Annotated in this window: 48 protein-coding genes, 11 tRNA genes, 3 rRNA genes and 1 other RNA gene (2 of these 63 cut by a window edge); 60 read left to right on the forward strand and 3 right to left on the reverse strand. The window is 47.0% G+C overall.

Annotated features, from left to right (window positions below; translation table 11 throughout):
• The 45 genes from MHI14_RS27625 to MHI14_RS27845 form a co-directional block, all read left to right on the forward strand.
• A protein-coding gene (locus MHI14_RS27625) for a UDP-N-acetylglucosamine 1-carboxyvinyltransferase (RefSeq protein WP_017691290.1) crosses the window boundary here: on the forward strand, positions 1–181 show its final stretch. Its footprint begins 1,073 nt before the window's first position; only the last 181 of its 1,254 coding nucleotides appear in the window; its start codon lies beyond the left edge, outside the window; its stop codon occupies positions 179–181.
• Positions 182–646: 465 nt separating this feature from the next.
• Positions 647–1,972 (forward strand): transcription termination factor Rho, encoded by a 1,326-nt coding sequence (gene rho / locus MHI14_RS27630; RefSeq protein WP_036607258.1) that lies wholly within the window; start codon positions 647–649, stop codon positions 1,970–1,972.
• Between the two features lie 97 nt (positions 1,973–2,069).
• Entirely contained in the window at positions 2,070–3,344 is a 1,275-nt protein-coding gene (locus tag MHI14_RS27635; protein WP_074092949.1) for a radical SAM protein, read from the forward strand.
• A 102-nt stretch (positions 3,345–3,446) separates the two neighbouring features.
• A complete protein-coding gene (gene rpmE, locus MHI14_RS27640) occupies positions 3,447–3,644 on the forward strand; it encodes a 50S ribosomal protein L31 (RefSeq protein ID WP_036607255.1) in 198 nt (65 codons plus the stop codon).
• Positions 3,645–3,803: 159 nt separating this feature from the next.
• An RNA gene (gene ffs, locus MHI14_RS27645) (signal recognition particle sRNA large type) lies at positions 3,804–4,071 on the forward strand.
• A 174-nt stretch (positions 4,072–4,245) separates the two neighbouring features.
• Positions 4,246–5,991, forward strand: coding sequence for a DNA polymerase III subunit gamma/tau (gene dnaX, locus MHI14_RS27650; RefSeq protein WP_341131790.1), 1,746 nt, complete (start codon positions 4,246–4,248; stop codon positions 5,989–5,991).
• 41 nt (positions 5,992–6,032) lie between these two features.
• On the forward strand, positions 6,033–6,344 hold the full coding sequence (locus MHI14_RS27655) for a YbaB/EbfC family nucleoid-associated protein (RefSeq protein ID WP_036607248.1): 312 nt from the start codon (positions 6,033–6,035) through the stop codon (positions 6,342–6,344).
• A gap of 35 nt (positions 6,345–6,379) precedes the next feature.
• Complete coding sequence (gene recR, locus MHI14_RS27660) at positions 6,380–6,979, forward strand: recombination mediator RecR (RefSeq protein ID WP_036607246.1); 600 nt, start codon at positions 6,380–6,382, stop codon at positions 6,977–6,979.
• 231 nt (positions 6,980–7,210) lie between these two features.
• Positions 7,211–7,438 (forward strand): DUF2508 family protein, encoded by a 228-nt coding sequence (locus tag MHI14_RS27665; protein WP_445670386.1) that lies wholly within the window; start codon positions 7,211–7,213, stop codon positions 7,436–7,438.
• A 32-nt stretch (positions 7,439–7,470) separates the two neighbouring features.
• Positions 7,471–7,740 (forward strand): pro-sigmaK processing inhibitor BofA family protein, encoded by a 270-nt coding sequence (locus MHI14_RS27670; RefSeq protein WP_074092952.1) that lies wholly within the window; start codon positions 7,471–7,473, stop codon positions 7,738–7,740.
• Positions 7,741–8,088: 348 nt separating this feature from the next.
• Positions 8,089–9,641 (forward strand): 16S ribosomal RNA (locus MHI14_RS27675).
• A 106-nt stretch (positions 9,642–9,747) separates the two neighbouring features.
• A 5S ribosomal RNA gene (gene rrf / locus MHI14_RS27680) occupies positions 9,748–9,864 on the forward strand.
• Between the two features lie 36 nt (positions 9,865–9,900).
• Positions 9,901–9,977: transfer RNA gene (locus MHI14_RS27685), tRNA-Ile, on the forward strand.
• A 22-nt stretch (positions 9,978–9,999) separates the two neighbouring features.
• A tRNA-Ala gene (locus MHI14_RS27690) sits at positions 10,000–10,075 on the forward strand.
• A 142-nt stretch (positions 10,076–10,217) separates the two neighbouring features.
• Positions 10,218–13,145: ribosomal RNA gene (locus MHI14_RS27695) — 23S ribosomal RNA — on the forward strand.
• The 16S, 23S and 5S rRNA genes sit together here with 10 tRNA genes alongside, the layout of an rRNA operon.
• Before the next feature lie 81 nt (positions 13,146–13,226).
• Positions 13,227–13,318 (forward strand) — tRNA-Ser (locus tag MHI14_RS27700).
• A 43-nt stretch (positions 13,319–13,361) separates the two neighbouring features.
• Positions 13,362–13,438, forward strand: a tRNA-Met gene (locus MHI14_RS27705).
• A 9-nt stretch (positions 13,439–13,447) separates the two neighbouring features.
• A tRNA-Val gene (locus MHI14_RS27710) sits at positions 13,448–13,523 on the forward strand.
• A 5-nt stretch (positions 13,524–13,528) separates the two neighbouring features.
• Positions 13,529–13,604: transfer RNA gene (locus MHI14_RS27715), tRNA-Thr, on the forward strand.
• Positions 13,605–13,613: 9 nt separating this feature from the next.
• Positions 13,614–13,691: transfer RNA gene (locus MHI14_RS27720), tRNA-Asp, on the forward strand.
• A 21-nt stretch (positions 13,692–13,712) separates the two neighbouring features.
• Positions 13,713–13,785 (forward strand) — tRNA-Phe (locus MHI14_RS27725).
• Positions 13,786–13,797: 12 nt separating this feature from the next.
• Positions 13,798–13,883 (forward strand) — tRNA-Tyr (locus tag MHI14_RS27730).
• A gap of 7 nt (positions 13,884–13,890) precedes the next feature.
• Positions 13,891–13,963 (forward strand) — tRNA-Lys (locus MHI14_RS27735).
• A 143-nt stretch (positions 13,964–14,106) separates the two neighbouring features.
• Complete coding sequence (locus MHI14_RS27740; RefSeq protein ID WP_341131792.1) at positions 14,107–15,300, forward strand: PucR family transcriptional regulator; 1,194 nt, start codon at positions 14,107–14,109, stop codon at positions 15,298–15,300.
• 103 nt (positions 15,301–15,403) lie between these two features.
• On the forward strand, positions 15,404–16,528 hold the full coding sequence (locus MHI14_RS27745; RefSeq protein ID WP_062837775.1) for an ABC transporter ATP-binding protein: 1,125 nt from the start codon (positions 15,404–15,406) through the stop codon (positions 16,526–16,528).
• Between the two features lie 421 nt (positions 16,529–16,949).
• The gene (gene hprK, locus MHI14_RS27750) at positions 16,950–17,888 is read left to right on the forward strand and encodes an HPr(Ser) kinase/phosphatase (RefSeq protein WP_017691278.1); all 939 of its coding nucleotides are present in this window, start codon (positions 16,950–16,952) and stop codon (positions 17,886–17,888) included.
• A 121-nt stretch (positions 17,889–18,009) separates the two neighbouring features.
• Positions 18,010–19,035: a prolipoprotein diacylglyceryl transferase gene (lgt, locus tag MHI14_RS27755; protein ID WP_091038611.1), complete on the forward strand. Its 1,026-nt coding sequence runs from the start codon at positions 18,010–18,012 to the stop codon at positions 19,033–19,035.
• Between the two features lie 6 nt (positions 19,036–19,041).
• On the forward strand, positions 19,042–19,698 hold the full coding sequence (gene ppaX / locus MHI14_RS27760) for a pyrophosphatase PpaX (protein WP_341131793.1): 657 nt from the start codon (positions 19,042–19,044) through the stop codon (positions 19,696–19,698).
• Positions 19,695–20,237, forward strand: coding sequence for an acyltransferase (locus MHI14_RS27765; protein WP_036616162.1), 543 nt, complete (start codon positions 19,695–19,697; stop codon positions 20,235–20,237). The genes ppaX and MHI14_RS27765 overlap by 4 nt, the downstream gene beginning before the upstream one ends.
• 399 nt (positions 20,238–20,636) lie before the next feature.
• Entirely contained in the window at positions 20,637–21,836 is a 1,200-nt protein-coding gene (locus tag MHI14_RS27770) for an ATP phosphoribosyltransferase regulatory subunit (RefSeq protein ID WP_341131794.1), read from the forward strand.
• 1 nt (position 21,837) lies between these two features.
• A complete protein-coding gene (gene hisG, locus MHI14_RS27775) occupies positions 21,838–22,497 on the forward strand; it encodes an ATP phosphoribosyltransferase (RefSeq protein WP_076333453.1) in 660 nt (219 codons plus the stop codon).
• Positions 22,498–22,624: 127 nt separating this feature from the next.
• The gene (gene hisD, locus MHI14_RS27780) at positions 22,625–23,929 is read left to right on the forward strand and encodes a histidinol dehydrogenase (protein WP_133387300.1); all 1,305 of its coding nucleotides are present in this window, start codon (positions 22,625–22,627) and stop codon (positions 23,927–23,929) included.
• Complete coding sequence (gene hisB / locus MHI14_RS27785) at positions 23,922–24,551, forward strand: imidazoleglycerol-phosphate dehydratase HisB (RefSeq protein WP_133387299.1); 630 nt, start codon at positions 23,922–23,924, stop codon at positions 24,549–24,551. Before hisD ends, hisB begins: the two co-directional genes overlap by 8 nt.
• 3 nt (positions 24,552–24,554) lie before the next feature.
• Entirely contained in the window at positions 24,555–25,181 is a 627-nt protein-coding gene (gene hisH / locus MHI14_RS27790) for an imidazole glycerol phosphate synthase subunit HisH (RefSeq protein ID WP_133387298.1), read from the forward strand.
• Between the two features lie 62 nt (positions 25,182–25,243).
• Positions 25,244–25,978: a 1-(5-phosphoribosyl)-5-[(5-phosphoribosylamino)methylideneamino]imidazole-4-carboxamide isomerase gene (gene hisA, locus MHI14_RS27795; protein WP_047841450.1), complete on the forward strand. Its 735-nt coding sequence runs from the start codon at positions 25,244–25,246 to the stop codon at positions 25,976–25,978.
• Positions 25,979–26,008: 30 nt separating this feature from the next.
• The gene (gene hisF, locus MHI14_RS27800) at positions 26,009–26,770 is read left to right on the forward strand and encodes an imidazole glycerol phosphate synthase subunit HisF (RefSeq protein ID WP_017691268.1); all 762 of its coding nucleotides are present in this window, start codon (positions 26,009–26,011) and stop codon (positions 26,768–26,770) included.
• Complete coding sequence (gene hisIE, locus MHI14_RS27805; RefSeq protein WP_371129108.1) at positions 26,763–27,497, forward strand: bifunctional phosphoribosyl-AMP cyclohydrolase/phosphoribosyl-ATP diphosphatase HisIE; 735 nt, start codon at positions 26,763–26,765, stop codon at positions 27,495–27,497. Before hisF ends, hisIE begins: the two co-directional genes overlap by 8 nt.
• Before the next feature lie 12 nt (positions 27,498–27,509).
• Positions 27,510–28,334 (forward strand): histidinol-phosphatase HisJ, encoded by an 825-nt coding sequence (gene hisJ / locus MHI14_RS27810; RefSeq protein ID WP_091038627.1) that lies wholly within the window; start codon positions 27,510–27,512, stop codon positions 28,332–28,334.
• Between the two features lie 80 nt (positions 28,335–28,414).
• Positions 28,415–29,362, forward strand: a complete 948-nt coding sequence (locus MHI14_RS27815; protein ID WP_036616184.1) for a ribose-phosphate diphosphokinase — start codon at positions 28,415–28,417, stop codon at positions 29,360–29,362.
• 254 nt (positions 29,363–29,616) lie between these two features.
• Positions 29,617–31,878, forward strand: coding sequence for a helix-turn-helix domain-containing protein (locus MHI14_RS27820; protein WP_339311636.1), 2,262 nt, complete (start codon positions 29,617–29,619; stop codon positions 31,876–31,878).
• 447 nt (positions 31,879–32,325) lie between these two features.
• Entirely contained in the window at positions 32,326–33,927 is a 1,602-nt protein-coding gene (locus tag MHI14_RS27825) for an extracellular solute-binding protein (protein WP_341131795.1), read from the forward strand.
• Between the two features lie 116 nt (positions 33,928–34,043).
• Complete coding sequence (locus MHI14_RS27830) at positions 34,044–34,943, forward strand: ABC transporter permease (RefSeq protein WP_036616191.1); 900 nt, start codon at positions 34,044–34,046, stop codon at positions 34,941–34,943.
• Between the two features lie 70 nt (positions 34,944–35,013).
• Entirely contained in the window at positions 35,014–35,886 is an 873-nt protein-coding gene (locus MHI14_RS27835; protein WP_091038632.1) for a carbohydrate ABC transporter permease, read from the forward strand.
• 49 nt (positions 35,887–35,935) lie between these two features.
• Positions 35,936–36,886, forward strand: a complete 951-nt coding sequence (locus MHI14_RS27840) for a sugar phosphate isomerase/epimerase family protein (protein WP_133387295.1) — start codon at positions 35,936–35,938, stop codon at positions 36,884–36,886.
• A 254-nt stretch (positions 36,887–37,140) separates the two neighbouring features.
• Positions 37,141–38,892 carry a hypothetical protein gene (locus tag MHI14_RS27845; protein ID WP_133387294.1) on the forward strand — a complete coding sequence of 584 codons (1,752 nt, stop codon included), beginning with the start codon at positions 37,141–37,143 and terminating at the stop codon, positions 38,890–38,892.
• A gap of 147 nt (positions 38,893–39,039) precedes the next feature.
• Here MHI14_RS27845 and MHI14_RS27850 read toward each other — a convergent pair whose 3' ends face one another.
• A complete protein-coding gene (locus MHI14_RS27850) occupies positions 39,040–39,489 on the reverse strand; it encodes a hypothetical protein (protein WP_091038637.1) in 450 nt (149 codons plus the stop codon).
• A 457-nt stretch (positions 39,490–39,946) separates the two neighbouring features.
• Between MHI14_RS27850 and MHI14_RS27855 the strand changes: the two genes are divergently transcribed.
• The 10 genes from MHI14_RS27855 to MHI14_RS27900 all read left to right on the forward strand — a co-directional run bounded on the left by MHI14_RS27855 (position 39,947) and on the right by MHI14_RS27900 (position 51,225).
• Entirely contained in the window at positions 39,947–41,680 is a 1,734-nt protein-coding gene (locus MHI14_RS27855) for a tetratricopeptide repeat protein (protein WP_091038638.1), read from the forward strand.
• Between the two features lie 171 nt (positions 41,681–41,851).
• Positions 41,852–42,811 carry a thioredoxin-disulfide reductase gene (gene trxB, locus MHI14_RS27860; protein ID WP_036674745.1) on the forward strand — a complete coding sequence of 320 codons (960 nt, stop codon included), beginning with the start codon at positions 41,852–41,854 and terminating at the stop codon, positions 42,809–42,811.
• A 162-nt stretch (positions 42,812–42,973) separates the two neighbouring features.
• Positions 42,974–44,005: an AI-2E family transporter gene (locus MHI14_RS27865; RefSeq protein ID WP_091038752.1), complete on the forward strand. Its 1,032-nt coding sequence runs from the start codon at positions 42,974–42,976 to the stop codon at positions 44,003–44,005.
• A gap of 454 nt (positions 44,006–44,459) precedes the next feature.
• Positions 44,460–45,410 (forward strand): ROK family glucokinase, encoded by a 951-nt coding sequence (locus tag MHI14_RS27870; RefSeq protein WP_062837749.1) that lies wholly within the window; start codon positions 44,460–44,462, stop codon positions 45,408–45,410.
• Positions 45,411–45,461: 51 nt separating this feature from the next.
• Positions 45,462–46,361, forward strand: coding sequence for an RNase adapter RapZ (gene rapZ, locus MHI14_RS27875; RefSeq protein WP_047841457.1), 900 nt, complete (start codon positions 45,462–45,464; stop codon positions 46,359–46,361).
• Positions 46,362–46,374: 13 nt separating this feature from the next.
• Positions 46,375–47,361 (forward strand): gluconeogenesis factor YvcK family protein, encoded by a 987-nt coding sequence (locus MHI14_RS27880; protein ID WP_017691250.1) that lies wholly within the window; start codon positions 46,375–46,377, stop codon positions 47,359–47,361.
• 6 nt (positions 47,362–47,367) lie between these two features.
• Positions 47,368–48,306, forward strand: coding sequence for a DNA-binding protein WhiA (gene whiA / locus MHI14_RS27885; RefSeq protein WP_091038642.1), 939 nt, complete (start codon positions 47,368–47,370; stop codon positions 48,304–48,306).
• Between the two features lie 255 nt (positions 48,307–48,561).
• On the forward strand, positions 48,562–48,831 hold the full coding sequence (locus MHI14_RS27890; protein ID WP_017691248.1) for an HPr family phosphocarrier protein: 270 nt from the start codon (positions 48,562–48,564) through the stop codon (positions 48,829–48,831).
• A 156-nt stretch (positions 48,832–48,987) separates the two neighbouring features.
• Positions 48,988–49,740, forward strand: coding sequence for an SIMPL domain-containing protein (locus MHI14_RS27895; RefSeq protein WP_074092967.1), 753 nt, complete (start codon positions 48,988–48,990; stop codon positions 49,738–49,740).
• Positions 49,741–50,127: 387 nt separating this feature from the next.
• Positions 50,128–51,225, forward strand: coding sequence for a stalk domain-containing protein (locus MHI14_RS27900; RefSeq protein WP_341131796.1), 1,098 nt, complete (start codon positions 50,128–50,130; stop codon positions 51,223–51,225).
• 167 nt (positions 51,226–51,392) lie between these two features.
• On the opposite strand, the gene clpP is transcribed toward MHI14_RS27900, so the two are convergent.
• Positions 51,393–51,989 (reverse strand): ATP-dependent Clp endopeptidase proteolytic subunit ClpP, encoded by a 597-nt coding sequence (clpP, locus tag MHI14_RS27905; RefSeq protein ID WP_017691245.1) that lies wholly within the window; start codon positions 51,987–51,989, stop codon positions 51,393–51,395.
• Positions 51,990–52,165: 176 nt separating this feature from the next.
• Positions 52,166–52,240, reverse strand: a tRNA-Arg gene (locus MHI14_RS27910).
• 426 nt (positions 52,241–52,666) lie between these two features.
• Here MHI14_RS27910 and MHI14_RS27915 point away from each other — a divergent pair.
• The 5 genes from MHI14_RS27915 to gpmI form a co-directional block, all read left to right on the forward strand.
• On the forward strand, positions 52,667–53,692 hold the full coding sequence (locus MHI14_RS27915) for a sugar-binding transcriptional regulator (RefSeq protein WP_091038648.1): 1,026 nt from the start codon (positions 52,667–52,669) through the stop codon (positions 53,690–53,692).
• Between the two features lie 106 nt (positions 53,693–53,798).
• Entirely contained in the window at positions 53,799–54,806 is a 1,008-nt protein-coding gene (gap, locus tag MHI14_RS27920) for a type I glyceraldehyde-3-phosphate dehydrogenase (RefSeq protein WP_056695277.1), read from the forward strand.
• A 151-nt stretch (positions 54,807–54,957) separates the two neighbouring features.
• Positions 54,958–56,139, forward strand: a complete 1,182-nt coding sequence (locus MHI14_RS27925; protein WP_062837743.1) for a phosphoglycerate kinase — start codon at positions 54,958–54,960, stop codon at positions 56,137–56,139.
• 36 nt (positions 56,140–56,175) lie between these two features.
• Positions 56,176–56,928: a triose-phosphate isomerase gene (gene tpiA, locus MHI14_RS27930; protein WP_036616221.1), complete on the forward strand. Its 753-nt coding sequence runs from the start codon at positions 56,176–56,178 to the stop codon at positions 56,926–56,928.
• Between the two features lies 1 nt (position 56,929).
• Positions 56,930–57,671: the 5' end (the start) of a 2,3-bisphosphoglycerate-independent phosphoglycerate mutase gene (gene gpmI / locus MHI14_RS27935; RefSeq protein ID WP_076333468.1), read on the forward strand. 803 nt of this gene lie beyond the right edge of the window; only the first 742 of its 1,545 coding nucleotides appear in the window; the start codon lies at positions 56,930–56,932; its stop codon lies beyond the right edge, outside the window.

Below are 57,671 nucleotides of genomic sequence, written 5' to 3' on the forward strand. Positions count from 1 at the left end.
AAACGCGGCCAAAGTAAAAGCATCCGATCTTCGCGCTGGAGCAGCGCTGGTGATTGCAGGTCTCACCGTCAGTGAAGGTGTGACTGAAGTGACGGGGGTCGAATATATTGACCGCGGTTATGATCATCTGGTGACTAATCTGCGTCTGCTCGGTGCCGATGTATGGCGGGAAACTGATTAATAGGAAGCATTATGCATGATTCAGTCATACACATGTTTATTTTAACTGAACTGCATATCTTTTTGATAATTAGGTAAACCTGTTTTAATAGAGTTCTCAGTCTCTCCGGCATAAGACGAAATGTTTCTGTTTCCTTTACCGGAGGGTCTTTTTTTGAATTAAACTTCATATGGCTGTAAGAACATCATTTCTCATCCCCAACCCCCGGTTTTGTTTGAACTGCGCTCCATAGCCGGTCTATCCGGATTGATCGCCTCAATGCATCGTTCACTCAATAGCGGATCTGGCCGAATGTTGGCCATCCCACCCGGAAACTTACACTCAAAGACAAGTATTTGCATTATAACGGTTACATTCCGTACAATGGACAGAAGGGATTGTGGCAGACGCCGCTCTCTATAGCCGGAACATCTAGCGAAACTATCCATTTCACACGGACTTATTAATTGAATAGGTGGTTATTATATGGATCTACAAATTTCCGATTTGGAAGAAATGAAACTAACGGACCTCTACAAACTGGCCAAAAAATATCAGATACCTTACTATGGTACGTTAAAAAAGAAAGAATTAATCTTTGCTATACTACGTGCACAAGCTGAACAAAGCGGCCTGATGTTCATGCAAGGCGTACTCGAGATTTTACCTGAAGGTTACGGATTTCTTCGGCCGATTAACTACTTGCCAAGTACGGAGGACATTTACATCTCAGCTTCTCAGATTCGCAAGTTTGACCTAAGAACAGGTGACCTCGTATCAGGTAAATGTAGAACGCCTAAGGAAAACGAGAGATACTTCGGTTTGTTGCAAGTCAACGCTGTAAATGGTGAGAATCCATCGGCGGCTGCAGAGCGACTTCACTTCCCGGCACTAACCCCACTGTATCCGCAGAAAAAACTGGTTCTCGAAACATCCCCCAACCATTTGTCCACACGAATTATGGATGTGCTCGCCCCGGTAGGATTGGGACAGCGCGGATTGATCGTAGCACCTCCCAAAGCGGGTAAAACGCTTCTCCTCAAAGAAATTGCCAACAGCATCTCAACTAACAATCCTGAAATTGAACTGTTTGTCCTGTTGATTGACGAACGTCCAGAGGAAGTAACGGATATGTCGCGTTCGGTAAAAGGGGAAGTTGTGGCTTCAACATTTGATGAACTGCCTGAGAATCATATCAAGGTGGCGGAATTGGTGCTTGAACGTGCGCTTCGTTTGGTTGAGGCTAAAAAGGATGTCGTTATCCTGCTGGATAGCATTACACGTCTTGCCCGTGCATATAACCTGGTTATTCCACCATCCGGTCGTACACTTAGTGGTGGTATTGATCCAGCTGCGTTCCATCGTCCGAAACGTTTCTTCGGTTCTGCCCGGAATGTGGAAGAAGGCGGAAGCTTGACCATCCTGGCAACGGCATTAATTGATACCGGATCACGTATGGATGACGTCATTTATGAAGAATTTAAGGGTACAGGTAATATGGAGCTTCATCTGGACCGTCGTCTGGCAGAGCGCCGCATATTCCCGGCAATCGACATTCGTCGTTCCGGTACACGTCGTGAAGAAGTGTTGCTCAGCAAGGAAGAGTTGGATACAATCTGGGCGATTCGTAAAAACATGAATGATTCCCATGACTTTGTTGAAGGATTCCTGAAAAAACTTCGTAACAGCAAGACAAATGCAGAGTTTTTGGCGGCATTTGATTCGGCTGGTAATAGCCCGACAAGCAATTCCGGGACAACAACAACCCGTCGCTCACCTAGACAGACAGCTACGTCAGGTACATCGACGTAAGTGTCGTTGGACTAATCAATTTCTTTTTGCAGCATTGCTGTAAATGTTACAATACACTCGTCGTTAGGTTTAACCCATTAGATGTGAGGAGAACATCATGTATTTAGTATACGCAGATGAAAAAGGTAATGTATTTGATCACCCTTCCCTGTACGGGCTTGCCCGCAGTGGAGATATGATCGTTGAGATTATGGAAGATGAACTTATCCCTTTGCCAGAGGGTGCAACGTTGGTAGGACTCCCGAGTACCCGGCCCATTGGTATGGACCCGGATACCGGTGAGATGCTGCCGATGCCAACGGACACACAGGCTGTAGGTGCGTTGCTTCCACAGGGATTCACTCGTTTGTGTCTCCCTGGTTATGTGAAGACGGATAAAGAGTATAAGTTGCCGTTGTTCGGTTATTCCGCAGTAGTTTGGAAAGATGGCGGTTTCTATGTCACCGCTTCGAAGTCGGATAGTCCTGAAAAATGGAATCCGCTCAACTGTGATCGTGACGATGTACGTTCAGGGGTTAAACGATTGACAGAGCAATACCCCGAGAACCGTCTCTACACCCATCTATCCAACTGTGCGCTTGGATATGAATGTCTAACTTCATCGAACACGTTCCTGAATCGTTGGGAAGGTGGAGTGCCGGTATCCTATTCTTGCAATGCAGGCTGTTTCGGGTGTATCTCCGAGCAACCGGATGATAGCGGCTTTGTTTCCCCGCAGACACGTATGAACTTCCGACCACGTGTGGATGAGATTGTAGAAGTTATGCTGGAACACCTGAAGACGCCGGAGTCCATCATTAGCTTTGGACAAGGTTGTGAAGGGGAGCCTTCCACACAGGCCAAGCTGATCATAGAAGCGATTCGCGAAGTTCGTTCCGTAACGGACATGGGGTATATCAACATTAATACCAATGCCGGTCTGAACGATCACATTAGAGGTATTGTAGATGCTGGATTGGATCTGATGCGCGTAAGTACAATTAGTGCACTGGATGACCACTATAACGCCTACTATAAACCGCGTGGTTATACCTTAGCCAATGTTGAGAAATCGATGAAATACGCAGCGCAGCAGGGTGTATACACCTCCATTAACTATCTGATCTTCCCAGGTGTAACAGATCGTGAAGAAGAGATTGAGGCGATGATTGAGTTTGCAAGAAGAACCGATCTGCGCTTGATTCAGATGCGTAATCTCAATATTGATCCGGAGAGTTATCTGGAATTAATCCCTCCAGCTCAAGGTGATATCTTGGGCATGAAGCAGATGATTGAGATTTTTGAAGACGAGTTGCCTGATGTTGTGATCGGATCGTATACCCATGTTCCACCTGCTGGAATGGCACGTCCAAAACGGTTGATTACCTCATAACAATAATGGATTGCAACAGGCACAAGGCCGTGTTATAATCTCAGAGTTGTGCCATTTACTCTGGGTCCGCTTGAGGCTCAGGGCGGAAAGAGGTGAAAGGTAATGAAAGAAGCAATTCATCCTAATTACACGATTGGTCAAGTATCTTGCGCTTGCGGGAATACTTTTGAGACAGGTTCGGTTAAAGACGGACTTCGTGTAGAGATTTGCTCCGCGTGCCACCCGTTCTTCACAGGTAAACAGAAGTTTATCGATGCTGGCGGCCGTGTTGATCGTTTCAAAAAGAAATACGGAATCTAATTGGACAATTCTTGGAGTTGTCTGCTAATTGCATCCAACACACCCCTGCTGATCTGGCAGGGGTTTTTATATGTTATTTTTATATGTTATATGTAAGCATAATCGCATTCACGTTCCTCTGGTTGCAATTTGGATAACCTTACGTTATACTATTTCTTACCGTGCTAGATGGGGAGGTAGCGGTGCCCTGTAACTCGCAATCCGCTATAGCGAGGTTGAATTCCTGCTAGAGGTTTTGCCGATGTGAGGTTTGGTCCCTAAACGTGGTGTTGACGGTTGGGTCCTCCGCAATGAGTACTCATGAACCTGGTCAGGTCCGGAAGGAAGCAGCCATAAGTGAGATCACTCTTGTGCCGGAGGGTTGCCTAGCCCGAGCTATTGTTCAGGGGTGCCACTTGGATCGCAAATATCGATAGCAGGTGCACGGCTTACCATTTAAATGTAGAGACCTTTGCAGTTGTATGTATGCAGAGGTCTTTTTGATATGTCTTAATAAACCACGCATGAATGAGTCAGATAAAGTTTGGATTCACCCTAGAATATAGTATAATAGGGGAACGACAAAGGACTCGAATGCGAAGTGGAAGGAAGGTAACGCATCATGGAGCATATCGCGTTATACCGGGCTTGGCGTCCCCAGTCGTTTCAAGATATGGTGGGGCAACAGCATATTATTCAGACCTTGCAGAACGCGATTCGTGAACAGCGGACTTCCCATGCCTACTTATTTAGCGGGCCCAGAGGAACGGGAAAGACAAGTGCCGCCAAGATTTTGGCCAAAGCTGTGAACTGCGAACGTGGGCCTGCGCCTGAACCTTGTAACGAGTGTGAAGCTTGCCGCAGAATTACGACTGGCGCTGTGATGGATGTGCAGGAGATTGATGCTGCATCCAATCGGGGCGTTGAAGAAATTCGTGATCTTCGGGAAAAGGTTAAATATGCACCAACCGAAGTCCGGCAGAAAGTCTATATTATTGATGAAGTGCACATGCTGACAACGGAGGCATTCAATGCTTTGCTCAAAACATTGGAAGAGCCACCGCCACATGTGATGTTTATTTTGGCAACAACGGAACCACACCGCCTTCCGGCTACCATTATATCGCGCTGTCAGCGATTTGATTTTCGCCGGGTATCCCTGGAAGAGCAGACAGCAAGACTTACACTGATCTGTGAACAGGAAGGCATGGAAGCTGACCAGGATGCGCTCCAATACATTGCCCGTTTATCGGACGGTGGAATGAGGGATGCACTTAGTGTGCTGGATCAGATCTCTTCATTTACGGATGGACGAGTAACGTACCAGCAGGTTCTGGACATGACGGGTGGAATTGCTTCAGAGCAATTTGCCAAACTCGCTGCTTCGCTGCTTAAGGGTGATGTTGGTCATATTTTGCAGATGATTGAAGGTTTCATGCATGAAGGAAAGAGTGCAGACAAGTGCATGGAGAATTTACTGTATTATTTCCGTGATTTGCTTATGATTAAGATGGTACCTGATGCAGATAAACTGACGGACCGGGTACTTAATCCGGAGTCTTTCCGTGATATGGCGGAGTCATTCACCAGGGAACAACTGTTCCACATGATTGACACCCTTAATCGGTACCAGAGTGAAATGAAATATGCAGTACAACCACAGACATTATTCGAAGTTGCATTGCTTAAACTGTGTAGTATTCCAGCTCAAGGCGAGGCTTCTGTTCAGGTGGGAGCTTCAGCTCATGCAGCACCTGCCGATGGGGGAGAGATCAACCGCTTGAAGCAGCAGCTTGCTGAGTTGGAGAAGAAGTTGGATCGTGCACTGAAAAGTGGTTTGTCTGGTGGAGAAGGTGCATCGAGTGCTCCATCTCGTCCGGCAACAAGGGCCCCTGTATCGAGAGGCAACTCGCCTGCGAAGCTTCCTGCACAGTTGGATCAGTATGTTGCGCGCAAGGGAGCCCCTGAGTTCGCAGAGATCAGCAAAAAATGGAGTCAGATCCTGCAACGAGTTAAGGAAGAGCGGGTTACCGTTCACGCCTGGTTTGTGGATGGTGAGCCGGTATCATTGCTTGAGGACAATGTGTTGGTTGCTTTTAAAAACAACATTCACCGTGAAACAACGGAAAAACAGGCCAACCGTGAAGTCATTGAGCGGGTGTTGTCCGAACAGCTTGGGCGTCCTGCACGATTGGTGACGATGATGCTCAAAGATTGGACCGGAGCAATGGAGGGAGCTTCTGAAGCGCCAAAGGAGGACTTTAAGCTTGAACCTGAGCATGAAGACGGCGGTTCAGGCAACAAACAGCCTTGGATTGATGAAGCCATCCAGCTCTTTGGTGAGGACCTTGTAGTGATCAAAGAATAATGCGCATAGCGCGATAACCATAACAAAGGAGATGAACAATTATGAACAACATGAACCAAATGATGAAACAAGTGAAGAAAATGCAGGAGCAAATGCTGAAAGCACAAGAGGAACTGGCGGACAAAACAGTCCAAGGTACTTCTGGTGGCGGTGTAGTGACGGCTGAAGTTAACGGACACAAGAAATTGCTTGCTATCACGATCAAACCTGAAGCGGTAGATCCGGAAGATGTTGAAATGTTGCAGGATCTCGTTATGACAGCTGTTAATGATGCAATGGCCAAAGCCGATGAGATTGCCAACAAGGATATGGGCAAGTTCACAGGCGGCATGAATATTCCGGGATTATTTTAATTAAAAATTGATCCTGTCAAAGGAGACACAATCGATTGTATTATCCCGAACCAATAGCCAAGCTGATTGATGCCTTCACCCGGTTGCCGGGTGTGGGTCCCAAGACGGCAGCGCGTTTAGCTTTTCATGTGCTTAACATGAAGGAAGATGACGTTATCGATTTTGCCAAAGCGCTCGTAAGTGTGAAGCGTAATCTTCATTACTGTTCTGTATGTTGTAATATCACTGATACGGACCCGTGTCGCATCTGTCAGGATAAGTCAAGGGATGTCTCTGTAATCTGTGTAGTTCAGGATTCGAAAGATCTGGTGGCCATGGAGCGCACCAAGGAATTTGATGGATACTATCATGTGTTACAGGGCGCGATTTCACCTATGGAGGGAATTGGCCCAGACGATATTCGGTTGAAGGAACTCCTGGTTCGACTAAGTGATGAACGTATAAAAGAGATCATCTTAGCGACAAACCCCAATATTGAGGGTGAGGCTACAGCGATGTACATCTCCCGGTTGGTGCGTCCGTTTGAGATCAGTGTGACCCGGATTGCGCATGGATTGCCTGTAGGTGGCGATCTTGAGTATGCGGATGAAGTGACCCTTTCCAAAGCATTGGAAGGGCGCAGGGAGATGCGTTAGTGTGATCAATTTGTATTACGCAGTGCACTTCCTTGGAAACTTCGGATGCTAAATAAGTTTCGATGTGTAAAGAGAGCCTTAGGGCTCTCTTTTTTTGTGAAGAAAATGAATGCCCAAGTTCTAAGTTTGTCCTTTCCCTGATAAGTATGAGAATAGCTGTGTTGATCAGGAGGGGGAGAGTTTATGTTTTTGTGGCGAAATACACGGAACTCGGTAGAGAAACACAACAGAATGTTGAAGGAACTTGAGGCGGATCAGATCTATGCAGATATTCAGTTGGCTAAGCAGGAATGGGAAAGGGCTATGAGACAGTTTGAAGATGCACAAGGACAGGATGAGATTGATTATGCCATTTATGTATTGGAGGCAGCTGAGCGGAAGTACCAGATCCACTTGAGAAGAGCAAAGCGAGCCAGAGCGAATGATGATGTTACATCAGAGCGAGGAATTAGTATGTAGTCGCGTTTACATTAAATACGGAGGTGTAACATATGAAGAGTATCATACTGGGAAGTGTATTGGTTATATCATTACTGGGGCTTATCGTTGTTTTATTCAGAAAGCGGATAGGCTTATCGTTTTTTACGTCATTCGGAATTCATCTGGTGCTGGCTGCAGTAGGGATATATATAGTGAATTATTCCGGCTGGATTACAGGAACCTACATCCCGCTGAACCCTGCAACGATAGGGACTGTAACAGTTTTGGGATTGCCAGGTGTGGGGTTATTATTAGGGTTGAAAATTTCTTTGTTCGGATAGTTGACTCGCAGGATATTTATATGGTACATTATATCTCGTTGCTTTGCTTGCTTGGTTGGATGCTTTAGATGAAATGAAGGAGTTCATTACGAACTTCGAAAAAGAATTTCAAAAAAACACTTGACCAAAACAAACGAAGTATGATATATTATAAAAGTCGCCGCTGAGAGAAAATGGTGACGAAAAAACGAGTTTGATCTTTGAAAACTGAACAACGAGTGAGTAAACATTCTGTTTGCAGAATGAACGCGAAAGTTGGAAACAAGCCTTGGCTTGGATCGGCTGGAGCACAAATGAGATTTTTAATCTCGTCAGATTCAAAATGAGCTTATCGCTCTTTTCAATACTTTATTGGAGAGTTTGATCCTGGCTCAGGACGAACGCTGGCGGCATGCCTAATACATGCAAGTCGAGCGGACTTGAAGAGAAGCTTGCTTCTCTGATAGTTAGCGGCGGACGGGTGAGTAACACGTAGGCAACCTGCCCTCAAGTTTGGGACAACTACCGGAAACGGTAGCTAATACCGAATAGTTGTTTTCTTCGCCTGAAGGAAACTGGAAAGACGGAGCAATCTGTCACTTGGGGATGGGCCTGCGGCGCATTAGCTAGTTGGTGGGGTAACGGCTCACCAAGGCGACGATGCGTAGCCGACCTGAGAGGGTGATCGGCCACACTGGGACTGAGACACGGCCCAGACTCCTACGGGAGGCAGCAGTAGGGAATCTTCCGCAATGGGCGAAAGCCTGACGGAGCAATGCCGCGTGAGTGATGAAGGTTTTCGGATCGTAAAGCTCTGTTGCCAGGGAAGAACGCTTGGGAGAGTAACTGCTCTCAAGGTGACGGTACCTGAGAAGAAAGCCCCGGCTAACTACGTGCCAGCAGCCGCGGTAATACGTAGGGGGCAAGCGTTGTCCGGAATTATTGGGCGTAAAGCGCGCGCAGGCGGTCATTTAAGTCTGGTGTTTAATCCCGGGGCTCAACCCCGGATCGCACTGGAAACTGGGTGACTTGAGTGCAGAAGAGGAGAGTGGAATTCCACGTGTAGCGGTGAAATGCGTAGATATGTGGAGGAACACCAGTGGCGAAGGCGACTCTCTGGGCTGTAACTGACGCTGAGGCGCGAAAGCGTGGGGAGCAAACAGGATTAGATACCCTGGTAGTCCACGCCGTAAACGATGAGTGCTAGGTGTTAGGGGTTTCGATACCCTTGGTGCCGAAGTTAACACATTAAGCACTCCGCCTGGGGAGTACGGTCGCAAGACTGAAACTCAAAGGAATTGACGGGGACCCGCACAAGCAGTGGAGTATGTGGTTTAATTCGAAGCAACGCGAAGAACCTTACCAGGTCTTGACATCTGAATGACCGGTGCAGAGATGTACCTTTTCTTCGGAACATTCAAGACAGGTGGTGCATGGTTGTCGTCAGCTCGTGTCGTGAGATGTTGGGTTAAGTCCCGCAACGAGCGCAACCCTTATATTTAGTTGCCAGCACTTCGGGTGGGCACTCTAGATAGACTGCCGGTGACAAACCGGAGGAAGGTGGGGATGACGTCAAATCATCATGCCCCTTATGACCTGGGCTACACACGTACTACAATGGCCGGTACAACGGGCTGCGAAATCGCGAGATGGAGCCAATCCCAACAAAGCCGGTCTCAGTTCGGATTGCAGGCTGCAACTCGCCTGCATGAAGTCGGAATTGCTAGTAATCGCGGATCAGCATGCCGCGGTGAATACGTTCCCGGGTCTTGTACACACCGCCCGTCACACCACGAGAGTTTATAACACCCGAAGTCGGTGGGGTAACCGCAAGGAGCCAGCCGCCGAAGGTGGGATAGATGATTGGGGTGAAGTCGTAACAAGGTAGCCGTATCGGAAGGTGCGGCTGGATCACCTCCTTTCTATGGAGAATCGTTTCCTGCAACGGAAACATTCAAATACAAAATCTAGCCAGGTCGGCTAGTTACTCACTCGTTGCTCAGTTTTGAGAGCTCAAACTCTCAAACGTTTGGTGGCGATAGCGAAGGGGTTCCACACGTTCCCATCCCGAACACGACCGTTAAGCCCTTCAGCGTCAATGGTACTTGGACCGCAGGGTCCTGGGAGAGTAGAACGCCGCCAAGCGTAACCCATTTTGGGTTCAAATAGTATATATAATGTGGGCCCTTAGCTCAGTTGGTTAGAGCGCACCTCTGATAAGGGTGAGGCCGGTGGTTCGAGTCCACCAGGGCCCACCATCTATACCTTTAAATTTTATATGGGGCCATAGCTCAGCTGGGAGAGCGCCTGCCTTGCAAGCAGGAGGTCAGCGGTTCGATCCCGCTTGGCTCCACCAAAAATGTTTTACAAGTTTGTTCTTTGAAAACTAGATATCGAAACGAAAGTAAATGCGAATTAGAACATTCCTTTTTAGCTGAACTTGTGTTAAACAAGTTTCAATAAAAACGGTAGATTGCTATTGCTCATATTGAGCAATTGGTTAAGCTACTAAGAGCACACGGAGGATGCCTAGGCGCTAGGAGCCGATGAAGGACGTGGCGAACAACGAAACTGCCTCGGGGAGCTGTAAGCAAGCTTTGATCCGGGGGTGTCCGAATGGGGAAACCCAGCTGGGGTAATTTCCAGTTACTCATAACTGAATACATAGGTTATGTAGAGGCATACCAGGGGAACTGAAACATCTAAGTACCCTGAGGAAGAGAAAACAATAGTGATTCCGTCAGTAGCGGCGAGCGAACGCGGAGAAGCCCAAACCAGAGAGCTTGCTCTTTGGGGTTGTGGGACGTCTCACATGGAGTTACAAAGGAACCGGTTAAGCGAAGAGGTCTGGAAAGGCCCGCCAAAGAAGGTAAAAGCCCTGTAGTTGAAAGTCTGTTCCCTCCGAGACGGATCCCGAGTAGTGCGGGGCACGTGAAACCCCGTATGAATCCGGCAGGACCATCTGCCAAGGCTAAATACTTCCTAGCGACCGATAGTGAAGCAGTACCGTGAGGGAAAGGTGAAAAGCACCCCGGAAGGGGAGTGAAATAGAACCTGAAACCGTGTGCTTACAAAAAGTCAGAGCCCGTTTTAGGGGTGATGGCGTGCCTTTTGTAGAATGAACCGGCGAGTTACGTTCCCGTGCAAGGTTAAGGTGAAGAGCCGGAGCCGCAGCGAAAGCGAGTCTGAATAGGGCGACTTAGTACGTGGACGTAGACCCGAAACCGGGTGATCTACCCCTGTCCAGGGTGAAGGTGCGGTAACACGCACTGGAGGCCCGAACCCACGCATGTTGAAAAATGCGGGGATGAGGTGGGGGTAGCGGAGAAATTCCAATCGAACTCGGAGATAGCTGGTTCTCCCCGAAATAGCTTTAGGGCTAGCCTCGGAAAACAGAGTCGTGGAGGTAGAGCACTGATTGGGTGCGGGGCCCGCAAGGGTTACCAAGCTCAGTCAAACTCCGAATGCCATAGACTTACTTCCGGGAGTCAGACAGTGAGTGCTAAGATCCATTGTCAAAAGGGAAACAGCCCAGACCATCAGCTAAGGTCCCCAAGTGTGTGTTAAGTGGGAAAGGATGTGGAGTTGCACAGACAACCAGGATGTTGGCTTAGAAGCAGCCACCATTGAAAGAGTGCGTAATAGCTCACTGGTCGAGTGACTCTGCGCCGAAAATGTAACGGGGCTAAACACACCACCGAAGCTATGGCTTGATGCTTTGCATCAGGGGTAGGGGAGCGTTGTATAAGGGTTGAAGGTGTACCGTAAGGAGCGCTGGACATTATACAAGTGAGAATGCCGGTATGAGTAACGAAAAGATCAGTGAGAATCTGATCCGCCGAAAGCCTAAGGGTTCCTGAGGAAGGCTCGTCCGCTCAGGGTAAGTCGGGACCTAAGGCGAGGCCGAAAGGCGTAGTCGAAGGACAACAGGTCGAAATTCCTGTACCACCGTAAGCCGTTATGAGCAATGGGGGGACGCAGTAGGGTAGTGACGCGGACTGATGGATGTCCGTCTAAGCAGTAAGGCTGATGTGTAGGCAAATCCGCACATTGTAAGGCTGAGCTGTGATGGGGAGCGAAAATTGTAGTAGCGAAGGTCATGATCTCACACTGCCAAGAAAAGCCTCTAGCCAGGTGATGGTGCCCGTACCGCAAACCGACACAGGTAGGCGAGAAGAGTATTCTAAGGCGCGCGGAAGAACTCTCGTTAAGGAACTCGGCAAAATGACCCCGTAACTTCGGGAGAAGGGGTGCCCCGGTAGTGTGAATAGCACGAGGGGGCCGCAGTGAAAAGGCCCAAGCGACTGTTTAGCAAAAACACAGGTCTGTGCGAAGCCGTAAGGCGAAGTATACGGGCTGACGCCTGCCCGGTGCTGGAAGGTTAAGGGGAGTGGTTAGGGAGTAATCCCGAAGCTGTGAACCGAAGCCCCAGTAAACGGCGGCCGTAACTATAACGGTCCTAAGGTAGCGAAATTCCTTGTCAGGTAAATTCTGACCCGCACGAATGGCGTAACGACTTGGGCGCTGTCTCAACGAGAGATCCGGTGAAATTTTAATACCTGTGAAGATGCAGGTTACCCGCGACAAGACGGAAAGACCCCATGGAGCTTTACTGCAGCTTGATATTGAATTTGGGTACGATCTGTACAGGATAGGTGGGAGCCTTTGAAACGTGAGCGCCAGCTTGCGTGGAGGCAACGTTGGGATACCACCCTGATCGTATCTAGGTTCTAACCTGGTACCGTAATCCGGTGCGGGGACAGTGTCAGGTGGGCAGTTTGACTGGGGCGGTCGCCTCCTAAAGAGTAACGGAGGCGCCCAAAGGTTCCCTCAGAATGGTTGGAAATCATTCGAAGAGTGCAAAGGCATAAGGGAGCTTGACTGCGAGACCTACAAGTCGAGCAGGGACGAAAGTCGGGCTTAGTGATCCGGTGGTACCGCATGGAAGGGCCATCGCTCAACGGATAAAAGCTACCCTGGGGATAACAGGCTTATCTCCCCCAAGAGTCCACATCGACGGGGAGGTTTGGCACCTCGATGTCGGCTCATCGCATCCTGGGGCTGAAGTAGGTCCCAAGGGTTGGGCTGTTCGCCCATTAAAGCGGTACGCGAGCTGGGTTCAGAACGTCGTGAGACAGTTCGGTCCCTATCTGTCGTGGGCGTAGGAAATTTGAGAGGAGCTGTCCTTAGTACGAGAGGACCGGGATGGACGTACCGCTGGTGTACCAGTTGTTCCGCCAGGAGCACCGCTGGGTAGCTATGTACGGACGGGATAAACGCTGAAAGCATCTAAGCGTGAAGCCCCCCTCAAGATGAGATTTCCCAGTATGTAAGACCCCTTGAAGACGACGAGGTAGATAGGCTGGGGGTGGAAGTGCAGCAATGCATGGAGCTGACCAGTACTAATCGGTCGAGGGCTTATCCAATAGCAAGTGATAATTCGCATGTTTCGTTTCGAATCTAGTTTTCAGGGAGCAATCCTTGAATGATGTTGATGATTGTTATTTGGAGAGATACCCAAGTGGCTATAAGGGGACCCTCTGCTAAGGGGTTAGACTGCGTAAGCGGTGCGAGGGTTCGAATCCCTCTCTCTCCGCCATCTTTACCTAAAGGTGGACAAGCAATCGATACACAATTAATATGGCGGTGTAGCTCAGCTGGCTAGAGCGTACGGTTCATACCCGTAAGGTCGGGGGTTCGATCCCCTCCGCCGCTACCATATTACCCAGGAGGCTTAGCTCAGCTGGGAGAGCATCTGCCTTACAAGCAGAGGGTCGGGGGTTCGATCCCCTCAGCCTCCACCATATACGCCGGTGTAGCTCAACTGGTAGAGCAACTGACTTGTAATCAGTAGGTTGGGGGTTCAAGTCCTCTCGCCGGCACCATTAATGCCTGGAACCGTGGTGTAGTTGGCCTAACATGCCTGCCTGTCACGCAGGAGATCGCGGGTTCGAATCCCGTCGGTTCCGCCATTAATCCTAAAAATTAAATATGGCTCGGTAGCTCAGTCGGTAGAGCAGAGGACTGAAAATCCTCGTGTCGGCGGTTCGATTCCGTCCCGAGCCACCTTTAATCCCTGGAGGATTAGCGAAGTGGCCAAACGCATCAGACTGTAAATCTGCTCCCGTACGGGTTCGGTGGTTCGAATCCATCATCCTCCACCAGTTTTATGAGTCATTAGCTCAGTTGGTAGAGCACCTGACTTTTAATCAGGGTGTCGAAGGTTCGAGCCCTTCATGACTCATCTTTAAAAAAAGAGTGATTAATCATTAATTTGATTAGTCGCTCTTTTTTGTTATGTGATTTTAGCTCAATATGGATATTTATTAATGCTGGGCAAGATATGATAAACTAATAGAAAACATGCAGAGTGGTGACGTTCATTATATGAAGCTCATACCTGATCTAAAACAGCAAATTGAAGTCATTATAGGCACAACTTTGGACGAATATGAAATTACAATAGAAGAATGGATGCAATCCGTTGCCAATCTGGTTGGTAATCATGAAAATTCAGAGACCGTTGGTCATAAAGGTGAGCGTCAGGAGGTATCTGATCAATCTGCAACTCCAATTTCATCCGATGTGATCAGTCTGAATACGGGAAAGCGTATATTTTTTAAGGTTCGGATGAATGAGCAAGAAGAGACTGTTGTGTGTTGGGGATGCCCTGCAAAATCAATTACCGTGGAAACACGACAATTGATTGAGCTTTTAATCCGTACTAACACGGCTCTACCCGATGAGGTACAACCTGTTGTATATGAGAATGATAGGGAGCAGTATTTGACTGAATTGGGTCTCTGGCTTAAAGAGCAGATCGAAGAACCAACCAAGCAGGAATCTGAAGCGGTTCCTGATCGCTTTGTGGTGCCCGCAGGATTAAATGCTGAGAAGATTCTATTTTTGCTGCAAGGGGATACACCGGATGCACATCGTTTACGATCCAAGGAACTCAACAAGTTGCTTGAGAGTTACTTTGGCGAGGAGATTGTATTGATTCCTTTAGGTGAGCAAGAGTGGATTTTCATGGGTGATAAAGAAATTGTTACAGAAGAAGCCGAGGAAGATACAACGGAGGCCAAAAAGGATTCACTGAACGCTTTTTGTCTGGGGTTGCATGAATTGGTTGCCAGTGAGTGGGCTGGGGTGTTCCATCTGTCTGCATCTCTGCCATGCATTCCTGCACAACAACTTGTATCGGTCACAACTCTTCTTAGAGAAAGTGTTCACTTGGGGAGAGCATTCCATGTTACGCAGCATATTCATCTCCCATGGGATCTGCATCTGGAACGGTTGGTAGCGAGCATTCCAGATGACCAACGTATACGTTTTATAAAGGAAACAGGCAAAGACACGGTTATCTTCAATGATAGTGAGACACTTGCTACGCTGGAGACTTTTTTTAGCCTGGACTGTAATGTCAGCGAGACAGCGAAACGACTTTTCATTCATCGTAATACGTTGGTATACCGTCTGGATAAGATCAAACAGGAGATTGGCTATGATGTGAGGCACTTCGAAAGTGCTGTTCTAGTGCAGTTTTTACTACTAATGTACAAAGTGACGAAAAAGCATTGATATTTTTGTGCAGTTTGCGAATAGTCAAACCTCACGTTGATAGGGTATTATAAAAATACAAATTGTATTCGATTACAAAATGATCTCTGAGGAGGCAACAATCATGGCTGGAGTACGTTTAGAGCATATTTTCAAAAAATACCCGGGTTCTGATAAAGCAACTGTAGTTGACATTAACCTGGACATTAAAGATAAAGAATTTCTGGTACTGGTAGGTCCGTCCGGTTGTGGTAAATCAACAACACTTCGTATGATCGCAGGCCTTGAGGAAATTTCTGAAGGTAAACTCTATATCGGTGACCGTGTCGTTAATGATGTTGCACCTAAAGACCGCGATATCGCGATGGTATTCCAATCCTATGCCTTGTATCCGCATATGAGCGTATATCAAAACATGGCGTTTGGTTTGAAGTTGCGTAAGGTTAAAAAAGATGAGATCGACAAACGTGTACGTGAAGCAGCTAAAATCCTGGATATCGAGCATTTGCTTGAGCGTAAACCTAAGGCATTGTCCGGTGGTCAACGTCAACGTGTCGCTTTGGGACGTGCGATTGTCCGTGATCCACAAGTGTTCTTGATGGATGAGCCTCTCTCCAACTTGGATGCCAAACTGCGTGGTCAAATGCGTGCAGAGATCACTAAACTTGCGAAACGTTTGGAAACAACTGTTATCTACGTAACGCATGACCAGATCGAAGCTATGACGATGGGTGATCGGATCGTTGTTATGAAGGATGGTATCATCCAACAAGCAGCTTCTCCGGAAGAGTTGTATAACCTGCCGGCTAACCTGTTCGTAGCTGGTTTCATCGGTTCCCCGACAATGAACTTTATCTCGGGTAAACTGGCTGAGCAAGGTGCTAACCTGCACTTCGTAGCTCCAGGCGTGGACGTTGAAATCCCGCAAGGTAAAGCACAAGTGTTGAAATCTAGAGGATACATTGGCAAAGAAGTGATTCTGGGTGTTCGTCCAGAAGACATTCACGAAGAGCCAGTATTCCTGGAAGCATCCCCGAACTCCGTATTCTCTACACACGTAGATGTTACAGAGAACCTGGGTCACGAAATGCTCCTCTACTTGAGCGGTGTTGGTAACGATACAACAATCGCACGTGTAGACGGACGTTCTAACACTCGTGATGGTTCCACAGTTAAAATGGCCATCGACATGAACAAGGTTCATATCTTTGACAAAGAGACTGAAGTGAACGTACTTCTTCAAGACTAATATTACTGGGATTCCTCGGTGACGATGGAACCTGACAGTTAATGCAATTATACATTGTAATGAGAGCCCCTTCCGTTATTGCTGGAAGGGGCTTTTTTAAGATTATTGGAACTATAAGTTTCGGCGGAGTTGAAGGATTAATAACCGTAAGAAAAACAGCCGCTAAACTACGAATGTAATATCCTAGAAGGTGCTTCGATCAGAGGACTTTTCTTACTAATGGTTGTCGGAGGCTGCGATTGCATTCATCCCGGAATTCATTTAAGATTATTTGAAGGTCTGTCTTCATATATTTGAGAGAATCGACTGTTGGAAGGGGATGCAGGCTGTACCCCATGTTGTGAATGCGCTAATAATGGAAATAACTGATACACGATCTGATGTACATAGAGGGACAGCTAATGCTGAAAGGAAGAGACAAATGGCGAAAAAAGTGAAAGTATCTGAACTCGTGCAGCAATTTCAGTTGGAGGTTGTTTCTGGATCTCACGGATTGAAAAGAGTCATTACGGTAGATGACCTGAACCGTCCTGGTCTGGAAATGGCCGGTTATTTTGAATACCATCCACAAGAACGGGTACAGCTACTTGGAAGAACGGAGTTAGCTTTCTTTGCAATGTTACCTGAGCAAGAGCGGCGCGATCGTATGCAACGTCTTTGTACGGAAGAGACGCCTTGTATCGTTGTCACGCGTGGACTGGAAGTTCCGCAAGAGCTGATTGATATCAGTGAAGAACAGAATCTGGCTGTACTTCGCAGCAACATGGCTACAACGATTTTATCCAGCCGGATCACGGGATTCCTGGAAAAGAAATTGGCACCAACAGCAACCATTCACGGTGTACTTTGTGATGTCTATGGCGTAGGTATGCTGATCACAGGTAGTAGCGGTATCGGTAAGAGTGAAACAGCACTTGAACTGGTGAAACGTGGACACCGACTGATTGCCGATGATGCGGTAGAGATCCGCCAAACGTCAGATTTTCAGCTGCACGGTACTGCACCTGAATTGATCCGCCACTTGCTCGAAATTCGAGGTGTCGGTATTATCAACGTCATGACATTGTTCGGAGCTGGTGCGGTTCGGAATAACAAACGAATTACTTTGGTTGTGCGTCTTGAAGCATGGCAGCAGGATAAACAATATGATCGTCTGGGTCTGGATGAAGAGACTACACGTATCATTGATACGGATGTACCTCTTGTTACGATTCCTGTTCGTCCGGGACGGAACTTGGCGGTTATTATTGAAGTGGCAGGTATGAACTATCGCCTGAAACAGATGGGTCTGAATGCTGCACTGCAATTCACAAACAAGCTGACAGCAACCATCTCGGAAGATATGGAAGACATGGATTAAGAAATATTTTATACAAGGAAATGAAGATAAATGGTTGACATGTACTGCTTCTCTTAAGGCGCAGTGTATGCCAACCATTCGTCATGCGTGCGATTGATTGAATAAATAGGAGTGTGAATGAATGGATACATTATTACTGTTGAACCCGATTGCGTTCTCTATTGGAGCGTTAAAGGTTCACTGGTACGGGCTGATTCTTGGTGCCGCGGCGCTTATAGGATTACTGCTCGTGATCCGGGAGGGCAAACGATACAATATTCCACAGGAAGTGTTCATGGACATGGTCCTGCTGGGTGTGCCTTCTGCCATCATTGGTGCCCGCATCTACTACGTCGCATTTAAGTGGGAAGATTATAAGGATAATTTCTGGGATGTCTTTAAAATATGGAATGGCGGTATTGCCATTTATGGTGCCCTTATTGGTGCAATCATCTGTGCAGTTATTTTCTTCCGTCGTAAAGGGTATAACTTCTGGCGTATGGCCGATATCTGTGCGCCTGGACTGCTCGTAGGGCAGCTGATCGGACGCTGGGGGAACTTTGTAAATCAGGAAGCCTACGGCGGTCCTGTAGAAGAATCATTTTTGAGAGACAAGCTTCATCTGCCGGACTTTATTGTGAATCAAATGAACGTAGAAGGCGTATTCCACCATCCTGCATTTTTGTATGAATCGATGTGGAGTCTCGTTGGTCTGGTCTTGTTGCTGGTTCTGCGTCGTCAGAAGTTTCTGCGTTCAGGTGAACTGTTCATGTCTTATTTCATCTGGTACTCTATCGGTCGCTTCTTCATTGAAGCTCTACGTACGGACAGTCTTGGCTTCCAGGCTCCGCAATGGGTTGCTTCATTAGTGAACGGGCTGTGGTCTCCAATGACTGCAATGGGCTTTGAACAAGGATATCTGGATCCTGCTTATGGTAATGTAAGAATCTCGCAACTGCTCGCGATTGGTATCATTATTGTTGCTGTTGTATTCATTGTGGTGAGAAGAGTGACAGGTAAAGCAGATGTTCGTTATAGTGATCCGATTGTATCGTCCAAAGTTACCTCAGATGATATGGAGCATACGGGAACAGTTGCTGGCAAAGAGAATAAGGTAACACCTCCAGCCAAAGATGATCCAAAGCAAGTTGATGATAAAAAGGAGTAATGCAACATGATTGACACGGTATTGTTTGATCTGGACGGAACGATTATTGATACCAATGAGTTGATTATCAGCTCATTCCAGCATGTCATGGGGGGATGGGAACATTCAGCTCCATGGACACGGGAACAGATCATTCCACATATGGGTGGTACACTGGAGCAGCAAATGCGTACCTTCTCTGGCCAGGAGGAAGTTTCCGAGTACGTGAAAGGTTACCGTGCTTATAATGATATCCATCATGAAGCGATGGTTAGACCTTTTCCGCATGTTATTGAGGTAGTAGAGGAGCTGCATCAGGCCGGCATTGTGATGGGTGTAGTCACAACCAAAATTCGTCCATCTACATTAAAGGTACTAGAACGTTTTGACCTACTGAAATATATGAAGACGATTGTAACAGTGACCGATGTAACGAATCCGAAGCCACATGCTGAACCGGTACTGAAAGCCATGACGGAACTGGGTGCAGATCCTGCCAAAACGTTAATGGTGGGTGATAGTCCGGTGGATATCCAATCGGCACAGAATGCGGGCGCTCTATCGGCGGGGGTTGCATGGTCCCTTAAAGGGGAAACAATCCTGAACGGATATGGACCCGACCATATGTTGCATGACATGAGAGACTTGTTGAAACTCATCCGTATTGAAACGGGACGTTCATGAGAAAAGTAACCCGCTATCCGGTAGAGGACCAGAATGCACTTTGGCATATCTACAAGACAGTGAGTCCGTGGAAGGGCGTTCGTAATTTTATCTGGATCCAGTTGTCACGCTACTGTCCGATTCTATCGGTGAAGAACTGGATTTACCGCCGAATGCTCGGCATGAAGGTGGGAAAACACACGGCCTTTGGCCTGATGGTGATGGTGGATGTGTTTTTTCCGGAGAAAATAACGGTCGGCGAAAACTCGGTCATCGGTTACAACACAACGATTCTCGCTCATGAGTATCTCATTAAGGAGTACAGGCTCGGTGAGGTGATTATCGGGGAAAATGTACTGATTGGTGCTAACACAACGATTCTGCCCGGGGTAACCATAGGAGATGGAGCCGTTGTGGCTGCTGGAGCTGTCGTACATAAGGATGTTGCCCCAGGAGCTTTTGTTGGAGGTAATCCACTGCGTGATTTATCCCGTGCGGCAGCTTCTACGGAAGAGACTGTCTTTAACACGGATGATTCTTCTCAGGGTAGTGTGCATTAAGGCAATAAAGTAATGAATGAAGATGGTTGAAGTAAAAAGCTGCTTATGGCAGCTTTTTTCGTATATAAATACCGATTGGTGAGCGTAACGGTGTGTATATAAAACGATATGTCGATCCAAGGGCAATCAAGCTTGGGTATTGTTGACGGTAGTGCGGATTTCATGTTATCATATCCCATATCCTTTAGTTTGTTAGCACTTTACCATGTGAAAGCATTCTTGGAGAAATGAAGCATAATAAAGATTGAACTAAACCAATAGTTTGAAGGTTTATGCGATAATACTGTGATTCAAGTTTATAAAAGTTTATAAGATAGAATGGGGATTTACACTACATAAATCCTGTTGAAATAGAACGAGTGCGACTCTTAAACTACTGACTCGGGGTGAATATTACCAATGTCCAAACCAAAAGGTTTTGAAAAACCGACCGGATTCCGCGACTATACACCACATGTAGTATCCAAGCTGCGGACGATTGAACGCAATGTACTGGAATGTATGGAACGCTGGGGTTACCGTCAGATCATCACACCAACGATTGAATATTACGATACGGTCGGTGTAGCAAGCTCTACATCAGATCGCAAATTATTTAAATTGCTAAACAGCCGGGGAACCACGCTGGTACTTAGATCGGATCTAACGGCTCCAATTGCACGCGTCGTTTCATCGATGCTTAAAGATGAGCAGTTGCCGCTCCGTCTGTCCTATCATGCGAACGTATTTCGTTCCATTGAAGAGGAAGCTGGGCGTGAGGCTGAATTTTTCCAGACGGGCGTGGAGCTGGTTGGAGACGACTCACCTGAGGCGGATGCAGAAGTTGTTGCGCTTGCGATTGCCTCTTTGCAGGCAGCGGGCGTGTCTTCTTTTAAAATAGCGATGGGTCATATGGGATTCCTGAACGGATTACTGGAGGAAGTGATTCCAGGCCAGACAGCGGAGCAGGAGCAATTGAAGGAAGGGTTGCTCGGACGTGATTATGTCGGCTATCGTCAGTCGATTGAAGCATTGAATCTGGAGCCTAAGCTGAAAGAACAGCTTGAAGCGATCCTTCGTCTGCGCGGTGGTAAGGAAGTATGCACACATGCGGTAGAGCTAAGTTCAAGTGCTGAAGCAGCACAGTCGATTGCACATCTGTGTGCCGTATTTGAAGTGTTGGAAGCGTACGGTGTATCCGAGCATGTGCTGATTGATCTGACGATGATCGGTGATTTCTCCTATTATACTGGCATGACCTTTGAAGGGTATGCAGCCGAACTAGGATCTCCGGTATGTAGCGGTGGACGGTATGATAATCTGTTACAACAGTTTGGTCGTTCATTGCCAGCTACAGGATTTGCACTGAAAACGAACCGTATTATTGATGGTGTTCATGGCATTACCATTGAAGAGAAAAAACCGGTACTTATCCAATATACCCCGAAACGTCGGGCTGAGGCATTAACAGAAGCGGCAAGATTACGCAGTATGGGACAAAATGTAGTGACACTCCTTCTTCCTGAAGACGGGGCTGGGGCAAGTGCCGTATCGGTTGAAGCAAGAACCGCTCAGGCTGAGCATGTTATTACTTACGGATCTGAAGAAGGAGGACGCTGAGATGTCGGATATTCTGAAGGTGGCAATGCCGAAGGGCCGAATCTATAAAAAAGCCTCCAAACTGTTTCGTGAAGCGGGGCTGGATATTCCAGAAGACGTGGATGATACACGCAGATTGGTCATCGAAGTACCGGAAGCGGGAATGGAATTCATTATGGCGAAGCCAGTAGATGTTCCAACATATGTGGAGTACGGTGTTGCCGATATCGGAATTGTTGGTAAAGACGTGCTGCTAGAGGAAAATCGGGACGTGTACGAACTGTTGAACCTGGGAATTGCCCAGTGCCGTATGTCTGTGATCGGACTTCCAGACTGGAAGCCAGGCATACAGCAACGTGTTGCGACGAAGTATCCAAGGATTGCTTCACAGTATTTCCGGGAGCAGGGGCAGCAGGTCGAGGTGATCAAGCTGAATGGTTCCATTGAGCTTGCGCCTTTGATTGGTCTGGCAGACCGGATCGTCGATCTGGTGGAAACAGGTCAGACACTGCGCGAGAACGGATTGGTGGAGATGACAGGCATTCTGGACATCACCAGCCGTCTTATCGCCAATCGGGTAAGTTACCGAATGAAAAATGCACGAATCCAGGCTTTGTGTGATGCACTTCAGCAGGTCATACCGGCATCGAATGAGATATCGGCGGGAAGCTTTCGGGGATAAATTAATGTTTTGGAAACATAGATGAGAAACATACAAAGCAGAAGCAAAAGTAAGAGTAAGAGACAAAATAAAGAAGCGAATCGGCCATGAGTAGGCAGGCATTACAGGGGATAAGGAGGTTGTACGCATGAAAATTGTACCTGCACGAGAGTTTGATCTGAAGCGGGAAGTGGAGTATGGCACGCCGGAGCAAAATGAAACGGTACGGCGCATTGTCAGCGACATTCGCCGTGAGGGTGATGCGGCACTGCTGCGTTACACGGAGCAGCTGGACCGCACAAAGCTGACGGCCGCGGAATTGCGCGTGCCGCAGGAAGAGCTGCAGGCGGCTTATGCAACCGTGGAGCCATCCTTTGTGACGGCGATCCGGCAAGCCGCCGCCAACATTCGTGCGTTTCACGAGAAACAGAAACGCAACTCGTGGATGGATTGGCAGCCGGACGGCAGCCTGCTGGGCCAGGTCATCCGACCGCTGAAGCGGGTCGGGGTCTATGTACCTGGCGGCAAAGCAGCGTATCCATCGTCTGTGCTGATGAATGTGATTCCGGCACAGGTGGCAGGCGTGCCGGAGATTGTTCTTGTGACACCGCCGTCTACGAACGGTGGCGAAGGTATTAACCCGTACATCCTCGTTGCTGCTGCGGAAGCAGGCGTGAGCGAGATGTACCGGGTTGGCGGCGCTCAGGCTATCGCCGCCCTGGCTTACGGCACGGAGAGTATTGCACCGGTCGACAAGATCTGTGGACCGGGCAATATTTACGTGGCGCTCGCGAAGCGCGAGGTGTACGGTGCGGTCGATATCGATAGTATCGCCGGACCGAGTGAGATTGTGGTGCTCGCCGATGATACGGCGAATCCGGTGTATGTCGCCGCCGACCTGTTGTCGCAGGCGGAACATGACGAGATGGCATCGGCCATTCTCGTCACGAATTCGGCCACGCTGGCGGAAGCCGTGCAGGGCGAAGTGCAGCGGCAGCTTGAAGTGCTGCCGCGGCGGGATATCGCTGCTGCTTCGGTAGAGCAGTATGGCGCCATTATTGTGGTTGATTCCATCGATGAGGGAATCGATGTGGTGAACCGGCTTGCACCGGAGCATCTGGAGATCATGGTGCAGGAGCCGATGGCTTACGCTGGCCGGATCGAAAATGCCGGTGCGATCTTCCTCGGCCCGTACAGCTCGGAGCCGGTAGGGGATTATTTTGCAGGACCCAATCACATTATTCCGACCAATGGCACTGCGCGATTCAGTTCGCCAGTGGACGTGGATGATTTTATCAAAAAATCGAGTCTGATCTATTATAGTAAAGAAGCGCTGCTGCAGAACGGAGCGGCTATTATAGAGTTGGCCCGCCATGAGGGTCTTGAAGGGCATGCCCGTGCAATCGCTGTACGGTTAGAACAGGAAGGAAAGGCGGAATCGGACAATGGATAAGCAAAATAATGGTGTGGAACTTGAAAACAAAGGTGCAGTGCGCCAAGCAGAGGTTGACCGCAAAACAAACGAGACCAATATCCAATTGGACTTTAAAGTAGATGGCACAGGACAATCCACGATTGAAACGGATGTACCTTTCCTGAACCATATGCTGGATCTGTTCACGAAGCACGGACAATTCGACCTGAACGTGCATGCCCGTGGAGATATTGATATCGACGATCATCACACGGTTGAAGACATCGGAATCTGTCTGGGACAGACATTGCGAGAAGCGTTGGGTGACAAACGCGGAATTAAGCGTTACGCCAGTGTTTTTGTACCGATGGACGAGGCACTCGCTCAGGTTATTATTGATGTGAGCAATCGGCCTCACTTTGAATATCGTGCAGAATACCCTTCCCAACAGGTAGGCAGTTTCTCCACGGAGCTGGTACATGAATTCCTGTGGAAATTGGCGCTGGAAGCTCGGATTACGTTACATGTCATTGTACACTATGGTCAGAACACCCACCACATGATTGAAGCGATCTTTAAGGCATTGGGACGTGCACTGGATGAAGCTACGATGATTGATCCACGTGTAACGGGTGTGCCTTCCACGAAGGGAGTGCTGTAGACGATGGCGATTGCAATTGTCGATTACGGTATGGGTAACCTGCACAGCGTCGGCAAAGCGGTCGAACGTCTTGGCTACGAAGCGCTGGTCACGGGTGACCGGGAAGAGATTCTTGGTGCAGATGGTGTTATTCTGCCAGGCGTAGGTGCTTTTGGTGATGCGATGGTTCATCTGCGGGAGAGTGGACTGGATACGGTGGTGAAAGAAGCCGCTGCCGGGTCCAAGCCACTGCTCGGGATCTGTCTGGGGATGCAGTTGTTGTTCAGCTCAAGCGAAGAGCATGGCGAGCATGAGGGACTGGATATTTTGCCAGGTAAAGTGGTGCGATTCGCACCAGGAGAGCTGAAGGTTCCTCATATGGGATGGAACCGTTTGGAATTTCTGCACGCGGAAAACCCGCTATTTGCGGGGCTTGAGGCAGGTCACGTCTATTTTGTCCACTCCTATCATGCACTTACCGAAAACAGGGACGATCTGCTGGCGGTAACGGATTACGGACATCCGGTGACAGCCATTGTAGGCAGAGGATCCAACTTCGGCATGCAATTCCACCCGGAAAAAAGTGGAGAGCTTGGCATGAAGCTGCTCGGCAACTTTCTGGCTCTGACAGGAGCGCCTGTACAAAGGTAAAGCATCATCTCTTCTTAACTATAGAAAGCGTACAAATCTAATTCATATTCAGGAGGCCTTGTATGTCATCTTTTATCCTATATCCGGCGATTGATATCCGGGACGGCAAATGTGTAAGACTGGTGCAGGGAGATTATAATCAGGAGACCGTGTATAACGATGACCCGGTTCAAGTGGCTCTATCCTGGGAGAAGCAAGGCGGTACATACGTTCATCTGGTGGATCTGGATGGTGCGAAAGCAGGACATCCTGTTAACGATGAGCTGATCGGGCGGATTGCCTCGGCTGTGAACGTACCTGTTCAGGTGGGCGGCGGACTTCGTACGGTAGCGGATGTAGAACGTTTGCTGGGTCTGGGTGTTAGCCGGCTGATCATTGGAACAGCAGCGATTGAGGATCGTGCTTTTACAGAGGAAGTACTGGGACGTTACGGCGACAAAGTGGCAATTGGTATCGATGCACGTAACGGTTACGTGGCAACTCGCGGTTGGCTTGAAACATCGGAAGTACAGGCAGAGGTTCTCGCGAAGGAATTGGCGGCGTATGGGGCAGAAACGTTTATCTTTACGGATATTTCCCGTGATGGCATGATGCAGGGTCCTAATGTGGAAGCGATTGTGTCTCTAGCCAAGGCAAGCGGACGGACGGTTATTGCTTCCGGCGGTGTGAGTGTAATGGATGATCTGCTTCGTCTGAGTCGCCACGCGGATGATGGTGTTGGTGGAGCAATCGTGGGTAAAGCATTGTATACGGGAAGCATCGATCTGTCTGAAGCGGTACGTGCAGTAAATAAGTAAGGGATATTCGGATAGAGAGGAAGAGGTAGCATGCTGGCAAAAAGAATCATCCCCTGTCTGGACGTGAAGGACGGCCGGGTCGTCAAAGGCGTCAACTTCGTTAATCTCCGCGATGCGGGTGATCCGGTAGAGCTGGCGGCGCTATATGACCGCGAGGGCGCGGACGAATTGGTATTTCTCGATATCTCCGCTTCGGTAGAAGGTCGTGAAACGATGGAAGAAGTCGTGCGGCAGACGGCTGGCGAGATCGCTATCCCCTTTACGGTAGGTGGTGGCATCTCCAAGGTGGAGGACATGAAGCGGATTCTCCGTGCAGGAGCGGATAAAATTGCAGTGAATACAGCCGCGGTACTTAATCCGCAGTTGATCGCAGATGGTGCACGTCGCTTTGGCTCGCAGTGCATCGTGGTAGCGATTGATGCCAAGTATAACGAAGCTTGGGGCGAGTGGGAAGTCTATACCCATGGTGGACGGAAACCCTCCGGGATCAAGGCGCTGGAATGGGTTAAACAGGCTGAGAGCTTGGGCGCGGGAGAGATTCTTCTCACAAGTATGGACGCGGACGGAACAAAAGACGGCTTCGATCTGAAGCTGACGGCAGCAGTATCCGAATCTGTGCGTATTCCAGTCATCGCATCGGGCGGTGCGGGTAAGGAGTCTCATTTCTATGATGTATTCACCACAGGCAAAGCGGACGCAGGGTTGGCCGCAACGATTTTCCATTACAAAGAAATCGCCGTACCGGCGTTAAAACAACATTTGAGAGAACAAGGGGTGGAGATCCGTGACTAAAGTGAGCGATGAAATCAAGGAACAGTTGTCCTTGGAACAGGTTGTGGAACACATTCGTTGGAGTGATGGTTTGGTTCCTGCCATTGTGCAGGATGTGAATACTCGGGAAGTCTTAATGATGGCTTATATGAATCGCGAATCTCTGAAGTTGTCGCTTGAATCCGGTGAGACGTGGTTCTGGTCACGCTCGCGTCAGGAGTTGTGGCATAAAGGGGCAACATCTGGCAACGTGCAGACGATTACTTCCCTAAAATATGATTGTGACGGCGATACCTTGTTGGTTGAGGTGAAACCGAACGGTCCAGCTTGCCATACAGGGGCGGTAACTTGTTTCCATAATGAGATTATTGGTTTGCCAGAGAAATCGGCAGATAAGGTTTCGGATGAAGCGGGTGCGGCATCTGCTTCGGCAAATTCCGGTTCCGAAAGTCGCTTCGAGGTATTGGCTGAACTGGAATCCGTTATTGCAGAACGTGAACGTGAACGCCCTGAGGGTGCATATACAACATATCTGTTTGATAAAGGTGTAGACAAAATACTGAAAAAAATCGGTGAAGAAGCGTCCGAGACGATCATCGCCGCCAAAAATAAAGATAATGACGAGCTTCGTCTGGAAGTCAGTGACCTGATGTATCACCTGCTCGTCCTGTTACAAGAGCGCAAGCTGCCGCTGGACGACATTATGTCAGAGCTGAGCCGCCGTCATGAACGGCCTCGCCGCGATTAGGAGGCGAGTTTCGTGCGTATAGACTATCATACACACCATGAGCGGTGTGGACATGCCGTTGGCAAACTGGAAGAGTACGTGCAACGTGGTGTGGAGATCGGACTATCCCAGATTGGATTGTCCGATCACATGCCCTTGTTGCATGTCGATCCGGCTCAATATTATCCGGAAATGGCGATGCCTATGGATGAACTGCCGCGTTACGTAGAGGAGTGTTTCTCCCTGAAAGAACGTTACCGTGGGCAGATTGACGTACGTGTTGGTCTGGAAGGTGACTATATTGAAGGCTGGGAAACAGAGATCCGTGCGATCATTGAGCGTTATCCATGGGACTATGTGATTGGCTCCGTTCATTTCCTCGGGGAATGGGACATTACGGATTTCCGCCAGACCCATCACTGGGAGGGCAAAGACATCCTTGAAGTATATCGTCAGTACTACGATGCCGTAAGCAAGGCAGCCGCCACGGGCATGTACGATATTATGGGCCATACGGATGTCATTAAACGCTTCGGTTTTGCTCCTTCAGCGGAGCAGACAAATGAACGTATCTCACTGGAGAACGCAGCGTTGCAGGCTATTGCCAAAAGTGGCTGCGCCATGGAACTGAATGCTTCCGGGTTATCGAAACCTTGTGCCGAGATGTTCCCTAGTCGCAGAATGCTGACAGAAGCCATTCGCTTGGGTATTCCATTAACCATGGGCTCTGATGCACATGACCCAATGAAGCTGGGGGATTATTTGCCTGAAGCTGAAGCACTTTTACATGAGTTGGGCTGTACGGAAGTCGCTGTTTTTGAAGGCCGTCATCGCTCGTTCATTCCTTTAAATGTATGAGCCATTAGAGTATAATGAGGGTAGGAAATAACCTTTTAGATAAGGGATTATATAGGGACTTCAACCCTCGGGAGGGCATTATGCAGCATTCGTTACGTATTTTTTCCGGTTCATCGAACCCTAAGCTGGCAGAACAGGTATGTGACAAGCTGGGTGTACAACTGGGCAAGATCAAGCTGTCCAGGTTCAAGAGCGGAGAAATATACGTTCATTATGAAGAAACGATCCGTAATTGTGATGTGTTTCTGGTACAGTCGTTGTCTCATCCGATCAATGAGCTGTTTGTCGAGCTGTTGGTGATGATTGATGCTGCCAAGAGGGCTTCCGCGCGCACTGTGAACATCATTGTTCCGTATTACGGCTATGCTCGTCAAGAGCGCAAATCCGCTCCACGGGAACCGATCTCGGCCAAGATGGTAGCAGATGTATTAACTACGGCTGGTGCCAATCGAGTGGTAACGATCGACCTGCACGCAGCGGCCATTCAGGGATTCTTCAACATTCCGGTTGACCATATGACATCACTGGATCTGATTAGTGATTATTTGTTAAGCAAAGGAATCGAGAACCCTGTTGTAGTCTCCCCGGATGCGGGACGAGCATCGATGGCAGAGAAGCTGGCGAACCGTCTGGATTCTCCATTTGCCATTATGATCAAGAAACGTCCAAGCCATAATGAATCGGTGATTACCCATGTCATTGGTGATGTAGAAGGACGGACACCTATTATTATTGAGGATCTGATCGACACCGGAACAACCATTCTGAATGTTGTGGAAGGGTTGAAGGAGCGTGGCTCCAAAAATGTATATGTATGTGCAACACACGGATTGTTCTCGGATGGGGCAGTAAGTAAATTGAATCACCCGTCAATTGAAGAGGTGGTAGTTACGGACTCGATCGCACTGCCAGATGACCACCCTGAATGCTTCAAAGTGTTACCTGTTGCACCAATGCTGGCCCGCGCCGTACGCATTATTGTGGATGGTGGCTCTATGGCCACATTGTTTAAAGATTCTGGCATTTAGAGCATCGAGGATATAACGGTGTGCTGCCAGATGAACTGTTCCGTGTCTGAGTTGTTGTCTGCTCAGCACGGTTTTTTTGTTTTGGCTCTTTGAATTCAATTCTTGCTTTGCTGCTCAGAGGCTTGTGCTATAATAACATAAAATCAGTTATGATAGCGTTATCATATAGTATTCAGCCCCTAAGGTGAGATGGATGCTGAACAGTAGAACCACGGCTGAGAACATTGGCATCGTGGAGTGAGGAGTGGGGTCTATTGTCTCGTAATTGGTACTACCGGTTATTGTTCTCGTACTTCCCAATTTTTTTTCTTACGGTGACCATACTCATTTTCATCGCGTTTGTTTTCATCAATGACATCTCTAAAGAGGAAACCAAAAAAGCAGACCGAATTTCTTCCAGTTATATGATAGACACAGTGGATCGTACAATCAGGGATATTGAACTATCCATCCTGGAAACGGTACAGAGTCAGCAGGCATACAAACTCTATTTTAATAACACAACCCTGACCAGCTCGGACACGGTGTATTCAATTGCGCAGAATTTACGTGAGCTATCCAATTCGTCCTCATGGATTCAATCCATCTATCTATATGACAAGCGAAATAAACATGTTCTGACCGTAAGTGGTTCCAGAGAAGTGGAAGGTTTCTCGGATAAGGCATGGATTGATCAGATGGGTAACGGTTCTATCGGTTCAGGCTGGCAGCCGGTCCGGGAATTCGATGCGGACTCTGTTCAACGTACCCCTATTCGCGTATTAACCGTGAACAAGGACATGCCTTTGCCTTTTGGCTCTCAGGGCACATTGGTCATTAATATCAAGATGAGCAGCATTGAACAGAGTGTAGATAGTATGGTTAATGGTCAGCTCTCATTCCTGACGATTACGGATCGGGACGGTAAGGTTGTGTATAATGCACACTCGGACCAAGAGGGCTCGATAGATGGTCAGGAACTGAATAGGCTACCGCTAGAAAGATTGGGCTGGACAATATCCAGTGGAATTAAGGCCGGCAACTTATTTGGCTGGGTATCTGTCATATCTTATGTATGGGTAATCATTGCTATTGTGACTGTCATCTGTGCGATTGTATATATCGTGTACATTACTCGCCGTAACTATAAACCCATTCAGATCATCATGAACCGGATTGAGTCTCATCAGATTCGGGCATTCGAACACTCAGGTGCTCGCACGGATGAGATGAAGATGATTGACGGTGTGCTTGAGAATCTGATTAATCATATGATGGATTATGACAAGAAAAGCAGGGAAAATGTACTCATGCAGCGCAGCAAGTTGTTCAATGCCCTGTTGCATGGTGAACACATGGATAATGCAGCAGAGCAATTAAAAGAGCTCTCTCCACTGAATGACGTGCATGACTCGTCGCGTTTTGTCGTTGTTGTTGGAGAGATTAACCGATATGAGAAGGGATTTCAGGAGAGATACACGAGAGGTGAACAAAATACTCTGAAGTTTGCCTTGATGAACGTTTTGCAAGAGCTGTCACGTAATACGGGAGTCCAATGCTGGACGGAATGGATTAGTGTGGATCGAATTGCAATCCTTTTTGTGTTCAAAGAACAGAATGATAACAACTTGGATATGTCTGGGCAGATTCGTGTTGTAGCTGAGGAATGCAAATCTTGGGTAGAACAAAATCTACGCATTTCCTTAAGCTTTGGCATTGGACCTATGGCTCAGGGAATCGGTGCAATACGAGATTCCTATGCGGCCGCAGAAGCGGTAATGCAACGCAAACTGTTGATGAATGGAGATGTCGGCCAAGCCGACTGCGGTGAACCACAGCATCCTTTGCTGGATACCTATACCTATCTGCAAATGATTGCGGACTTTGTTAAGCGGTTCCGGATGTCGAGTGGACAGTGGCGGGAACAGTTGGAGGAGATCTTTACAGCATTTGAACAGAACAAACTGCCGGATGATGAGATTCGTTCTCTGATTCAGGCCATGTTACAGATGCTCAGCCGAGAGGTGGCGATGATGTCGGAAGGACTCCAGGAAGAGCTGTCCGAGGAAAACATCAACAGATGGTTGAGTGCTGTGGAAGAGGCAGAGACGCTTGCGGATGTGAAAGGTCTTTTGTTCGATGGTCTGACGGACTTGTTCAGAACGTATGTGGCGGTAACAGAAACCAAGAGTTACAAAGCAATGGTCAACGAAATGAAAAATTATATCGAAGAACAGTTTGCGAATCCGGATCTTTCATTGAAACATCTGAGCGACCGATTCCAGATTACGGGCAAACATGCGAGTTATTTGTTCAAGACAGAATTCAACATGAAGTTTGTTGATTTTGTTACAGAGCTTCGCATGAAGGAGACGGAGCAGCTTCTGCTCAATACCGATTACTCTTTGCAGGATATTGCCCTGAAGGTTGGGTATGCAAATGGAATTACGTTGGGACGTGTATTTAAGCGGGTAACGGGTATTACACCAGGAGATTATCGTCGTTTGAAACGTGAACATCGAGAACCCGAAAAGTAACGCAAAAGTGAACATATTCTGAGATCTGTACATCAGGATAACACAGGGTGAATTTCATGCAGTCACTTTCCACTTAGGAGAGAGGCTTGCAGAGGTTCGCCCTGTTTTCGTTGAACAGTTCTCTGCTGCCCGAGATCGATGTAACTGTTTTCGCAGGATAGCAAGCTAATATTCCTGTTTTTTCACCGTTTACGAATATAGGCAGTGTGTGAAAATGGTTTATCCGACTTGGGACAGGCAGTTCCGATCCTTGAGGCGAAGAGTGCCGTCAAAGCCTAGAGCAGCGCAGCTTTGGGAAAAGAATCAGTCTGCGAAAATAGGCTTAGCATATAAACCATAATCCGTTTGTAAGCGCTTCCGAAAGTGGTTTATTGCAGGATAACGGAAAAATGTGAAATACTCTGGGCAAGCTTTAAACATTCACGCAAAGCCAAAGGGGATGACAAAATGAGAAGCAAAGCAACCAAAGGGAGTCTGAAAAAATGGATGGGTTTGGCGCTGACGATGGTAATGGGCGTTTCTTTACTTGCGGGATGCTCATCAGCATCAGAAGAATCAGCTGAAGGCGGAACATCAGGCAATGGCGAGCGCGTTACCTTAAAGGTGGAGATTTTCGACCGTGGTAACAGTCCTTCACCGTACACAATTACGAACAACTATCTATCTAAAATGATTCAGGAGAAGTTCGGTGATCCCAACAATATTGATGTACAGTTTGTACCCGTTCAGCGTTCTGAGGAAGTTACCAAGCTGAACGTCCTGATGGCTAGCAATACGGATGTCCCTGATATTGTCTTTGTTTATGACTCAAGCGTGTTTTATCGGTATGCCCAGCAGGGTGGTTTGACTGATGTTGGAGAGTTGATTGATCAGCACGGTCCGAACCTGAAGAAGTTCCTGGGTGAAGATACTTTGAAGTTCGGGCAAGTGGAAGGACAACAGTTTGCTGTTCCGGGTAAACGTGCGATCACAGGCCGATACAGCTCTTACATTCGTCAGGATTGGCTCGATAAGCTGGGATTGCCAGCGCCGAAGACCACAGATGAATTATATACAACTTTGAAAGCGTTCAAGGATAAAGATCCTGGTGGTCTCGGAAGCAAAAACATCCCAATGGGTATGGCTCTTGCACCAGCTCAATTCGAAACGCTCATCTACTCATTCATTAAGCCAGTTAGTGGCGACCTGACCTATGGTCAAAGGTATGAATTGCCGTTGCATGAAGGATTCAAAGAATCGATGCAGTTCCTGAACAAACTGTACAACGAAGGTTTGATCAGCAAAGACTTCAGTTTGGATGAAGACAAAACGCAGTTAGGGAAAGACATTCAAAACGGTAACGTAGGTTACTGGTCTGAAGATGTGGATGCCATGTTCTACGGAGATGGCACACTGGATAATTTGCGTAAAAATGTGAGTGGTAGTGAAGTGTTGCCGGTTGATGTATACACCGATCCAAATGCAGACAACAAACACATCAAGTCACGCTACGGAACAAATGGTATGTACATTATGATTCCGAAGAGCAGCAAACGTTCTGTCGAAGCGATCAAATATCTCGACTGGATGGCATCTGACAACAATCTGATTGATATCTACAGTGGTGTGGAAGGCGAGAACTATGATCTGGTAGACGGCATTCCGGTTGTGAAAGAGGATGCATCCCAGGAAGCGCAGGATCGTCTATTTAACGCAGGGGATACAGCCATTATCTCGAACGGTAAAAACATTGGTGATCAAGCGACGAATGAAAAAGCATGGATTATGGGCTTCCCGCAAAATAATCAGGAGATGCTGAAACAATCCATTGATATTGCTAACACCGATACGGTAGGACCGATCATTTTCGACAAACCGATTGAAGCAGAGATGAAGTACAGCACAGCTCTCAAAGACAAATTAAATGTCATTATCGTAAAAACAGCGATGGCTAAGCCAGCGGAATTCGATGCGGTATATGAAAAAGAAATGGCTGATTTCATGTCTCTGGGTGGTACTGAACTGAAAAAAGAACTTGAAGAAGCGGTTCAGGCACTCCCTGCAAAATAAGTAACTCTACACTTCAAGATCAATGACAGATACCCATACTACGGCTTAACTAGAAAGGAACGTGTGCCGCCGGACTGGCGGCACAGCCGTTTCCTTGTTGATAGGAGGAAACCGACTTGACCACCACATACTTGAAGAGGTATTGGCAATTATACGCTCTGATTTCGCTGCCCATTATCTACTTTTTAATCTTTCGTTATGGACCGATGTACGGTGTACAGATCGCCTTTAAGGACTTTAACCTGTTTCAGGGAATCAGCGGCAGTGAGTGGATCGGTTTTGATGCTTTTCGCGAAGTATTTGGAATGCGGGACTTCTACACGACATTGCGCAACACCTTTATGCTGAATTTTCTTGATCTGGTCGTTTCATTTCCAGCTCCTATTATTCTGGCGATCATGCTCTATGAAGTTCGATTCAAGTGGTTCAAAAAAATCTCACAAACGATATTGTACATTCCTCACTTTATCTCATGGGTAATCATCGGGGGAATTGTGTACCAATTGTTCGGTAATCAATCCGGTATGGTTAACGGTGTACTGGAAAGCATGGGCTTAAATTCAATACCATTTTTGACAGAAAAAAATCCATGGCTTGTGACGTATCTCTTCACAGGTGTCTGGCAAAGTGCAGGATGGGGAACCATTCTATATCTGGCCGCATTAACCGGCGTCAACAAGGAATTGTTTGAAGCAGCTGAGATTGATGGAGCATCGCGGCTGAAGAGAATCTGGCATATTACATTGCCAAGTATTAAACCAACCATTGTGACCCTGCTCATTCTTAATCTTGGACATATGGTCAGCATCGGTTTTGATCGGCCTTATATCATTGGTAATACGGCCGTGCGTGAATATTCCGATGTACTCAGTACCTTTGTATACAGAGTTGGTCTTGAATCAGGACAATACACGCTGGCAACTGTCGTCGGACTGTTCCAGGCAGTGGTGGGACTCATATTCGTGCTAGGATCTAACTATATTTCGAAGAAAGCAACCGGTGAAGGTATTTTGTAGGTTGTGGATGAACGGAAGAGACGCCAATCGGCTTGTTTGTATAGACCATCAGTAAAGGAGCTGTGCGCATATGAGTGAACGCACCTCAAACCGGATTTTTGATATCGTTAATATCTCCTTTATTACCTTGTTTGTTATATTCTGCCTGGCTCCATTTCTGCACACGATCGCGATTTCATTCAGTTCTAACCGTGCGATTACGTCAGGCGAAGTGACCATATTCCCGAAAGAATTCAATTGGGATGCGTATATTCAGGTGTTCTCTGATCAGTCGATGATCTACTCGCTGGGTTACACGACAGTTCTGACAATTGCTACTACTGTCCTGTGTATGATGTTCACACTGGCAGCTGCATACCCGTTAACCAAGAAAAAATTGAAAGGGCGCAAGCTCTTCATGTATGTCATCATCATTACGATGTTCTTCAGTGGGGGGATCATTCCCGAGTACTTGCTCATTCGTGACTTGAACTTGCTTAATTCCGTGTGGGCACTGATTCTACCAGGACTGGTCAGTCCGTTTAACCTGATTATCCTGATTTCTTTCTTCAGAGGCATTCCAGAAAGTCTGGAAGAGTCCGCTGAGATTGATGGCAGTTCCCATGTACACACGCTCTTCAAAATTATATTGCCACTATCCATGCCAGTACTGGCTACATTAGCTCTTTTCTATGCGGTTGGACGCTGGAATGGGTTCCAGGATTCCCTAATGTATATTAATGATCCGAAGCTGTACCCGCTTCAACTGAAGTTATTCCAAATGGTACAGAACAATATGGTCAGCGAGCTTACCCAGATGGAGGGTGCTAACCGTACGCCATTGACTCCCGAGAGTCTCAAGGCCGCGACCGTTATTTTTGCAACCGTTCCAATTCTGCTCGTTTATCCGTGGCTGCAAAAGTATTTTGTCAGCGGTGCGATGCTTGGCGCGGTAAAAGGTTGAGTTAAGGCTGATGTAAAAAGTTTAGCCAGAGGGAGGAGAAGGAAAACAGATGCAGCACATAGATAAGGGTATATATTCGTTCTCCACATGTTGGAATATCCGAAAACATGATGTCGGGGAAGATATGATTCGGGAGATTGCGGATCTCGGCTTTCGTCGGGTGGAGCTCAATTATAATGTGACGAAGGAGATGCTCACGACGATTGAGCCCATGATTGAGCGTGGAGAGATCGGAATTTCTAGTGTCCACAACACTTTTCCACATGACCCTGATCCGGACTACGGTACGGATTCCATCTTGCTCGGCTTCGAAGATGAAGTGAAACGTAAGCGGGCGATCGAATTGCTGGTAGAGTCGGCTGAATATGCCCAGCGTTATGGGGGAGAAGCTGTTGTTGTACACCCGGGAGAGGTACCTTTTCCTGAGGATATCAGCAAAGACCTTGGAAAGATCTATAACGAGGAAGGTCCGGATTCACCGAAGTATCGCAGCAAATGGGCTGAATTGATGGAGCGGCGGGAAGCCCTCAGTTCAGGGTATGTGGAGAAAATTATCGCCAGTCTGGATGAGGTATGCAATCGGGCGGCAGCTAAAGGTCTGGATGTTCGTTTTGGCATCGAGACGAGATCCCGACCACAACAGATTCCTACCCTTGCCGAAGCCAAGACCATCATCACGGCCCTCAAAGGGGCTCCGGTTGGTATCTGGTACGATACCGGTCATGCCATCATGATGGACCGAATGGGCCTTTATGACAGTGTGGGAGAAATGCAAGGCCTGATGGATGATATCGTTGGGGTCCATATCCATGAGACACTCGGTCTCTCTGATCACTGGTGCCCGTATGTACACAGTAAGGATATGAACTTCTATGATGCCTATCTGCCGATGATTCGCCGCGCACAGGTGAAGGTGTACGAGTTGAAGTCTGCCTGTAAGGCAGAAGAGATCCATGAGAGTCATGACTTGCTTATGAAGAAGCTTGGAGTGACAGAGTAGGCGCGGTGATGTGGAAACAGTTTGCATGTTCACAGCATGTGTTTCACGACTGTTTCCTCAGTGACGGAGACCCATAAATATGTAGTAAAACAAGCACAGATTTTCTAGCGACTTTTGTAGAAATATGATATATACTGACGAGAAAAATGAACTCACCTACGGGCGGTATGAGTAAGCTTCCGGTCTGAATTGAAGGCGCTGAAGCAACATACTCCGCACATCGGGAGAATGCATTGGTATGGAGGGGACTGCACATGTACAAACAACTGGTGGACAGTAATGACAGAGCGGTAGAAAGAGGCATATCCCGGCAGATGCTTGACCCGGAAAGCCGTTACTATGGAGGGACAATTGATCCCTTCACAGGTGTTGCCTGGGTCAACCATACGACTGGAACGCCCACGGATATGTGTTACTGGGGAGCTGCACTCTCCAATCCGGACTCTATCTATTACCGGGATGAATCGTTGTTAAATCGACTGCTGTTAGCTACGGAATTTGTACTCCGCTTCCAGCATGAAGACGGTTCAATATCGCCTGGCTGGACCAATTACCATTCCCCTCCGGATACTGCATTTGTCGTTGTAGGGTATTCACAGTTGTATCAGCTTCTTCAGCAGCAAGAATGGGAGCCGCTTCAACCCGTGTTGAACAATATGAGGATATTCTTGGAACGTACAATCCCAACCATGCTTACGGGAGGTTGTCATACGCCTAATCATCGCTGGGTGCTATGCGCGGCGCTTGGTTTCCTGCATGAAATATTTGATCTGGAGGAAGCTGTGCAGCGCGCAGAGCAGTGGATGGATGAAGGCATGGATATTACACCCGATGGGGAGTGGACAGAACGGAGCAACGGGATATACAGCGCAGTTAGCGACATCATGTTAATTCATGCTGCGCGCCTGCTCAATCGTCCTGAACTGCTGGAACCAGTGAGGCTTAATCTCCGCATGATGGTGTATCTGGTCCATCCAACGGGTGAAATTGTTACGGATTATTCAGGGCGACAGGATCTGGGCAGTGTTCATGATCTGTCACCTTACTATCTGCCTTATGCCATTTTGGCTCGGCTGGACGGTGATCCACTCTTTGCAGGTATGGCAGCCTGGGCTGGAGATACATTGACCGATCCGGGAGTATGTTCGGTGAATACGCTCATTCGATTAATGCTTGAGCCGGAGCTTCAGCAGACAAATGACGCACGTGATTCATTACCGGAACAGTATGAGGTCATGCTGAATGAACATTTTGTACGGGGTGAATATTTGAAGCAGATGGAATCGGTGGGGCATCACGGACGTATCTCGCACAGTCGGATGCATACGGACTTTGGTGCTCCGGTAGCCCGAATTCGGGATGGTGCTACAAGTGTGACTGTGATGACAGAAGTTCCTTCTTTCTTCGCTCTTCGTCATGGCAAGGTGCGCCTGCTGGCTGTGCAACTGGCCTCTTACTTTAATCCAGGGTATGTACCTATGCAGCAAATGACGAGGCTGTCCGAAGGGTATCGACTAACTGGTGAGCAGAAAAAAGGTTACTACGGCCCAATCCCTGCGAACCTGCTGCCAGAATCGGCTGCATCAGCCATCAGTCCATGGTACTTGTTGCCTCATCAGAGTCGTCAGCTTACTCATGAGCAGACCTTCCGTGTAGGAGCAGAATTACAGCCAACGGAAAATGGATGGAACATGCATCTATCTGGACAGGAACCGGAAGACATTATGATGCAGTTGTCCTTTGTATTCGGAAGCGAAGGTGAACTGACCTGTGAGGACGCAATTGAAACGAGTGAGGGTCATTATTTGTGGAAAGGCGGTACATTACGCTATACCTGCGGAGAAGACTGGCTAGAAATCACCGGGGGCGAGCTTGGGCATCTGGCGGCAACGGTACGTGAGGCAAAACTGCCGGACAAGTGTAAGGTTGTGCTGGTCAATTTCATGACGCCGTTTGATAAAACCATTCAAATTTCACTTTCTCCTTCGATGGGGTTAAAGCTTTAAATCTGTTGGATCTTTAAAGCCATAACATTAGAAGACCGAGCCTATGGAATCGGTCTTCTTTTTTTTACGAATGACGAATGACTGCAATTAACGTCCTAAAATGATATTCCCACTGTCGAGCTCAGTCCAGTAATGTATGAACTATTATCATTTCAGTTGCTTGAACGCAGTTTCGATTGGTTTAGTGAACAGAGGATTATCTTTGGTTTTGCTCCAGTAAACGCCAAGAACATTTCCTTTCTCATATAGAAAAGGGAATGTTGTGAATTGGGCGCCTTCCATGTGTCTATTGAATTCTTTTGTCCCGTTGATGCGATCCTTTTCAGAATTGAAAATATAAAAATGTATAAACTCAGGGCTATAGGGTTCTTCTTCCACGGGCACTTCAACAGAATACACCTCAGGTACAACATCATTTAATTTCAAAGGATACCCGGTTATACCAAAGGACACTAAATCCAGTTCTTGAGACTCGAGCGCTCTCAGTACATCATCTAATGTGAACTTATTTTCTATGTTTTCTATATCTTTTGAACATCCATTCAAAGCAAACAAGCAGATTAAGATGAATATAAGTGGTTTTATCTTCGAGATCATCAATATAACATCTCCTTAAAATAATAATGATGTGTCTTTATTTTTAATTACATACGCAAAAAAAGGCTGACGGACAGAGCTAATGTACGTTTGATTTTTAATGGAGATAAACCACTAAAAAGGACAATAAGGATAATAATACCATAGACTACACTCATCTCATCATAACTGGACCAAATCCAGTTAGACGACGCATAACCGACAAGAATGGATTAATGTAATACTGCAAATGGATCCTTGGCAAGCGAGTGCAGGAGTCTCTAGGAAAAGATGGGTTTCCTTTGAATAAACAACTGAATAAACAACGCTCCAAGGTGATAGGTTTCCGCAAAATGGAATATCACCTTCTTTTGCATTTTTTTCATAAACGACATGAAACTACATATTGAGAAGTGGGCCTTAAGATGTGGTATACTGAAGAGTATGAATGAAATGCAAAGAGGAGGTGCCTTGGAAGATGAAGGGCAAGCTAGTGCGGGCTGAGGGACACCTTGCCAATATTATACCGATTCACTTGGATGCTTCTTTCTTCTTTGAAAGAGCTGTCCGCTCGCTGGACCGAAATCATGTCGACAAGGCATTAAAATATTTTCGCAAAGCTGTTGAATACGAACCGGAAAATCCGGTGAATCATTGCAATATGGCGGGTATATTATCGGAGAAGGGCGATTACGAAGCGTCCAATGCCATTCTGGCTAACGTGCTGGAAGTGGTAGATCCGTCGATGACGGAATGTTATTTTTATATGGCGAACAATTATGCAAATATGGATCGGTTTGAGGAAGCCGAGCAAGCACTTGTTACCTATCTGGAGGAGGACACCCAAGGTCAGTTCATGACGGAAGCCGAAGAGATGATGGAGCTTCTGTACTATGAGCTGGATCGTCCGACCAAACTGAATCGAATCAAATCACGCAAAGGTGTAGTGGAGCACGATCAGGCACGGGAACTGCTGGAAGAAGGGAAATTTGCACAGGCTGCTGAATTGCTCGAAGGCATGTCTTCTGATTATCCTGATTACTTGGCTGCCCGTAACAATCTGGCACTCGCCTATTATTATATGGGTCTGTTTCCCAAAGCAAAAGAGACCATTGCCGAAGTGCTTGAACAGGAACCAGGTAATCTGCATGCACTCTGTAATCTGGCCATTTTCCATCAAAATGAGAACCGGGCTGATCAAGTGCTGCTTCTGATCAAAAAATTGCGGGTCATCGTGCCATTCCAGCACGAACAAGTCTACAAACTGGCGACAACGATGGGAATTCTGGGCCAACACGATACGGCTTATGTTCACTTCCGGCGTTTGCTCAAGGACGAAGAGACAGCTGCTGATCCGGCACTTGCTCACTATGCAGCCGTGGCGGCTTATAATACAGAACGGTATGATGCTGCTGAGCGTTTATGGCATCACGTGTCCAAGCTTGATCCGGGTTCCGAAGTATCCCGGTATTATCTGTCAGGTCTTGAGGCTGTAAGACAAGGCGAGCAAGATCCAGAGAAGCTGAGCTATCACTATCATCTGCCATTTGATGAGCAGTTCAGACAGTGGGAGAACTATGGTAGTGGCATACCTGAAGAAATGAAAAATGATCCACTGATTCGCTCATCCTTCTTCTGGGCATTGCGTCATGGTGATCGGGCAACCAAGCTACAGGTTATTCATGCGCTTGGGATGATCGGTGACTATGAGGTGCAGCAGGCTCTGCAATCCTTTATTGAAGAGCCTGGAGAAGAAAAGGATCTGCTTGAGGCAGCACAAGCTGTACTGAACGGGTTGAAATCGGCTGAACATGAGGATCGGAATTCTCAGGTGGTTCGACCCTTTTCTCCTGTAGCCTTGAAGTCTATTGGGAAGGTTCCATCCACATCAGAGCAATCGGACACTGGATCAACCTCCCATTGGCAGGCTGTTGTTGATCGTGCGTTACAGATGTCTGAAGCAAAGGCTGAGTTGCAGCAAGAGATGGAACGGCTCTGGACGGATTATGTATCCCGGGTACATCCGGAGGTTCCAGGTACGAAGCAGATTGAGGGTTGGGCTGCAGGACTTGAATATTTGGCAGCGAAGAATCACAGTCGGCCCGTTACCTATCAAAGCATTGCTGAGCGGTATGGGATATCGGCATCAACGGTTAGCAAGTATGCTAAACAGATTCATTCGGTTTGTAACAGCAAGCCACCACTTGTATAGAAAGTTCGCTTCAACTCGTTTTCAGAAAGACATCATCAGGTGAAGGATACAACAACCGGGAAAACGGGTAAACTTAACGAATGGGCCTCGTAAACGCCTGTAGGATATCATCTTGGCAAGTTCATCGCTAGTACAACACATTCTCACCTTAATTAAGGAGGCTGTATCTATATGTCTAAATACAGAACGATTGTGATCGGAACGGGACCTGCGGGTCTGACAGCAGCGATATATCTGGCTCGTGCTAATCTGAAACCACTGGTTATCGAAGGTCTTCAGCCGGGTGGTCAATTGACGACGACAACGGAAGTTGAGAATTTCCCCGGTTTCCCGCAAGGTATCATGGGTCCGGAACTGATGGACAACATGCGTAAGCAAGCGGAACGTTTTGGAGCGGAATTCAAAAACGGTTGGGTGGAAGAGGTTGATTTCAGCAAACCGCCCTTCAAGGTCAAAGTTGGAGGAATCGGTGAACTGGAAGCTGAATCGATCATTATCTCCACAGGTGCTTCCGCTCGTTATCTCGGTATTCCGGGTGAGCAGGAAAATGTGGGACGTGGTGTAAGTACATGCGCGACATGTGACGGCTTCTTCTTCCGAGGCAAAAAAATCGTGGTCGTGGGCGGTGGAGACTCTGCGATGGAGGAAGCGAGTTTCCTGACTCGTTTTGCAACAGACGTGACATTGGTTCACCGCCGGGATGAATTGCGTGCATCCAAGATTATGCAGGATCGGGCTCGCAGCAATGAAAAGGTGAAGTGGGCGCTGAACCGTACTCCACTCGAGGTCGTACCAGAAGCTTTGGGTGTCAAAGGACTGAAGGTGCGCAACAACGAGACGGGGCAGGAAGAGTTGCTTGAAGCAGATGGCGTATTCGTTGCCATTGGTCACACACCGAATACCGGATTCCTGGGTAATGCGATTGCACTGGACGAACATGGCTATGTTGTCGTTAAACCGGGAACAACGGAGACCAATATTCCGGGTGTATTCGCCTGTGGTGATGTTCAAGATACGAAGTATCGTCAAGCTATTACGGCTGCAGGATCAGGATGTATGGCCGCGATGGATTGTGAGAAGTTCCTTGAAGGAAGCATTGTCCATGATTGGAGCGAAACGTTGGATAAATAAGCATTACATGTGTGAGGTTAGGCATATGCTGGGAATAAGAGACAACGGGAAGTCTCATGAAATGAGAGAAGCCGGAAGGCTTCTCTTTTTTTGAAACTACAGTGGGCATGAGTTCGTATACATATAGGGCATATTAGCTGTGAGGTGAAGATTTTGGGGGAAATGATAAAAGATTGGTTACAGAATGCGACAGTGAGACGATTTTTGATCCTGCTCTTGTTCTGTTTAATTTTGTTCAGTATGGGGAGTATGCTGCACATGATTCTGCTGTTGTTCCTGGTGACGTATGTCATGAACAGGTTACAGCATTTCATTACAGGTGGTTTGAATCGGTTGTTTCCGATCAATTATAAAGTTGTAGTCATCCTGCTCTATATGATTGTAATCGCAGTCATTGTGCTTGGCATTTCCAGATATTCACCACGGATTGTGGATCAGGTCGTTCAGTTGACTAATGAGATTATGAAATTTCTGGATAGTGCAGATGGTGATAATTTTGCATCCAAAATTGCGGGTTATCTTCAATCCTTCGATATTAAAAATTACACCAATGATGCATTGAAATATATTTTCGCTTTGAGCAAGTGGCTGGAGTTTATTCTGCTCGTTATCATTCTGAGTCTGTTTTTCTTGTTGCAGAAGCAGGAGATATCGAAGTTCACGTCCAAGTTCAAAACAAGTAAAATTGGATGGTTCTACAATGAAGTGGCTTATCTGGGAGACAAATTCGTGTCTTCTTTCGGTAAAGTCATTGAGGCACAGCTTCTTATTGCGGTGTTTAATACGGTGCTGACGATCTTGGGCTTATGGATTCTGGGTTTCCCGTATCTGTTCGCTCTGACCATTCTGGTGTTCATGCTCAGTCTGGTTCCCGTTGCGGGGGTTATCATCTCACTTGTACCGCTCTGTCTGATTGGGTATCAGATGGGTGGACTGAAATTAAGCATTATTGTGATCATCATGATTATTGTTATTCATGCTTTGGAGACGTACTTCCTGAATCCAAAACTGATGGCACACAAGACCAAATTGCCAATGTTCTACACCTTTATCGTACTAATTCTGTCGCAACACTTTCTGGGGATCTGGGGACTGATCATTGGTATTCCGATCTTTGTTTTCCTGCTCGATATTCTGGATGTGAACAAGATGGAGAAGACAGAAGAGCCGGTACGTGTGGAATCGAAGTTATAACGTAGAAAATCGACCGAGTTTAATCCAGCTCAACCAAGTTAAACAACATCAGATTCTTTTGAAAAAGTAAGGGTGCCTTCCAACTATGGAAGGCGCTTTTTTGTTGGCAAAACCGCTATTAGATAGCTCTCTGCGTGAGAATGACAGGTGGTGGGGTGCATAAGACGAGTCACCTATATGAGGGGATGATGTTGATCTTTTATGAATGGAACGAGTGAAGATGCAATATCATGAGTTGAGGCTTCCTCTGTTATGGAGGAAGGAATGAAGCGTGCGTTTATAAATGAAGGTAATAAGATTGTATACGTATTCAAAATTGCTATGTGATGTGGTTCACAACCCTAACGGAGCATGGTGTATCCGAGTTCTTATCGTCTTGACCCAGGCGTATCCTTCAATTATAGTTGGTACGTAGGACTTAAACTATTTTAGATAGATAAAGGTGGCTTGCAGCATGTCTGAGAAAATCTACGTTGGGGTCGATCTCGGCGGAACAGCAATCAAGGTCGGTATATGCGATGAACAAGGTCAGCTAATGCATACGTATGAAGGACCGACTGAAGTGGATAAGGGCGTAGACACGGTCATCGCCAACATCGAGAAGTATGTCCGACATATCGTAGCCGAATCACCTTACAGTTGGGAACAACTTGAGGGTGTAGGTGCTGGAGTGGCCGGTTTCACGAATGTACGCGAGGGAATTATCGTTCATGCCCCTAACATCGGATTTCGGAATGTGGCCATTCGTTCGATTCTGGAAGAACGTCTGGGCAAGCCAATCAAAATAGATAACGATGCAAACGTGGCTGCACTGGGTGAAGTCTGGGCAGGTGCCGGCAAAGGCGTAGACAACTGTGTATGTTATACACTCGGTACGGGTGTTGGCGGGGGCTTGATCCTGAATGGCAACATCTATCAGGGTTTCTCCGGTATGGCGGGAGAACTGGGTCATATCAGTGTTGTACCTGATCTGGAGGCCATCAAGTGCGGTTGTGGTAAAATGGGATGTGTAGAGACAGTATCGTCTGCAACGGGTATTATCCGTATGGCGAAAGATGCGGTAGAACGCGGGGATCATACGTCACTGGCACTCGTCGACAAGATTGCAGCCAAAGAAGTATTTGATGCTGCCAAGGCAGGCGATGAAGTGGCACAGCGCATTGTAAACCGTGCGGCCTTCTACCTGGGCAAGTCCATGGCTACTGTAGCTGCTGTCATTAACCCGGAGATGTTCATCATTGGTGGTGGCGTATCCAAAGCGGGCAACTTCTTGTTCGATGAAATACGTACCGTATTTGCTAAGCTGACACCGGAACCGCTGCAAGAAGGGGTTCAGATTCTGGAAGCTACACTTGGTAATAATGCAGGTATTGTGGGTGCGGCAGGTCTTCTCTTGCGTTCCTAGTAACCTCGTAACAATATATGAAGACAGCAATATGATAAGGAGGGGACATTTATGCTTGAAGGTGAAGGCTCACCAGGCACAGGCGCCACGCTCATTATCATTACGGGCATGTCCGGGGCAGGTAAAACCATTGCAGTACAAAGCCTGGAGGATCTGGGTTTCTTCTGTGTGGATAATCTGCCACCGGTATTGATTCCGAAATTTGCGGAACTAATTGAACAGTCAAACGGCAAGATTGGTAAGGTTGCATTGGTTATCGATCTGCGCGGGCGTGAATTCTTTACGGCTCTGTCCGAGTCTTTGAACTATATTAAAGATCATTTTACCATTCATTGCGAAATTTTATTCCTGGATGCTACAGATTCTGTCCTTGTTCAGCGTTACAAAGAAAGCAGGCGCAGACATCCGCTGGCTCCTGAGGGCATGCCGCTGGACGGCATCCGACTGGAACGCAAGATGTTGGAGGAACTCAAAAACTCTGCGACTCAGGTACTGAATACAAGTACAATGAAGCCTGCTCAACTGAAAGAACGCATCATATCCCGCTTTTCTCATCTGGAAAGCCAAATGTTGTCGGTGAATATTACGTCGTTTGGATTCAAGTATGGCATTCCGATTGATGCTGATCTGGTGTTTGATGTACGTTTTTTACCGAATCCGCATTATATTGAGCATTTGCGACCGAATACGGGACAGAATAGTGATGTGTACGAATATGTTATGAAGTGGCCAGAGACACAGGCGTTTCTGACCAAGCTGCTGGATATGCTGCATTTCCTGATTCCGCAATACCGGAAGGAAGGCAAAAGCCAGGTTATTATTGGAATCGGCTGTACCGGAGGCAAGCATCGTTCGGTAGCAATATCGGAATATTTGGGCAAGATGTTGGGAAGCAGCGAGACAGAAGCTGTCACCGTGAGCCATCGCGACGCTGACCGGGACCGTCATTGAAGAGGGTGAAGGGATGAAAGAGGCCGGACCACGAAGAGAACGTCCGAGAATAGTTGTAATGGGCGGCGGAACCGGATTATCCGTGATGTTACGCGGTTTGAAAGAGAAGCCGCTGGATATCACGGCCATCGTCACAGTTGCAGATGACGGTGGAAGTTCAGGCATCCTGCGCAATGAGCTACAAATGCCGCCTCCGGGTGACATTCGCAACGTGCTTACGGCACTGGCTGATGTAGAACCATTGCTTTCAGATATGTTGAAGTACCGTTTCAATACAGGCGCGGGGCTTGCAGGCCACAGCTTGGGGAATTTGATTTTGGCTGCAATGACGGATATTTCGGGCGACTTTGTGACCGCAGTGCGGGAGCTTAGCCGCGTGTTTGCCGTTCGAGGTGAGGTATTACCAGCCGCAGGCCAGGCCGTTGTGTTGCATGCCGAGATGGAAGATGGGACAATTATTACAGGTGAGTCCAAAATCCCTGAGGCGGGTGGACGCATCAAACGTGTTTTCCTTGAACCGGATCACGTGGAGCCGTTGCCAGAGGCAGTAGAGGCCATTCGTCAAGCTGACGCCATTCTGATCGGGCCAGGCAGCCTCTATACAAGCATCCTTCCCAATCTGCTCGTACCTAAGCTTGCAGAAGCTGTGGTAGAGGCTGATGCGGTGAAGATGTTTATCTGTAATGTTATGACACAGCCGGGAGAAACGGATAACTATACGGTAAGTGACCACCTTAAGGCGGTACACGAGCATATAGGTCATCAGCTCTTCGACTATGTTATCGTAAATAATGGTGATATTCCGCTGCAAGTGCAGAATAAGTATGCGGAAAAAGGAGCAAAACCGGTTGTCCTGGATATGAATGTACTGGAAAGTGCCGGCTATCAGGTGGTTGCAGATACCCTTGTTCTGTTCAAAACCTATCTGCGTCATGATGCCGACAAGTTAAGTCATCACATCTACCAACTGGTACAAAATTGGATGTTACGGAAGAGGTGAAGTCCCATGTCGTTTGCAGCACAGACCAAAAAAGAGTTAACCATGATCGAGAGCGAACCGTGCTGCGAAAAGGCGGAACTTTCAGCCCTCATCCGTATGCTTGGTGCAGTGCAGTTATCGAATAAAAAAGTGATCTTGGATATTTCGACGGAGAATGCCGCCATTGCAAGACGGGCATACTCTCTGCTTAAAAAGCATTTTCAAGTGCATACGGAACTACTGGTCCGCAAAAAAATGCGGCTGAAAAAGAACAATGTATATATTGTTCGAATTCCAACCATGGTACAAGAGATTCTCAACAGTCTTCATATTGTATCGGAAGGTTTTCTGTTTACGCCAGGAATTAATACGGAGTTATTTCAGCAGAACTGTTGTAAACGTGCCTATCTTCGCGGTGCATTTCTGGCCGGTGGATCGGTTAATAATCCGGAAGGTTCCTCGTACCATCTGGAGATTGCGTCCATGTATGAAGAGCACTGTCAGGCACTGGTTGACCTGGCCAATGAATTTCATCTGAATGCCCGGTGCATAGAACGGAAAAAAGGATTCATCCTATACATTAAGGAAGGCGAGAAAATCATTGAGCTGCTCAGCATCATTGGTGCTCATCAGGCCTTGTTCAAGTTTGAAGATGTACGAATTATGCGTGATATGCGTAACTCAGTTAACCGGATTGTCAATTGTGAGACCGCCAACCTGAATAAAACGATTGGAGCGGCGGTAAGACAAATCGATAATATTCGGTTGTTACAAAAGGAAGTTGGTCTGGAATCGTTGCCTGAGAAACTTCGCGAGGTGGCGGAGGTTCGACTCGCTCATCCAGATATCAATTTGAAAGAAGTAGGCGAACTCCTTAAAGGTACAGTTAGCAAGTCAGGAGTGAACCATCGGCTTCGTAAAATTGATGAGCTGGCTGAGAAAGTACGCACAGAACGTTATGGTTAAGACGGAGTAGGGTAAAGTAACAAGGTCGGCTGTTTCTGCTGAACAGAAAGGCCGGGAAAGTCAACCGTTAAGGACCTAGGGAACTTACTTAGGTCATTGGATGCGCTGTGCAAAAGATGAAATTAGGGCAAGATAATGTCCTCTAAAGCACCCTGAGTTTTTTCTTCTAGTGTCCTGCACGGGTTAATGGTATAATGTTGTATAAATATAATTGTGTATTTAATGTCCAGATTTCATAATAGGGGGTAAGTTTCCATGACAAAGCACCCGGTAGTTGTCCGTTTGAAAACGGGTCTCCATGCCAGACCTGCGGCACTGTTCGTTCAAGAAGCGAATAAGTACTCGTCTGAAGTGTTCGTCGAGAAGGACGACAAAAAAGTTAATGCAAAAAGTATCATGGGGATCATGAGCCTTGCAATTAGCACAGGTACGGAAATCCAGATTAGTGCAGAAGGCGCGGATGCCGAACAGGCTGTAAACGCTTTAGTTAGTCTGGTAAGCAAGGAAGAGCTCGAAAACCAATAAGATATGATCAATCCAATGAAGAAGTCCCGAAAGGGGCTTTTTTGCGTTATTGACGTATTTGCTATCGTCAAGTGCAACATTATGGAATTTGTCCCGTCTGTTAAGGTATCAAATCGATTAAAGTATGAGATGTTAACACATAAGGAGGCTATCGTGATGGGTAAACAATGGATGAAACCGTTTGGTGCGGTGCTGGTGGCAAGTACGTTGCTTGTTGGAGGAACGGCATGGGTTGCACCAGGTAACTATGCTTACGCTGCAGAGGTTCAGGGAGTACAACAGAACGTGATTAATGTTGTGGGTAAAGGTGAGATTCAGGTGAAACCTGATATCGCTTATCTATCCATTGGTGTGAACAGTACTGCAGAGACAGCTGCATCTGCTCAAAAAGCGAATGCTGCGAAAGTTCAAAAGGTATCCAACTTGCTGAAGAATACGTGGAAGATCAGTGCAGACGACATTCAAACGAGTCAGTTCTCTGTACAACCCAACTATACGTATAGCGAAAAAGACGGACAACAAATTAAAGGATACACAGCGCATCATACGCTGACTGTCACATATCGTGAGATGGATAAGATCGGCGAGTTGCTCGATGCTGCTTCGGGGGCAGGTGCCAACAACATTGAAAACGTGCGCTTTACTGTAGAAAATCCGGAAAGTTATGAGTCCCAAGTGATTGAGAAAGCTGTTGCCAATGCAGATGTGAAAGCTGGCGCCATTGCAAAAGCAGTTAAACGTCAACTCGGTGCTGTTCTTTCCGTGAGCCAAGGTGATGCCAATGTGCCTGTATTCTATGCAAGTGAGGCGTTGATGTCCAAAGCACAAGATACAGCAGGTGGCACTGAGATTGAAACAGGCCAGGTTAAAGTAAGCACAATCCTGAATATCACGTATGAAATGAAATAAACAAGAGTGAACTAGGATTGTAAACTCAAGTAACCTTTTCATGAGTCATTTGAAGGGGTACAACGAAATAATGACAAAGACTTTGTCCTGTGGACAGAGTCTTTTTTTGTTGGAAAAGCAAACTTTGATGAAGTTGGAGAAGAGGGTACCTTTTGAAGCTACATGAAATGCTGGTTATTGGTATCTTTTTTGTATAGTTGTTCGTGACAAAAAGGTCATATCCCCTTATATTTTCGGTCTGATATTCATCAACATTGTAACTCGAGCTGTAAACCTTTCCGAAATCGGGTTAATTATAATAGAGAGGTGAGCGTATGAGATATGCGATCAGATCAGGATTACATACGCAATGATCCCTAATTGTGAATTCAGAGAGGAGTTTTATATATGACATCATGGAAAAAATGGACAAGTGCATTGCTTGCAGCAGGAATTATTGTAGGTAGCGGTTCGGTATGGCAGGATAGTTCGGTTCAGGCAGCATCGGTATCCTCGAAAGTGACAACCCCGGCTGAGGTAACTCTGAAATCGGGTGGAAAAACACTGACTCAAAAAGGACTTCTTCAAGGTGGCTCAACTTGGGTTTCTCTTACGGCAGTTAAAGATGTGGCAGGTGGAACCCTGAAATATGATGCAAAAACCAAGTCATATACGGTAACAGCAGCCAACAATGCGATGACCGTTAGCCTGATGGATGGACAGCCAAACGTTTATATTAACGGATATTACCCTCAGGTGGAAGCGAAATTGATTCAGGGTCGATTGTATATTCCATTCTCGGCAATGAGAGATTATCTGGGTGTACAGGGGAATTGGGATGGCAAAACCAAAACGTTGACACTTAGCAAGGTGAAACAAAATAACGTGAAAATTAAAGCGGCAACAGTTAATGTCACTGTGAAAAACGCTGAAGTAGATGTTCAATATCCACAGGTGAGTGGACTTGCCAGCAAAGAAGCTGAAGCGGCGATCAACAAAGTGCTCAAAGACGAAGTGGATGCTTATGTAGCTGACTTCAAGAAACAGACATCTGAATTCGGCGGTGCAACAGCCAACCGTCCATATGCATTTGAGAGCTCTTATGTAGTGACGTACAATGAAAAAGGCGTGTTGGGACTTATTACACAACGATACGAAGATTATGCTGGCGCTCATGGTATGACATACCGTACGGGCCACACCTTTGCACTGGACACAGGCAAGGAGCTCACGTTAGATGATGTGCTGCAAAATAATAAAACCATGCGCGAAACGTTGGGTAAAAAAGTGGGCGAGCAACTGAAAGCCCGCGGTGGATACCTTGATGGGTATAAAGGGTTCAATAAAGATCAGGATTTCTATGTGACACCAACGGGTGTGGTTGTGTTCTTCCAGCTGTATGAGTATACGGCGTACGCAGAGGGATTCCCTGAAATGCCATTTACGTATAAAGAGATTCTCCCTAAAGGCACAGAACCATTTAGCAATGTAACGGGAACCAAATAAAGAATCATTATTGTGCACTGATCAGTTATCTTTCTTATAAAATGAAAAAAAGAAGCCCACATCATGATTATGATGTGGGCTTCTTCTCGTATAGACAACACAATGAGGTGTTGCTGATTACGTTAGGTGTTATTATGTCAACGCGTAGACCGTGGTCTACGTCACACTTAGATACCTTGGGAACCTACGTTTTCAATAACTTTATCAATGATACCGTAATCGGCAGCTTCAGCAGCGCTCATGAAGTAGTCACGATCTGTATCTTTCTCAATCCGCTCAAGCGGTTGACCTGAACGCTCAGAGATGATGCGGTTCAAGGTATCACGCATTTTCAGGATGCGGCGAGCACGAATTTCGATGTCTGAAGCTTGACCTTGAGCACCACCAAGTGGTTGGTGAATCATGATCTCACTGTTAGGCAACGCAAAACGTTTACCTTTTGCACCGGCATTCAGCAAGAATGCGCCCATGGAAGCCGCCATACCTACACAGATGGTAGATACATCCGGTTTGATGAATTGCATTGTATCGTAAATGGCCATACCGGCTGTAATCGATCCGCCTGGGCTGTTAATGTATAAGTGAATGTCTTTCTCCGGATCTTCCGCAGCCAGGAACAACATCTGTGCCATAATGGCATTAGCCACTACGTCATTAACATCGCTACCAAGGAAAATAATACGATCCTTCAGCAATCTGGAGTAGATGTCGTAGGCGCGCTCACCCCGGTTGCTCTGTTCAACGACCATTGGAATAAAACTCACGTGAAAAACCTCCTTGGAATGTAAATGTTATTGGTGTTTATAATTAAACTGTTACCGTATTACCCACATAATAAACAATTCCAAACAAAAAGTCAAAGAAAGTCAAACTAACTTACAAAAAAAAGAAACCTTTCCGGTTTCATTGGTTAAATGGGTTATGAGCTGTTAAATAAAAATGGCGCGCCCGCCAAGAATCGAACTTGGATCTCAGGCTTCGGAGGCCTACGTCATATCCATTGGACCACGGGCGCACATTATGTGACAGCAATATTGATTATAGCTCATGAAATATTTAATTGCAAGCAGTTCGTTGTGGTATTGGTTTGGATTAACCCAAAAATGATCATGATGAAGAAGAGTGGATAAAGAGTGCATTTAAGTAAATGCTATTAGAGGTTTTGGACATGCCGTATGAAATGTGTTTCTGAGCGATATGTAGATGGAATTCTTTCGTTTCTTCTATATATGGTATGTATGAGCTAGTCCTTGATCATGGAAGTCTAGGATTGTGAAAATAGGCGCGTACAAACGCTGAATACGTGTCGAAATAACACGTTGAAACACTTGCATGTCACGTCAGTTTTAGGTAGAATAGACGTGGGACTTAAAAAGTTAACCCGGGACGTTTTAGGGCCACGAAAGAGAGCTTAGAACGAGAACTTGCGGGAGTGGAAAGCATGCGAACGATTTTAGAAGTACAAAAGCAGCTTCTGCCTGATCTCATGGATATCTTAAAAAAGAGGTATACGATTCTGCAACAGATCATGTTATCGGATGTGATCGGACGGAGAACGTTAGCTAATTCCATGCAGATGACCGAGCGGGTTCTGAGGGCTGAGACCGATCTGTTAAAGGCTCAGGGACTTATTGAAATTGACAGTGCAGGGATGAAGATCAGCGAGGCAGGGTATGATTTGCTGCAGCAGTTAGAGCCCGTAGCCAAAGAGTTGTTCGGATTATCCGAGCTGGAAGAGCGCATCAAGCAAGCCTACGGTCTGCAAAAGGTAGTTGTGGTTCCTGGTGATTCGGACGTTTCTCCATTTGCCAAAAGGGAACTGGGCAGAGCCGGAGCGAAGGCTCTCGGCAATATCATGAGTGACAACGACGTTGTCGCCGTTACTGGCGGATCAACAACGGCCGAAGTCGCAGAGCAACTGACTCCGCCAACATCGCTCAAAGGTGTCTGGTTCGTACCGGCACGCGGTGGACTTGGAGAAAGCCTTGAAATTCAGGCAAATACGATTGCATCCACAATGGCAAAACGGGTAGGAGCGCAATACAAACTCCTGCATGTACCGGATTTGCTAAGTGATCATGCCTATGAATCATTAATCCAGGACCCCAGTGTTCAGGAGATTCTGCAGCTGATTCGGCAATCGCGCATTGTTATTCATGGAATTGGTGATGCCGTGGAGATGGCGACAAGACGTAAACTTGCGACGGAGATTATAGATGAACTTCAGGAGCAAGGAGCCGTATCTGAATCTTTCGGTTATTACTTTAACGATCAGGGTAAGGTGGTACATACCATGCTTACACTGGGTATGCGACTTCAGGATATTGAACGAACCGATGTTGTGATTGGAATTGCAGGTGGCAAAAGCAAAGCTGCTGCTATACATTCCGTGTTGCGATTTGGTCAGGAAGATATTCTGATTATTGATGAGGCTGCTGCCGAAGTCATCGTTGCTGAAATGGAATAAGGGTTTACTTTGCAACACAACAATTGTTGTCTTGACGGACTTCACCGTCTGTCTTGAATATATAAGTTTCATAAAAAATTAATCAAAACTTGGGAGGAACTTACTCATGATTAAAGTAGGTATTAACGGTTTTGGACGTATTGGACGCTTGGCATTCCGCCGTATTCAAAATGTAGAGGGCATCGAGGTAGTAGCAATCAACGACTTGACTGACGCTAAAATGCTCGCTCATTTGCTCAAATATGATACAACTCAAGGTCGCTTCGATGGCGATGTTGAAGTACACGATGGCTTCTTCAAAGTGAACGGCAAAGAAGTTAAAGTATTGGCTAACCGTAACCCGGAAGAACTTCCTTGGGGCGACCTGGGCGTAGATATCGTTCTGGAATGTACTGGTTTCTTCACAACTAAAGAAGCAGCTGAGAAACACTTGAAAGGTGGAGCTAAGAAAGTTGTTATCTCCGCACCAGCTACTGGCGACATGAAAACCATCGTTTACAACGTAAACCATGAAATCCTCGACGGTACTGAAACTGTAATCTCCGGCGCATCTTGCACAACAAACTGCCTGGCACCTATGGCAAAAACACTGCAAGACAAATTCGGAATCGTTCAAGGTTTGATGACTACAATTCATGCTTACACTGGCGACCAAAACACGTTGGATGCTCCACACCCTAAAGGTGACTTCCGTCGTGCTCGCGCAGCAGCTGAAAACATCATCCCTAACACAACTGGTGCTGCTAAAGCAATCGGTCTGGTAATTCCAGAACTGCAAGGTAAATTGGATGGTGCAGCTCAACGTGTACCAGTAGCTACTGGTTCCCTGACTGAACTCGTAACAGTTCTGGGTAAAAAAGTTACTGCTGAAGAAGTTAACGCAGTAATGAAAGAAGCTTCCGATCCACAAACTTTCGGATACACTGAAGACGAAATCGTATCTTCCGACATCCAAGGTATCACTTTCGGTTCCCTGTTTGATGCAACTCAAACTAAAGTTCTGACTGTTGGCGACCAACAATTGGTTAAAACTGTAGCTTGGTATGACAATGAAATGTCCTACACTGCACAATTGGTTCGCACTTTGGAGCACTTTGCAAAAATGATTAAGTAATATCTGCAATAACATAGAGCGGAAACAGATGCTATATTGTTTCCGCTCTTTATATATCAATATTTTGCAAATTTCTCAAAAACACCAGGATTGACAAGGGATTTCAGCCCTTGATGGGTCCACCAAATACATGGGTGCGGAGGAAATACAGATGAACAAAAAAAGTGTACGCGATATCGAATTGACAGGAAAACGGGCTTTTGTCCGTGTAGATTTCAATGTGCCGCTCGAAGATGGTAAAATTACAGATGACAAACGTATTCGTGCAACGCTTCCTACAATCAACTTCTTGATTGAAAAAGGCGCTAAAGTCATTTTGGCAAGCCACATGGGTCGTCCTAACGGCGAAGTGGTTGAATCCTTGCGTTTGACTCCAGCAGCTGAGCGTTTGTCAGAATTGCTTGGTAAAACAGTTGTTAAAGCTGACGATTCTGTTGGTGACGCTGTTAAAGCTCAAATCGCTGAACTGAACAACGGCGACGTATTGTTGCTTGAAAACGTTCGTTTCCACGCAGGCGAAGAGAAAAACGATGCAGAACTCGCAAAACAATTTGCTGAACTGGCTGACGTTTTCGTTAACGATGCGTTTGGCGCGGCACACAGAGCACACGCTTCGACTGAAGGAATCGCTCACTTGCTTCCAGCAGTGTCCGGTTTGTTGATGGAGAAAGAACTTGAAGTGTTGGGTAAAGCAATTTCCAACCCTGAGCGTCCTTTCACAGCCATCATTGGTGGATCCAAAGTTAAGGACAAAATCGATGTAATCGACAACCTGCTGAACATTGCAGACAACGTGATCATCGGTGGCGGTCTGACTTACACGTTCTTGAAAGCACAAGGACATGAAATTGGACAATCCTTGTTGGATGATTCCAAACTTGATGTTGCTCTCGGTTTCATCGAAAAAGCGAAAAAACTGGGCAAAAACTTCTACCTGCCGGTAGATATCGTAGTGTCTGACGATTTCAGTGCGAAAGCAAACACACAAATCGTTGACATCGACGGCATCCCAGCAGATTGGGAAGGCATCGACATCGGTCCTAAAACACGTGAGATCTATGCTGACGTTATCAAAAACTCCAAATTGGTTGTGTGGAACGGACCAATGGGCGTATTTGAAATCGAGCCATTCTCCCACGGTACTCGTGCAGTAGCGGAAGCTTGCGCTGAGACAGAAGCTTACACTGTAATTGGTGGCGGTGACTCCGCAGCAGCAGCTGAGAAGTTCAAATTGGCTGACAAGATGAACCACATCTCTACAGGTGGCGGTGCATCGCTCGAGTTCATGGAAGGTAAAGTACTTCCAGGCGTAGTGGCATTGAACGACAAGTAAGTTTTAGTAGTCTATAGCATGAAGGAGTTGAAACCCATGAGAACACCGATTATCGCAGGTAACTGGAAAATGTTCAAAACGGTTTCCGAATCCAATGACTTCATTCAGGAAGTTAAAGGAAAAGCGGAAGTTGAAGGCGTGGAGACTGTAATCTGCGCACCGTTTACAAATCTGCCATCCCTGGTAGAAGCCGTTAAAGGCACAAACATCAAAATTGGTGCACAAAATCTTCATTTTGAAGATAACGGTGCATTCACAGGCGAAATCAGCGGTGTAATGCTGAAAGACCTGGGTGTGGATTATGTCATTATTGGTCACTCGGAGCGCCGTCAATATTTTGCGGAAACCGATGAGACTGTCAATAAAAAGTTGCATGCAGCATTCCGTCACGGATTGACTCCAATCTTTTGCCTTGGTGAGACGCTTGAAGAGCGTGAAGCGAACCAAACAAAAGACGTATGCAAAGTGCAAACAGTAGCTGCTTTTGCAGGTCTGTCTGCAGAGCAAGCGGCACAAGTTGTTATCGCTTATGAGCCAATCTGGGCGATTGGTACAGGCAAATCCTCGACTTCCCAAGATGCGAATGAAGTTATTGCTTACATCCGTACGCTGGTGAAGGATCTGTACAACGAGACGGTTGCGAATGCAGTTCGTATTCAATACGGCGGCAGTGTTAAACCGGAAAACGTAACAGAATACCTCGGACAAAGCGACATCGACGGCGCACTTGTTGGCGGTGCCAGCTTGCAGCCGGCTTCGTTCATCGCGCTTGTTGAGGGGGCGAAGTAAGATGACAGCTCCAAAACCTGTAGCACTGATCATCATGGATGGCTTTGGTCTGCGTAACACGGTGGAAGGCAATGCGGTAGCGCAAGCCAAGAAACCGAACTACGACCGTTTCATGAGCCAATTCCCACATACAACGCTCACTGCTTGCGGTGAAGCTGTAGGTTTGCCAGAAGGGCAAATGGGAAATTCCGAGGTGGGTCACCTGAACATTGGTGCCGGCCGGATCGTATACCAGGATTTGACCCGTATCTCCAAATCCATTCGTGACGGCGAGTTCTATGACAATGAAACACTTGTCAAAGCTGTTCGCGAAGCGAAACAAAGCGGCAAAAAGCTTCATCTCTACGGTTTGTTGTCCGATGGCGGCGTACATAGTCACATCGACCACCTGTTTGCTATGCTGGATCTGGCCAAAAAAGAAGGAATGAATGATGTATATATTCATGCCTTCATGGATGGCCGTGATGTTATGCCAGACAGTGGTAAAGACTTCATGCAGAAACTGATCGCTAAGATTGAAGAAGTCGGTGTAGGTAAAATCGCAACGGTTCAAGGTCGCTATTACGCGATGGACCGTGACAAACGTTGGGAACGGGTTGAGAAATCATACCGCGCCATCGTTTATGGAGATGGACCAAAATACACTGACCCACTCAAAGCGGTTGAAGAATCGTATGAGAAGTCCGTATTTGATGAATTCGTTGAACCAACGGTTATCGTCAAAGCGGATGGTGAGCCGGTAG

Origin of the sequence: Paenibacillus sp. FSL K6-2393 (assembly GCF_038002545.1) — a bacterium.
Lineage (GTDB): Bacteria > Bacillota > Bacilli > Paenibacillales > Paenibacillaceae > Paenibacillus.

Excerpts from the sequence above, each read along its gene's own strand:
- rho (WP_036607258.1), top strand. The coding sequence starts at position 647 with ATGGATCTACAAATTTCCGATTTGGAAGAAATGAAACTAACGGACCTC.
- MHI14_RS27635 (WP_074092949.1), top strand. The coding sequence starts at position 2,070 with ATGTATTTAGTATACGCAGATGAAAAAGGTAATGTATTTGATCACCCT.
- rpmE (WP_036607255.1), top strand. The coding sequence starts at position 3,447 with ATGAAAGAAGCAATTCATCCTAATTACACGATTGGTCAAGTATCTTGC.
- dnaX (WP_341131790.1), top strand. The coding sequence starts at position 4,246 with ATGGAGCATATCGCGTTATACCGGGCTTGGCGTCCCCAGTCGTTTCAA.
- MHI14_RS27655 (WP_036607248.1), top strand. The coding sequence starts at position 6,033 with ATGAACAACATGAACCAAATGATGAAACAAGTGAAGAAAATGCAGGAG.
- MHI14_RS27665 (WP_445670386.1), top strand. The coding sequence starts at position 7,211 with ATGTTGAAGGAACTTGAGGCGGATCAGATCTATGCAGATATTCAGTTG.
- MHI14_RS27670 (WP_074092952.1), top strand. The coding sequence starts at position 7,471 with ATGAAGAGTATCATACTGGGAAGTGTATTGGTTATATCATTACTGGGG.
- MHI14_RS27740 (WP_341131792.1), top strand. The coding sequence starts at position 14,107 with ATGAAGCTCATACCTGATCTAAAACAGCAAATTGAAGTCATTATAGGC.
- MHI14_RS27745 (WP_062837775.1), top strand. The coding sequence starts at position 15,404 with ATGGCTGGAGTACGTTTAGAGCATATTTTCAAAAAATACCCGGGTTCT.
- hprK (WP_017691278.1), top strand. The coding sequence starts at position 16,950 with ATGGCGAAAAAAGTGAAAGTATCTGAACTCGTGCAGCAATTTCAGTTG.
- lgt (WP_091038611.1), top strand. The coding sequence starts at position 18,010 with ATGGATACATTATTACTGTTGAACCCGATTGCGTTCTCTATTGGAGCG.
- ppaX (WP_341131793.1), top strand. The coding sequence starts at position 19,042 with ATGATTGACACGGTATTGTTTGATCTGGACGGAACGATTATTGATACC.
- MHI14_RS27765 (WP_036616162.1), top strand. The coding sequence starts at position 19,695 with ATGAGAAAAGTAACCCGCTATCCGGTAGAGGACCAGAATGCACTTTGG.
- MHI14_RS27770 (WP_341131794.1), top strand. The coding sequence starts at position 20,637 with ATGTCCAAACCAAAAGGTTTTGAAAAACCGACCGGATTCCGCGACTAT.
- hisG (WP_076333453.1), top strand. The coding sequence starts at position 21,838 with ATGTCGGATATTCTGAAGGTGGCAATGCCGAAGGGCCGAATCTATAAA.
- hisD (WP_133387300.1), top strand. The coding sequence starts at position 22,625 with ATGAAAATTGTACCTGCACGAGAGTTTGATCTGAAGCGGGAAGTGGAG.
- hisB (WP_133387299.1), top strand. The coding sequence starts at position 23,922 with ATGGATAAGCAAAATAATGGTGTGGAACTTGAAAACAAAGGTGCAGTG.
- hisH (WP_133387298.1), top strand. The coding sequence starts at position 24,555 with ATGGCGATTGCAATTGTCGATTACGGTATGGGTAACCTGCACAGCGTC.
- hisA (WP_047841450.1), top strand. The coding sequence starts at position 25,244 with ATGTCATCTTTTATCCTATATCCGGCGATTGATATCCGGGACGGCAAA.
- hisF (WP_017691268.1), top strand. The coding sequence starts at position 26,009 with ATGCTGGCAAAAAGAATCATCCCCTGTCTGGACGTGAAGGACGGCCGG.
- MHI14_RS27815 (WP_036616184.1), top strand. The coding sequence starts at position 28,415 with ATGCAGCATTCGTTACGTATTTTTTCCGGTTCATCGAACCCTAAGCTG.
- MHI14_RS27825 (WP_341131795.1), top strand. The coding sequence starts at position 32,326 with ATGAGAAGCAAAGCAACCAAAGGGAGTCTGAAAAAATGGATGGGTTTG.
- MHI14_RS27835 (WP_091038632.1), top strand. The coding sequence starts at position 35,014 with ATGAGTGAACGCACCTCAAACCGGATTTTTGATATCGTTAATATCTCC.
- MHI14_RS27840 (WP_133387295.1), top strand. The coding sequence starts at position 35,936 with ATGCAGCACATAGATAAGGGTATATATTCGTTCTCCACATGTTGGAAT.
- MHI14_RS27845 (WP_133387294.1), top strand. The coding sequence starts at position 37,141 with ATGTACAAACAACTGGTGGACAGTAATGACAGAGCGGTAGAAAGAGGC.
- MHI14_RS27850 (WP_091038637.1), bottom strand. The coding sequence starts at position 39,489 with ATGATCTCGAAGATAAAACCACTTATATTCATCTTAATCTGCTTGTTT.
- MHI14_RS27855 (WP_091038638.1), top strand. The coding sequence starts at position 39,947 with ATGAAGGGCAAGCTAGTGCGGGCTGAGGGACACCTTGCCAATATTATA.
- trxB (WP_036674745.1), top strand. The coding sequence starts at position 41,852 with ATGTCTAAATACAGAACGATTGTGATCGGAACGGGACCTGCGGGTCTG.
- MHI14_RS27865 (WP_091038752.1), top strand. The coding sequence starts at position 42,974 with ATGATAAAAGATTGGTTACAGAATGCGACAGTGAGACGATTTTTGATC.
- MHI14_RS27870 (WP_062837749.1), top strand. The coding sequence starts at position 44,460 with ATGTCTGAGAAAATCTACGTTGGGGTCGATCTCGGCGGAACAGCAATC.
- rapZ (WP_047841457.1), top strand. The coding sequence starts at position 45,462 with ATGCTTGAAGGTGAAGGCTCACCAGGCACAGGCGCCACGCTCATTATC.
- MHI14_RS27880 (WP_017691250.1), top strand. The coding sequence starts at position 46,375 with ATGAAAGAGGCCGGACCACGAAGAGAACGTCCGAGAATAGTTGTAATG.
- whiA (WP_091038642.1), top strand. The coding sequence starts at position 47,368 with ATGTCGTTTGCAGCACAGACCAAAAAAGAGTTAACCATGATCGAGAGC.
- MHI14_RS27890 (WP_017691248.1), top strand. The coding sequence starts at position 48,562 with ATGACAAAGCACCCGGTAGTTGTCCGTTTGAAAACGGGTCTCCATGCC.
- MHI14_RS27895 (WP_074092967.1), top strand. The coding sequence starts at position 48,988 with ATGGGTAAACAATGGATGAAACCGTTTGGTGCGGTGCTGGTGGCAAGT.
- MHI14_RS27900 (WP_341131796.1), top strand. The coding sequence starts at position 50,128 with ATGACATCATGGAAAAAATGGACAAGTGCATTGCTTGCAGCAGGAATT.
- MHI14_RS27915 (WP_091038648.1), top strand. The coding sequence starts at position 52,667 with ATGCGAACGATTTTAGAAGTACAAAAGCAGCTTCTGCCTGATCTCATG.
- gap (WP_056695277.1), top strand. The coding sequence starts at position 53,799 with ATGATTAAAGTAGGTATTAACGGTTTTGGACGTATTGGACGCTTGGCA.
- MHI14_RS27925 (WP_062837743.1), top strand. The coding sequence starts at position 54,958 with ATGAACAAAAAAAGTGTACGCGATATCGAATTGACAGGAAAACGGGCT.
- tpiA (WP_036616221.1), top strand. The coding sequence starts at position 56,176 with ATGAGAACACCGATTATCGCAGGTAACTGGAAAATGTTCAAAACGGTT.